Origin of the sequence: Actinomadura sp. 21ATH (genome assembly GCF_041951345.1) — a bacterium.
Classification (GTDB): domain Bacteria; phylum Actinomycetota; class Actinomycetes; order Streptosporangiales; family Streptosporangiaceae; genus Spirillospora.
In genome coordinates, this window is sequence record NZ_JBGNUR010000019.1 from 39,930 (window position 1) to 96,702 (window position 56,773).

54 protein-coding genes and 1 pseudogene (1 of these 55 running past the window's edge) are annotated in these 56,773 nt (G+C 73.6%); 12 read left to right on the forward strand and 43 right to left on the reverse strand.

Going from position 1 to position 56,773, the window contains the following annotated elements; genetic code table 11:
- Positions 1–208 precede the first annotated feature (208 nt).
- Genes ACA361_RS35440 through aspS form a run of 3 tightly spaced genes read left to right on the forward strand, consistent with a single transcriptional unit; the run spans position 209 to position 3,989 of the window.
- Entirely contained in the window at positions 209–937 is a 729-nt protein-coding gene (locus tag ACA361_RS35440; RefSeq protein WP_375019449.1) for an MBL fold metallo-hydrolase, read from the forward strand.
- 11 nt (positions 938–948) lie between these two features.
- Complete coding sequence (gene hisS, locus ACA361_RS35445) at positions 949–2,217, forward strand: histidine--tRNA ligase (protein WP_375019451.1); 1,269 nt, start codon at positions 949–951, stop codon at positions 2,215–2,217.
- Complete coding sequence (gene aspS / locus ACA361_RS35450; RefSeq protein ID WP_375019453.1) at positions 2,214–3,989, forward strand: aspartate--tRNA ligase; 1,776 nt, start codon at positions 2,214–2,216, stop codon at positions 3,987–3,989. The genes hisS and aspS overlap by 4 nt, the downstream gene beginning before the upstream one ends.
- Positions 3,990–4,052: 63 nt before the next feature.
- On the opposite strand, the gene ACA361_RS35455 is transcribed toward aspS, so the two are convergent.
- The 9 genes from ACA361_RS35455 to eis all read right to left on the reverse strand — a co-directional run bounded on the left by ACA361_RS35455 (position 4,053) and on the right by eis (position 14,727).
- Positions 4,053–6,227, reverse strand: coding sequence for a RelA/SpoT family protein (locus ACA361_RS35455; RefSeq protein WP_375019568.1), 2,175 nt, complete (start codon positions 6,225–6,227; stop codon positions 4,053–4,055).
- 664 nt (positions 6,228–6,891) lie between these two features.
- Positions 6,892–7,437, reverse strand: coding sequence for an adenine phosphoribosyltransferase (locus ACA361_RS35460; RefSeq protein WP_375019454.1), 546 nt, complete (start codon positions 7,435–7,437; stop codon positions 6,892–6,894).
- Between the two features lie 75 nt (positions 7,438–7,512).
- Positions 7,513–8,715 (reverse strand): protein translocase subunit SecF, encoded by a 1,203-nt coding sequence (gene secF, locus ACA361_RS35465; RefSeq protein WP_375019456.1) that lies wholly within the window; start codon positions 8,713–8,715, stop codon positions 7,513–7,515.
- Positions 8,715–10,547 carry a protein translocase subunit SecD gene (gene secD / locus ACA361_RS35470; protein ID WP_375019458.1) on the reverse strand — a complete coding sequence of 611 codons (1,833 nt, stop codon included), beginning with the start codon at positions 10,545–10,547 and terminating at the stop codon, positions 8,715–8,717. The genes secF and secD overlap by 1 nt, the downstream gene beginning before the upstream one ends.
- A gap of 41 nt (positions 10,548–10,588) precedes the next feature.
- Positions 10,589–11,086, reverse strand: a complete 498-nt coding sequence (yajC, locus tag ACA361_RS35475; protein WP_375019460.1) for a preprotein translocase subunit YajC — start codon at positions 11,084–11,086, stop codon at positions 10,589–10,591.
- A gap of 192 nt (positions 11,087–11,278) precedes the next feature.
- Entirely contained in the window at positions 11,279–12,343 is a 1,065-nt protein-coding gene (gene ruvB / locus ACA361_RS35480) for a Holliday junction branch migration DNA helicase RuvB (protein WP_375019462.1), read from the reverse strand.
- A 23-nt stretch (positions 12,344–12,366) separates the two neighbouring features.
- Complete coding sequence (ruvA, locus tag ACA361_RS35485; RefSeq protein ID WP_375019464.1) at positions 12,367–12,969, reverse strand: Holliday junction branch migration protein RuvA; 603 nt, start codon at positions 12,967–12,969, stop codon at positions 12,367–12,369.
- Entirely contained in the window at positions 12,966–13,490 is a 525-nt protein-coding gene (ruvC, locus tag ACA361_RS35490; protein ID WP_375019466.1) for a crossover junction endodeoxyribonuclease RuvC, read from the reverse strand. Before ruvC ends, ruvA begins: the two co-directional genes overlap by 4 nt.
- An 88-nt stretch (positions 13,491–13,578) precedes the next feature.
- Entirely contained in the window at positions 13,579–14,727 is a 1,149-nt protein-coding gene (gene eis / locus ACA361_RS35495; RefSeq protein ID WP_375019468.1) for an enhanced intracellular survival protein Eis, read from the reverse strand.
- A 129-nt stretch (positions 14,728–14,856) separates the two neighbouring features.
- Between eis and ACA361_RS35500 the strand changes: the two genes are divergently transcribed.
- Positions 14,857–15,423 carry a dihydrofolate reductase family protein gene (locus tag ACA361_RS35500; protein ID WP_375019470.1) on the forward strand — a complete coding sequence of 189 codons (567 nt, stop codon included), beginning with the start codon at positions 14,857–14,859 and terminating at the stop codon, positions 15,421–15,423.
- A gap of 57 nt (positions 15,424–15,480) precedes the next feature.
- Here the strand turns inward: ACA361_RS35500 and ACA361_RS35505 are convergent, their stop codons facing one another.
- The 9 genes and pseudogenes from ACA361_RS35505 to pgsA all read right to left on the reverse strand — a co-directional run.
- Complete coding sequence (locus ACA361_RS35505; RefSeq protein WP_375019472.1) at positions 15,481–16,233, reverse strand: YebC/PmpR family DNA-binding transcriptional regulator; 753 nt, start codon at positions 16,231–16,233, stop codon at positions 15,481–15,483.
- A 3-nt stretch (positions 16,234–16,236) separates the two neighbouring features.
- Entirely contained in the window at positions 16,237–16,848 is a 612-nt protein-coding gene (pdxT, locus tag ACA361_RS35510) for a pyridoxal 5'-phosphate synthase glutaminase subunit PdxT (RefSeq protein WP_375019474.1), read from the reverse strand.
- A 76-nt stretch (positions 16,849–16,924) separates the two neighbouring features.
- Positions 16,925–17,545 (reverse strand): hypothetical protein, encoded by a 621-nt coding sequence (locus ACA361_RS35515; RefSeq protein WP_375019475.1) that lies wholly within the window; start codon positions 17,543–17,545, stop codon positions 16,925–16,927.
- Between the two features lie 151 nt (positions 17,546–17,696).
- Positions 17,697–18,611, reverse strand: a complete 915-nt coding sequence (gene pdxS / locus ACA361_RS35520) for a pyridoxal 5'-phosphate synthase lyase subunit PdxS (RefSeq protein WP_375019476.1) — start codon at positions 18,609–18,611, stop codon at positions 17,697–17,699.
- 100 nt (positions 18,612–18,711) lie between these two features.
- Positions 18,712–19,536, reverse strand: a complete 825-nt coding sequence (locus tag ACA361_RS35525; protein WP_375019477.1) for a DUF3048 domain-containing protein — start codon at positions 19,534–19,536, stop codon at positions 18,712–18,714.
- 309 nt (positions 19,537–19,845) lie between these two features.
- A complete protein-coding gene (locus ACA361_RS35530; RefSeq protein WP_375019478.1) occupies positions 19,846–20,394 on the reverse strand; it encodes a hypothetical protein in 549 nt (182 codons plus the stop codon).
- Positions 20,395–20,411: 17 nt separating this feature from the next.
- Positions 20,412–21,581, reverse strand: a complete 1,170-nt coding sequence (locus tag ACA361_RS35535) for a glycosyltransferase family 4 protein (protein WP_375019479.1) — start codon at positions 21,579–21,581, stop codon at positions 20,412–20,414.
- Positions 21,578–22,507: a phosphatidylinositol mannoside acyltransferase gene (locus ACA361_RS35540; protein WP_375019569.1), complete on the reverse strand. Its 930-nt coding sequence runs from the start codon at positions 22,505–22,507 to the stop codon at positions 21,578–21,580. The genes ACA361_RS35535 and ACA361_RS35540 overlap by 4 nt, the downstream gene beginning before the upstream one ends.
- 272 nt (positions 22,508–22,779) lie before the next feature.
- A pseudogene (gene pgsA, locus ACA361_RS35545) lies at positions 22,780–23,388 on the reverse strand (phosphatidylinositol phosphate synthase); the annotation flags it as partial.
- A 356-nt stretch (positions 23,389–23,744) separates the two neighbouring features.
- On the opposite strand from pgsA, the gene ACA361_RS35550 reads away from it, so the two are divergent.
- A complete protein-coding gene (locus ACA361_RS35550; protein ID WP_375019480.1) occupies positions 23,745–25,910 on the forward strand; it encodes an elongation factor G-like protein EF-G2 in 2,166 nt (721 codons plus the stop codon).
- Between the two features lie 63 nt (positions 25,911–25,973).
- On the opposite strand, the gene ACA361_RS35555 is transcribed toward ACA361_RS35550, so the two are convergent.
- Complete coding sequence (locus tag ACA361_RS35555) at positions 25,974–26,372, reverse strand: thiol-disulfide oxidoreductase DCC family protein (RefSeq protein WP_375019481.1); 399 nt, start codon at positions 26,370–26,372, stop codon at positions 25,974–25,976.
- Positions 26,373–26,420: 48 nt separating this feature from the next.
- Positions 26,421–27,005: an HIT domain-containing protein gene (locus ACA361_RS35560; RefSeq protein WP_375019570.1), complete on the reverse strand. Its 585-nt coding sequence runs from the start codon at positions 27,003–27,005 to the stop codon at positions 26,421–26,423.
- Positions 27,006–27,244: 239 nt separating this feature from the next.
- Here ACA361_RS35560 and ACA361_RS35565 point away from each other — a divergent pair, with 239 nt between their 5' ends.
- Together ACA361_RS35565 and ACA361_RS35570 are read left to right on the forward strand one after the other, a co-directional pair.
- Positions 27,245–27,775 carry an Asp23/Gls24 family envelope stress response protein gene (locus ACA361_RS35565; protein WP_375019482.1) on the forward strand — a complete coding sequence of 177 codons (531 nt, stop codon included), beginning with the start codon at positions 27,245–27,247 and terminating at the stop codon, positions 27,773–27,775.
- Between the two features lie 190 nt (positions 27,776–27,965).
- A complete protein-coding gene (locus ACA361_RS35570; RefSeq protein WP_375019483.1) occupies positions 27,966–29,261 on the forward strand; it encodes a tyrosine-type recombinase/integrase in 1,296 nt (431 codons plus the stop codon).
- A gap of 106 nt (positions 29,262–29,367) precedes the next feature.
- On the opposite strand, the gene ACA361_RS35575 is transcribed toward ACA361_RS35570, so the two are convergent.
- The 11 genes from ACA361_RS35575 to ACA361_RS35625 form a co-directional block, all read right to left on the reverse strand.
- Complete coding sequence (locus ACA361_RS35575) at positions 29,368–31,311, reverse strand: CheR family methyltransferase (RefSeq protein WP_375019484.1); 1,944 nt, start codon at positions 31,309–31,311, stop codon at positions 29,368–29,370.
- Between the two features lie 52 nt (positions 31,312–31,363).
- Entirely contained in the window at positions 31,364–32,404 is a 1,041-nt protein-coding gene (locus ACA361_RS35580; RefSeq protein ID WP_375019485.1) for a chemotaxis protein CheB, read from the reverse strand.
- A 105-nt stretch (positions 32,405–32,509) separates the two neighbouring features.
- Positions 32,510–33,121: a hypothetical protein gene (locus ACA361_RS35585; protein ID WP_375019486.1), complete on the reverse strand. Its 612-nt coding sequence runs from the start codon at positions 33,119–33,121 to the stop codon at positions 32,510–32,512.
- A gap of 62 nt (positions 33,122–33,183) precedes the next feature.
- On the reverse strand, positions 33,184–35,172 hold the full coding sequence (thrS, locus tag ACA361_RS35590) for a threonine--tRNA ligase (protein WP_375019487.1): 1,989 nt from the start codon (positions 35,170–35,172) through the stop codon (positions 33,184–33,186).
- Positions 35,173–35,487: 315 nt separating this feature from the next.
- A complete protein-coding gene (locus ACA361_RS35595) occupies positions 35,488–36,978 on the reverse strand; it encodes a sugar porter family MFS transporter (protein WP_375019488.1) in 1,491 nt (496 codons plus the stop codon).
- A gap of 54 nt (positions 36,979–37,032) precedes the next feature.
- Complete coding sequence (locus ACA361_RS35600; protein ID WP_375019489.1) at positions 37,033–37,668, reverse strand: class I SAM-dependent methyltransferase; 636 nt, start codon at positions 37,666–37,668, stop codon at positions 37,033–37,035.
- Positions 37,665–38,876, reverse strand: a complete 1,212-nt coding sequence (locus ACA361_RS35605) for an LLM class flavin-dependent oxidoreductase (protein ID WP_375019490.1) — start codon at positions 38,874–38,876, stop codon at positions 37,665–37,667. The genes ACA361_RS35600 and ACA361_RS35605 overlap by 4 nt, the downstream gene beginning before the upstream one ends.
- Complete coding sequence (locus ACA361_RS35610) at positions 38,873–39,889, reverse strand: ABC transporter substrate-binding protein (RefSeq protein ID WP_375019491.1); 1,017 nt, start codon at positions 39,887–39,889, stop codon at positions 38,873–38,875. Before ACA361_RS35610 ends, ACA361_RS35605 begins: the two co-directional genes overlap by 4 nt.
- Positions 39,886–40,659, reverse strand: coding sequence for an ABC transporter ATP-binding protein (locus tag ACA361_RS35615; protein ID WP_375019492.1), 774 nt, complete (start codon positions 40,657–40,659; stop codon positions 39,886–39,888). Before ACA361_RS35615 ends, ACA361_RS35610 begins: the two co-directional genes overlap by 4 nt.
- Positions 40,635–41,408: an ABC transporter permease gene (locus ACA361_RS35620; RefSeq protein ID WP_375019571.1), complete on the reverse strand. Its 774-nt coding sequence runs from the start codon at positions 41,406–41,408 to the stop codon at positions 40,635–40,637. The genes ACA361_RS35615 and ACA361_RS35620 overlap by 25 nt, the downstream gene beginning before the upstream one ends.
- 119 nt (positions 41,409–41,527) lie before the next feature.
- On the reverse strand, positions 41,528–41,620 hold the full coding sequence (locus tag ACA361_RS35625; RefSeq protein WP_375019493.1) for a putative leader peptide: 93 nt from the start codon (positions 41,618–41,620) through the stop codon (positions 41,528–41,530).
- A 159-nt stretch (positions 41,621–41,779) separates the two neighbouring features.
- Between ACA361_RS35625 and ACA361_RS35630 the strand changes: the two genes are divergently transcribed.
- Positions 41,780–43,060, forward strand: a complete 1,281-nt coding sequence (locus ACA361_RS35630) for a histidine kinase (RefSeq protein ID WP_375019494.1) — start codon at positions 41,780–41,782, stop codon at positions 43,058–43,060.
- Between the two features lie 10 nt (positions 43,061–43,070).
- Positions 43,071–43,748: a response regulator transcription factor gene (locus tag ACA361_RS35635; RefSeq protein WP_366617977.1), complete on the forward strand. Its 678-nt coding sequence runs from the start codon at positions 43,071–43,073 to the stop codon at positions 43,746–43,748.
- A 101-nt stretch (positions 43,749–43,849) separates the two neighbouring features.
- Here ACA361_RS35635 and ACA361_RS35640 read toward each other — a convergent pair whose 3' ends face one another.
- Positions 43,850–44,806, reverse strand: coding sequence for a zinc-binding alcohol dehydrogenase family protein (locus ACA361_RS35640; protein WP_375019495.1), 957 nt, complete (start codon positions 44,804–44,806; stop codon positions 43,850–43,852).
- Between the two features lie 28 nt (positions 44,807–44,834).
- Positions 44,835–45,581 carry an SDR family oxidoreductase gene (locus ACA361_RS35645; protein WP_375019496.1) on the reverse strand — a complete coding sequence of 249 codons (747 nt, stop codon included), beginning with the start codon at positions 45,579–45,581 and terminating at the stop codon, positions 44,835–44,837.
- A gap of 45 nt (positions 45,582–45,626) precedes the next feature.
- On the opposite strand from ACA361_RS35645, the gene ACA361_RS35650 reads away from it, so the two are divergent.
- From ACA361_RS35650 to ACA361_RS35660, 3 genes are read left to right on the forward strand one after another with little or no spacing between them, the layout of a single operon-like run.
- Positions 45,627–46,850: an acyl-CoA dehydrogenase family protein gene (locus tag ACA361_RS35650; protein ID WP_375019497.1), complete on the forward strand. Its 1,224-nt coding sequence runs from the start codon at positions 45,627–45,629 to the stop codon at positions 46,848–46,850.
- Complete coding sequence (locus ACA361_RS35655) at positions 46,847–47,518, forward strand: TetR/AcrR family transcriptional regulator (protein ID WP_375019498.1); 672 nt, start codon at positions 46,847–46,849, stop codon at positions 47,516–47,518. Before ACA361_RS35650 ends, ACA361_RS35655 begins: the two co-directional genes overlap by 4 nt.
- 54 nt (positions 47,519–47,572) lie before the next feature.
- On the forward strand, positions 47,573–48,085 hold the full coding sequence (locus tag ACA361_RS35660) for a luciferase family protein (RefSeq protein ID WP_375019499.1): 513 nt from the start codon (positions 47,573–47,575) through the stop codon (positions 48,083–48,085).
- Here the strand turns inward: ACA361_RS35660 and ACA361_RS35665 are convergent.
- The 10 genes from ACA361_RS35665 to ACA361_RS35710 all read right to left on the reverse strand — a co-directional run.
- On the reverse strand, positions 48,058–49,224 hold the full coding sequence (locus tag ACA361_RS35665; RefSeq protein WP_375019500.1) for a PucR family transcriptional regulator: 1,167 nt from the start codon (positions 49,222–49,224) through the stop codon (positions 48,058–48,060). The two genes, ACA361_RS35660 and ACA361_RS35665, sit on opposite strands and share 28 nt — an antisense overlap.
- Positions 49,225–49,249: 25 nt before the next feature.
- Entirely contained in the window at positions 49,250–50,539 is a 1,290-nt protein-coding gene (gene kynU, locus ACA361_RS35670) for a kynureninase (RefSeq protein WP_375019501.1), read from the reverse strand.
- A 2-nt stretch (positions 50,540–50,541) separates the two neighbouring features.
- The gene (locus ACA361_RS35675) at positions 50,542–51,546 is read right to left on the reverse strand and encodes an amidohydrolase family protein (RefSeq protein WP_375019502.1); all 1,005 of its coding nucleotides are present in this window, start codon (positions 51,544–51,546) and stop codon (positions 50,542–50,544) included.
- Positions 51,543–52,118: a 3-hydroxyanthranilate 3,4-dioxygenase gene (locus ACA361_RS35680; protein WP_375019503.1), complete on the reverse strand. Its 576-nt coding sequence runs from the start codon at positions 52,116–52,118 to the stop codon at positions 51,543–51,545. Before ACA361_RS35680 ends, ACA361_RS35675 begins: the two co-directional genes overlap by 4 nt.
- The gene (locus ACA361_RS35685; protein WP_375019504.1) at positions 52,115–52,564 is read right to left on the reverse strand and encodes a RidA family protein; all 450 of its coding nucleotides are present in this window, start codon (positions 52,562–52,564) and stop codon (positions 52,115–52,117) included. The genes ACA361_RS35680 and ACA361_RS35685 overlap by 4 nt, the downstream gene beginning before the upstream one ends.
- On the reverse strand, positions 52,561–53,304 hold the full coding sequence (locus ACA361_RS35690) for a 2-keto-4-pentenoate hydratase (RefSeq protein ID WP_375019505.1): 744 nt from the start codon (positions 53,302–53,304) through the stop codon (positions 52,561–52,563). Before ACA361_RS35690 ends, ACA361_RS35685 begins: the two co-directional genes overlap by 4 nt.
- Entirely contained in the window at positions 53,301–54,101 is an 801-nt protein-coding gene (locus tag ACA361_RS35695) for a 2-keto-4-pentenoate hydratase (RefSeq protein WP_375019506.1), read from the reverse strand. Before ACA361_RS35695 ends, ACA361_RS35690 begins: the two co-directional genes overlap by 4 nt.
- Positions 54,102–54,111: 10 nt before the next feature.
- A complete protein-coding gene (locus tag ACA361_RS35700) occupies positions 54,112–55,560 on the reverse strand; it encodes a 2-hydroxymuconic semialdehyde dehydrogenase (RefSeq protein WP_375019507.1) in 1,449 nt (482 codons plus the stop codon).
- Positions 55,561–55,685: 125 nt separating this feature from the next.
- Entirely contained in the window at positions 55,686–56,531 is an 846-nt protein-coding gene (locus tag ACA361_RS35705) for an MBL fold metallo-hydrolase (RefSeq protein ID WP_375019508.1), read from the reverse strand.
- A gap of 113 nt (positions 56,532–56,644) precedes the next feature.
- Positions 56,645–56,773 carry the 3' end of an alpha/beta hydrolase gene (locus ACA361_RS35710; RefSeq protein WP_375019509.1) on the reverse strand. 744 nt of this gene lie beyond the right edge of the window, so only the last 129 of its 873 coding nucleotides appear in the window; its start codon lies off the right edge, out of view; the stop codon is at positions 56,645–56,647.

Here is a 56,773-nt window from a genome sequence, read left to right on the forward strand (position 1 = left end):
GGCCGGCGGGCGCCCGCCACGCGCGGCCGCGGGGGGGGGGCGGCCGCCGGGGCCCCCCCCCGCGCCGACACGGCGATCGGCCGATCTCGTTCGCGGTGGCCATGGCCGCGCCGGTACGCTCGGAAGCCACCGCGCGGGTGGCCGGGTGTGGCCCGGCCGCGGCGCGAGGACCGCAATCGGCCCCACAGGGCCTGAAGGAAGGACGACCGTGCTCGTCGCCGGGTTCCCAGCCGGATCGTTCGCCGCCAACTGCTACGTCGTGGCGCCCGCGGCGGGCGAGGAATGCGTGATCATCGATCCGGGCCAGGACGCCGAGGCCGGGATCGACGAGATCCTGCGCGAGCACCGGCTCAAGCCGGTCGCGGTGCTGCTCACCCACGGCCACATCGACCACGTGTGGTCGGTCGCGCCGGTCTGCGGCGCCAAGGACGTCCCGGCCTACATCCACCCCGACGACCGCGACCTGCTCACCGATCCGGCCAAGGGCCTGTCCCTCCAGCCGGGCCAGCAGCTGTTCGGCGGGCTGACGCTGAGCGAGCCGGACGACGTCAAGGAGCTCGCGGACGGCGCCGCGCTGGAGCTGGCCGGCCTGGAGTTCACCGTCGACCACGCCCCGGGCCATACCAAGGGGTCGGTGACGTTCCGCACGCCGCCGGCGGGGGAGGTCCCGGACGTGATGTTCACCGGGGACCTGCTGTTCGCGGGGTCGATCGGCCGCACCGACCTGCCGGGCGGATCGTACGAGGAGATCCTCGCCAGCCTGTCGCGGGTGTGCCTGGGCATGCCCGACGCGACGGCCGTCCTGCCCGGCCACGGCCCGCAGACCACGATCGGCCGCGAGCGCGCCACCAATCCGTTCCTTGCCGACCTTGCGGGGGGAATCGGGGGGCCGTCCCCCCGGAAGGCTGCGCGCCCCGGTCCTGACAAGGGATTCTGAGCAGAGAGATCATGAGTTCGAGCTTTCAGGCCCCCAAGGGGGTCAAGGAATACGTTCCGCCGCGCGCGGACCTGTTCTCGGCGATCCGCCAGGCGTTCGCCGAGCAGGCCCGGCTGGCCGGGTACGGCTATCTGGAGCTGGCCGTCTTCGAGGACACCAACCTCTTCAAGCGCGGCGTCGGCGAGTCCACCGACGTCGTCAGCAAGGAGATGTACACCTTCGAGGACCGCGGCGGCCGGTCGCTGACGCTGCGTCCCGAGTTCACCGCCACGGTGCTGCGCGCGGTGCTGGAGAACGGCCTGCACAAGCAGGGCGCGCTGCCGGTCAAGGTCTGGACGACCGGCCCGGCGTTCCGCGCCGAGCGGCCCCAGCAGGGCCGCTACCGGCAGTTCTACCAGCTCGACCTGGAGGCGATCGGCAGCGAGGACCCGCAGGTCGACGCCGAGACGATCGCGATCGCGGCGAACTGGTACCGCTCGCTCGGTCTCACCCAGGTGCGGCTGCTGCTGAACTCGCTGGGCTGCGCCGAGTGCCGGCCCGCGTACCGCGCCCGCCTCCAGGAGTTCCTGCGCGGCCTCGACCTGGACGAGGCCACCCGGGCGCGGATCGAGATCAATCCGCTGCGGGTGCTGGACGACAAGCGTCCGGATGTGGTCGCGCAGCTCGACGGCGCCCCGCTGATGGCCGACCACCTGTGCGGCGACTGCAAGGCCCACCACGACCGGGTCCGGGAGCTGCTGGCCGACCTCGGCATCGCCTGGGAGGACACGCCCCGGCTGGTCCGCGGCCTGGACTACTACACCCGCACGACGTACGAGTTCGACCACCCGCTGCTGGGCTCGCAGTCCGGCATCGGCGGCGGCGGCCGCTACGACGGGCTCTCGGAGGACATCGGCGGCCCCCGGCTGCCGGGCATCGGGTTCGGGCTGGGCCTGGACCGGACGATCCTGGCGCTGGAGGCCGAGGGCGCCGAGTTCGCCGCCCCGCCGCGCTGCGAGGTGTTCGGGGTCGCGCTCGGCGAGACCGCCGAGCGGAAGGTCTTCGCGCTGGTCAACGAGCTGCGCCGGGCCGGGATCGCGGCCGACATGGCCTACGAGGGCAAGAAGCTGAAGGGCGCCATGAAGGACGCCGACCGGTCCGGGGCCCGGTACGCGGTGATCCTCGGTGAGCGAGATATCGCCGCCGGGTCCGCGCAGGTGAAGGACCTGGAAGGCGGCGACCAGGCCGCCGTGCCGCTCCCCGAGATCGTTACCACGTTGAAGGAAAGGCTTTCGAGATGATCCGCTCGCACGAGGCGGGGACGCTCCGCAAGGAGCACGCCGGCCGGCAGGTCACGCTGGCCGGCTGGGTGGGGCGCCGCCGCGACCACGGCGGCGTCACGTTCATCGACCTGCGCGACGCCTCCGGCACCGCGCAGGTGGTGTTCCGGGAGGAGGACACCGCGCACGACCTGCGCGGCGAGTTCTGCGTCAAGATCACCGGTGAGGTGCGGGTCCGGCCCGAGGGGAACGAGAACCCCGAGCTGCCCACCGGCGACATCGAGGTCGCGGCCACCGACATCCAGGTGCTGAGCGAGGCCGCGCCGCTGCCGTTCCCGATCGAGGGCGACGTCAACGTCAACGAGGAGGTCCGGCTCAAGTACCGGTACCTCGACATCCGCCGCGACGCCGTCGCCCGCGCCCTGCGGGTGCGGTCCGAGGCGTCGTTCCTCGTGCACGAGGTCATGCGCGAGCACGGCTTCGTCAACGTCGAGACGCCGACGCTGACCCGGTCCACCCCCGAGGGCGCCCGCGACTTCCTGGTGCCCGTACGGCTCAAGCCCGGCCACTGGTACGCGCTGCCGCAGTCCCCGCAGCTGTTCAAGCAGCTGCTCATGGTGGGCGGCCTGGAGCGCTACTACCAGATCGCCCGCTGCTACCGGGACGAGGACTTCCGCGCCGACCGGCAGCCGGAGTTCACCCAGATCGACGTCGAGATGTCGTTCGCCGAGCAGGACGACGTGCTGCGGGTGGCCGAGGACCTGGTGCGGCGGCTGTGGAAGGAGATCGCCGGGTACGAGATCCCGGAGATCCCCCACATCACCTACGCCGACGCCATGGCCCGCTACGGCTCCGACAAGCCCGACCTGCGGTTCGGGAACGAGCTGACCGAGATGACGGAGTACTTCGCCGGCACCTCGTTCCGCGTGTTCCAGGCCCCGTACGTGGGCGCCGTCGTCATGCCGGGCGGCGGATCCCAGACCCGCAAGGAGCTGGACGCCTGGCAGGACTGGGCCAAGGCGCGCGGCGCCAAGGGCCTGGCGTACGTGCTCGTCCAGGAGGACGGCACGCTCGGCGGCCCGGTCGCCAAGAACCTGTCCGACGAGGAGAAGGCCGGGCTGGCCGCCCGGGTCGGCGCCGCCCCCGGCGACGCGATCTTCTTCGGGGCCGGGAAGCCGCACTCCACCCGCGAGCTGCTCGGCGCCGCCCGGCTGGAGATCGGCCGCCGGTGCGGGCTGATCGACGAGTCGGCCTGGGCGTTCTGCTGGGTCGTCGACGCCCCGGTCTTCGAGCCCGCCGAGAACGACAAGGGCGAGCAGGTCGGCTGGACGTCGGTGCACCACCCGTTCACCGCGCCCAAGCCCGAGTACGCCGACGACTTCCAGGACCGGCCGGGCGAGGCCCTCGCGAACGCCTACGACATCGTCTGCAACGGCAACGAGATCGGCGGCGGCTCGATCCGTATCCACCGCGCCGAGATGCAGCAGCGGGTGTTCGACGTGCTCGGGCTGTCGAAGGAGGAGGCCGAGTCCAAGTTCGGCTTCCTGCTGGAGGCGTTCAAGTTCGGCCCGCCCCCGCACGGCGGCATCGCGTTCGGCTGGGACCGCATGATCATGCTGCTGGCCGGCCAGGACTCGATCCGGGACGTGATCGCCTTCCCGAAGGCCGCGTCCGGGTACGACCCGCTGACGGCCGCGCCGACGCCGATCACCCCGCAGCAGCGCAAGGAGGCCGGGGTCGACGTGAAGCCGGAGCGGAAGAAGCCCGCGGAGGACGCCGCTCCGCAGGAGTGACCATCGCGTGCGCGAAAGGGCCGGCCCCCTCGGGGACCGGCCCTTTTCCGCCGGTACGGGGCGTCAGCGGCCGGTGCCGCTGGTGACGCGGTAGACGTCGTAGACGCCGTCGATGGAGCGCACGGCCTTCAGGACGTGCCCGAGATGCTTCGGGTCGCCCATCTCGAAGGTGAAGCGGCTGACGGCCACCCGGTCGCGGGTCGTGGTGACCGACGCGGACAGGATGTTGACGTGCTGGTCGGACAGCACGCGGGTCACGTCCGACAGCAGCCGGGGCCGGTCGAGCGCCTCGACCTGGATCGCCACCAGGAAGACCGAGTCCTCCCCCGGCGACCACTTGACGTCGATGAGCCGGTCGGGCTGCGTCTTCAGGCTCGCCACGTTGGCGCAGTCGGCGCGGTGCACCGAGACCCCGTGCCCGCGCGTGACGAACCCGACGATGTCGTCGCCCGGGACCGGCGTGCAACATCGCGACAGCCGCACCCACACGTCCGGGTCGCCCGCCACGACCACGCCCGGGTCGCCGGTCGTCCGGGTGCGCTTGCGCTTGGTCGGCAGCGCGATCTCGGCCAGGTCCTCCTCGGCGCTCTCGACCCCGCCGAGGGCCTCCACCAGCCGCTGCACGACGTGCTGGGCGGAGACGTGGCCCTCGCCGACCGCCGCGTACAGCGACGAGACGTCCGGGTAGCGCATGTCGCGGGCCAGCGCCAGCAGCGCCTCCCCCGACATCATCCGCTGGAGCGGCATGTTCTGCTTGCGCATCGCGCGGGCGATGGAGTCCTTGCCGGACTCGATCGCGGTGTCCCGGCGCTCCTTGGAGAACCAGTGCTTGATCTTGTTGCGGGCGCGGGCGCTCTTGACGAAGTTGAGCCAGTCGCGGCTCGGCCCGGCGTCCTGCGACTTGGACGTGAACACCTCGACGGCGTCGCCGTTGTCGAGCGTGGACTCCAGCGGGACGAGCCGCCCGTTCACCCGGGCGCCGATGCAGCGGTGCCCGACCTCGGTGTGGATCGCGTACGCGAAGTCGACCGGCGTCGCCCCCTGCGGGAGGGCGATCACGTCGCCCTTGGGGGTGAAGACGAAGACCTCGGAGACCGACAGGTCGAACCGCAGCGACTCCAGGAACTCGGCCGGGTCGGCGGTCTCCTTCTGCCAGTCCAGCAGCTGCCGCAGCCACTGCATGTCGCCGGCCTTGCGGCCGCCGACGGTCTCCTCCTTGTACTTCCAGTGGGCCGCGACGCCGTACTCGGCCCGCCGGTGCATGCCCCAGGTGCGGATCTGCAGCTCGACCGGCTTGCCCTCCGGGCCGATCACGGTCGTGTGCAGCGACTGGTACATGTTGAACTTGGGCATCGCGATGTAGTCCTTGAACCGGCCGGGGACCGGGTTCCATCGCGCGTGGATCGAGCCGAGGGCGGCATAGCAGTCGCGGACGCTGTCGACCAGGACCCGGATGCCCACCAGATCGTAGATGTCGTCGAAGCTGACGTCCCGGGCGATCATCTTCTGGTAGATCGAGTAGTAGTGCTTCGGCCGCCCGGTCACGCTGGCCTTGATCTTGGCCTCGCGCAGGTCGGTCGACACGTTCTCGATCACGTCCTGCAGAAAGTCGTCCCGCCGCGGCGCCCGCTCGGCCACCAGCCGGGCGATCTCGTCGAACCGCTTGGGGTAGAGCGTGGCGAACGACAGGTCCTCCAGCTCCCACTTCAGCGTGTTCATGCCCAGCCGGTGCGCCAGCGGGGCGAAGACCTCCAGCGTCTCGCGGGCCTTCTTCTCCTGCTTGTGCCGCGGCATGTAGCGCAGCGTGCGCATGTTGTGCAGCCGGTCGGCGAGCTTGATCACCAGCACCCGGATGTCGCGGGACATCGCCACGACCATCTTGCGGACGGTCTCCGCCTCGGCCGCGTCGCCGTACTTGACCTTGTCGAGCTTGGTCACCCCGTCGACCAGGGCGGCGATCTCGTCGCCGAAGTCGCCGCGCAGCTCGTCGAGCGTGTACGGGGTGTCCTCGACGGTGTCGTGCAGCAGCGCCGCGCAGATCGTCTCGGTGTTCATGCCGAGCTCGGCGAGGATGGCCGACACCGCGAGCGGATGCGTGATGTACGGGTCGCCGCTCTTGCGCTTCTGGTCGCGGTGGTAGTGGGCGGCGACGTCGTAGGCGCGCTCGATCAGCCGCAGGTCCGCCTTGGGATGCGTGTTGCGGACCGTCTTGTTCAGGGGTTCGAGTACGGGGTTCATAGTGGGGCCGCGCTGTGCGCCGAGCCGGGCGAGCCTGCGGCGCACCCGTGCGGCGGACGGCGGGATCGTGGGCGGTGCGGCAGGGCCACTTTTGGCGCTGTGTCCACTCTTAGCGGTGTGTCCACTTTTAGAAGGGCGCTCGCCGGCGGGCCCGGCCTTCGCCGGCCGCCCGTCCCCGGGCCGTGCCGGCCGCGCCTCCGCGGCGGTCTCGATGCGGTCCGGGCGCTCGGGCTCGGGCTCGGGCTTGGATCCGGGCTCGGCCAGCGCGGGTTTCTCCGGTCCGGCGGCCTCGGGCACGGTGCTCTCGGGCACGAGGCTCTCGGACGCGCTGCTCTGGGACGCGGTGCTTTCGGGCGCGGAGGTCTCGGGCGCTGGAGTCTGGGGCGCGGAGGTCCGGGACAAGGGGGTCTCGGGTTCGCGCGCGGGGGGCGGGGGCGGCGCGGTGGCGCGCTCCGCCGCCCTGGCCCCGGCCGTACGGGACTCCCGTTCGGCCTCGGGCTCCGTCGCCTGGCCTTTCGCGGTGTCGGTCACCGCGTCGGTCGATACCACCTCACCGGGCACCCAGCCTCCTCAAACTCGGGACGCCATACCCTCCTCGACCCGCGGGATGCGCCCGTTTCCCCACCGGACCCGATGCCGCCAGTCTATCGGCACCTATTTCGTACTAGACCGTAACCAGGGAATGGACGTCCAGATTCCCCAGGCGGTCGCGCCCGTGTAGGAACGACAGCTCCATCAGCACCGAGATCCCCACGACCTCGCCGCCGGCCCGGCGGACCAGCTCGGCCGCGGCCCTGGCGGTGCCGCCCGTGGCCAGGACATCGTCGACGATCAGCACCCGCTCGCCGGGACCGAAGGCGTCCACGTGCATCTCGATGGTCTCGGTCCCGTACTCGAGATCATAGGTCTCCTCGTACGCCCGCGACGGGAGCTTTCCCTTTTTCCGCACCGGAACGAACCCGGCGCCGAAGTGGTAGGCGACCGGGGCGGCCAGGATGAAGCCGCGCGCCTCGATCCCGACGATCTTGTCCACGGTGCCCCGGCCGTGGTGGTTGACGATCGAGTCGACCACCCCGGCGAAGGCCACGTGGTCGGCCAGCAGCGGGGTGATGTCCTTGAAGACGACCCCGGGCTTGGGGTAGTCGGCCACGTCGCGGATCCGGTCCTGGATCAGCTTGTCGAGGTCCACGTGCGTTCTCTCCCTGGTCATGCGTCGGCCGTGCCCACGCCCGGGATGGGGGTGGGCACGGCCGGCGTCGTACGTTCCGCCTGTCCGGTGTTCCGGCTATCTGCCCCGGCGCTGCTGCCGGGTGCCCCGCTTGGGCTGCTGCCGCGGCCCGGTCTGGACGACCTTGCGCACGGTCACCGTGGCGCGGACGTCGTCCGCGGCGTCCTCGGCCGAGCCCTCCGGGGAGTCGTCCGGATCGCCGCCCTTGGCGACCCCGCCGTCGAAGGGGCCGTCGCCGGGCGCCGGGTCGCCCTCCCCCGCGGGGACCATCGCCTTGGCGGCCTTGGCCTGCCGCTTGGCGCTGTTCCGGCGGCGCTCGATGTTGGCCCGCAGCTCGCGGTACTTCGGCTCGCGCTCCTTGAGCTGGACCAGCAGCGGCGTGGCCACGCAGATCGAGGAGTACGTACCGACGATCATGCCGACGAACAGGGCCAGCGACAGGTCCTTCAGCGTACCCGCGCCGAACAGCGTGGTGCCGATGAACAGGATGGCCGCGACCGGCAGGATCGCCACCAGCGAGGTGTTCAGCGAGCGCACCAGGGTGCTGCTGAGCGCCTGGTTGGCCGCCTGGCTGTAGGTGATCTTGGAGGTCGGGCCGAGCGGTTTGGTGACCTCCTTGATCATGTCGAACACCACGACGGCGTCGTACAGCGAGTACCCGAGGATCGTCAGGAAGCCGAGCAGGGTCGCGGGCGTGACCTCGAAGCCCGACCAGGCGTAGATGCCGGCCGTGATCACAAGGTCGTGCACCAGGGCGACCACCGCCGCCAGCGCCATCCGCCACTCGAACGCCACCGACAGATAGGCGATGATCAAGATCATGAAGACGATCAGCGCCTGCCACGCCTTCGCGGAGACCTCACCGCCCCACGAGGCCCCCACCACCTGGGTGCTGACCTTCTGGGCCGGGACGTTCAGCTCCTCGGCGACGTTGTCCTTGACCTCGGTCACCTTCGCCGAACTCAGGCTCTCGGTGGTCACCCGCCAGCCGTCGCCGGCCTGCTGGACGATCGCCTGGTGCGCCCCGCCGCCCGTGACGGCACCGCGCACCTGCTCGATCGAGGCGCTCGGGGCGCTGAAGGTGAAGACCGAGCCGCCCTTGAACTCGACGCCCATGTTCAGCCCCTGGACGACCAGGCCGGCGATCGAGAACACCAGCAGCAGGCCCGAGATGGAGTACCAGAGCCTGGGCCGGCCGACGATGTCGGCGCTGATCTCGCCCCGGTAGACCCGCGATAGGACCGCGCGCAACCCCAGCATCAGGCCTCCTGGCTCTTCGGGCTCTTCGGGCGGACGGCGGCGGCGGTCCCGCTCGCCACCTTGTGCAGGCGCTTCGGATCGAGGCCGGACAGGGGATGGCCCCTGCCGAAGAACCTCGTCCGCGACAGCAGCCCGACCAGCGGCTTGGTGAAGAAGAACACCACGACCACGTCGATCAGCGTCGTCAGGCCCATCGCGAACGCGAAGCCCCGGACCCCGCCGACGGCGAGGAAGTACAGCACCAGCGCGGCCATGAACGTCACCGCGTCGGCGACCAGGATCGTGCGCCGCGCCCGCTTCCACGCCACCTCGATCGAGGGCCGCAGCGTCCGGCCCGCGCGCAGCTCGTCACGCAGCCGCTCGAAGTAGACGATGAACGAGTCGGCCGTGATGCCGATCGAGACGATCAGGCCGATGATGTGCGGCAGCGAGAGCCGGAACCCCATGTTCTCGCCCAGGATCACCACCGACACGTAGGTGATCCCGGACGCCACCAGCAGGCTGGACACCGCCACCAGCCCGAGGCCCCGGTAGTACAGCAGGCAGTAGAGCACCACCAGCACCAGCCCGATCGCTCCGGCGATCATGCCGCCGCGCAGCTGGTCGGACCCCAGCGTGGAGGACACCTCGTCGATCGAGCTCTGCGTGAACTCCAGCGGCAGCGCGCCGTACTTCAGCACGTTGGCCAGGTCGGTGGCGTAGGCCTGGGTGAAGCTCTCCGGCGGCCCGTCGATCTGGGCGGTGCCGCCGGTGATCGCGCCGCGGCTGATGCTCGGCGCCGACACGACCTGGCCGTCCAGCACGATCGCGACCTGCGAGCGCGGGGAGCCCGGGTTCTGCTGGTACGCCTGGTAGGCGTCGGTGGTGACCGCGCCGAACTGCTTGCCGCCCTGGGACTTGAACTTCATGCTGACCCACCAGCTGCTCTGCCCCTGGGTCGCGTCCGGCGGCATCGCGCTGGCGTCGGAGACCTGCTCGCCCAGGACCCGTACCGGGCCCAGGATGTACTTGGCGACCTGGCCGTTCTCCTCCTTCTGGTCGCACGCCGTCACCCACTTGCGGTTGGCGTCGTTCGACCCCGGCACGCGCTTGTCGGGCACGTAGCAGTTGAGCGCCTCGAACTGCTTGATGACCTCCTTGTCATCGATGCCCGAGTAGTCGGCTCCCGCGGCGTCGGGGGAGGTCGGGTCCGTGGGCAGCCCCGACGGCAGGCCCGACGGCGTCGCGGACGGCTTGGGCGACGGCGGGTCACCGGAGCCGGAGGCGGACGGGGTGGGCGTGGGCGCGGCGGCGAGCGCCTCCGACAGGGCCCGGCCGCGCGGCGTCGTCGACGCGCTGGGAGACGGCGAGGGCGTCTTGCCCTCTTCCTTGCCCTTGTCGCCCTTGTCCTTGTCGCCCTTGGCGGTGGGCGTGGCGGACGGGCTGGGCGAGGCGGCACCGGCCGGCTTGCCGTCGGCCACCGCGTACACCTGCCGGAACTGCAGCTTCGCGGTGGTGCCGATGAGCTGGACCACCCGGTCCTGCCCCTCGCCCGGCACGTTGACCACGATGTTGCTGCTGCCCTGCTTGGCCACCTCGGCGTCCGAGACGCCCAGGCCGTTGACCCGCTGGGTCATGATCTTCACGGCCTGGTCCATCTGGGTCGCCGGCGGCGTCCGCCCGCCGGCCGTCTTGGCGGTGAGCGTGACCGTGGTCCCGCCGGCCAGGTCCAGCCCCAGCTTGGGGGTGGGCTGGCCCTGCAGGAACATCACCCCCGTGAGTGCCGCCATGACCACGAACAGCGCGAGGAGCGTGCGCCCTGGTTTGGGAACGTTGCTGCGAGGCGGAGCCACTGGTCGATTAACTTCCCGTCGTCAATGGTTGAGGGGCCGGATCAGTCCGAGGACTTCTTCGACCCCTTGCCGACCGCGGTGGCGCCCGCCGACTCCTCGTCGTCGTCCGCCTTCTCGACCTTCTCGGCCTTCGCGTCGGCCTTCGCGTCGGACTTGGTGAGGTCGGCCTTGGCCGGGGCCTCGTCCTCGGTGAGGTCCTCGTCGTCCTCGTCGTCGGTGAGGTCGACCTCGTCGGCCGCCTTCTCACCGTCCACGACCTGCATCACGGCCGCCTTGACGAACCGCGCCTCCACGCCCGGGGCGATCTCCAGCACGAGGCCGTCGTCGTCGACGGAGACCACGTTGGCGTACATCCCGCTGGTCGTCATGATCCGCGCGCCGGGGACCAGGTTGCTCTGCATCTGCATCTGTTCCTTGCGCCGCTTGCTCTGCGGGCGGATCAGCAGGAAGTAGAAGACCAGGGGAACGGCCAGCAGAAGCAGGAGGTTGAACGCTCCGCTGCCGCCCTGCTGTGCCGCAATAATCATGTCGCTGCCCATCACTGGGGCGTCCTTCCGATGTGGTTTGCCCAGCCTGTCGCCTCAAAGGCGGTGTCCGGTAGTGCGGCCGGCCGGGCGCGGGTGACCAGGTCCCGGAGTCTAGAGAGTACGCCAGACACCGGCAACGACGTGACGATCGGGAACCTATCGAAGTTCCCAAGCCGTTACGGGTCGCACGTCAGTTCGTGATCACTATTCGGGCTGATCGGCGTCGTCGTCCAGTTCGAACAGCGTACCGGCCATGGGAGCCGACGCGGGCGGGGTGAGCCCCAGGTGCGCCCACGCCGCCGGCGTCGCGATCCGGCCGCGCGGCGTGCGGGCCAGCAGACCCTGCCTGACCAGGAAGGGCTCGGCCACGACCTCGACGGTCTCGGGCTCCTCCCCCACCGACACCGCCAGCGTGGACAGCCCGACCGGCCCCCCGCCGAACTTGCGCATCAGCGACCCCAGCACGGCCCGGTCCAGCCGGTCCAGGCCCCGCTCGTCCACCTCGTACAGGCTCAGCGCCGCCCGCGCCAGCTCATGATCGACGGTCCCGTCCGAACGCACCTCGGCGAAGTCGCGGACCCGGCGCAGCAGCCGGTTCGCGATCCGCGGCGTGCCGCGGGACCGCCCGGCGACCTCGGCCGCGCCGGCGTCGGTGATCTCCACGTCCAGCAGCCGCGCGGACCGCTTGACGATCACCTCCAGCTCGGCGGGCTCGTAGAAGTCCATGTGCGCCACGAACCCGAACCGGTCGCGCAGCGGCCCCGGCAGCATCCCCGCCCGCGTGGTGGCCCCCACCAGCGTGAACGGCGCGATGTCCAGCGGGATCGCGGTCGCCCCCGGCCCCTTGCCGACGACCACGTCGACGCGGAAGTCCTCCATGGCCATGTACAGCATCTCTTCGGCGGGCCGCGCCATCCGGTGGATCTCGTCCAGGAAGAGGACCTCGCCCTCGGCCAGCGTGGACAGCACCGCCGCCAGGTCCCCGGCCCGCTCGATCGCCGGCCCGGACGAGATCCGCAGCGGCTGCCCCAGCTCGGCCGCGATGATCATGGCGAGGGTCGTCTTGCCCAGCCCCGGCCCGCCCGACAGCAGCACGTGGTCGGGCGTGCGGCCGCGCCGCAGCGCGCTGTGCAGCACCAGCGAGAGCTGCTCGCGCACCCGCTCCTGCCCGATGAAGTCGTCCAGCTTCTTGGGCCGCAGCGCGGCCTCGATCACCGACTCCTCGGGCCCGTCGGCATCCGCGGAAACGAGCCTCTCGTCAGCGCTCATCGCCTCGCCTCCGCTCGCATCCACTACTTGCTCAGCTTCTTGAGGGCGGACTTGAGCAGGGCGGCCACCGGCGGCGGGTCGCCGCCGTCGAGGTCGGCGGCGACGGCGTCGACGGCCGCGTCCGCGTCCCTGGCCGTCCAGCCCAGGTTGATCAGGCCCATCTGGACCTGGTCGCGCCACGCCTCGGCCTTGACGGGCGCCCGCACGTCGGCGCCGCCGCCGGCCGGGCCGCCGAGGCGGTCCTTCAGCTCCAGGACGATCCGCTGCGCGCCCTTCTTTCCGATCCCCGGCACCTTGGTCAGCGCGTTGAGGTCCTCGGCCGCCACCGCCGCGCGCAGCGCGTTGGGCGTGTGGACGGCCAGCATCGCCAGCGCGAGCCGGGGCCCGACGCCGCTGGCGGTCTGGAGCAGCTCGAACACCTGCCGCTCGTCGTCGTCGGCGAACCCGAACAGGGTGAGGGAGTCCTCCCGGACGACCAGGGACGTCGGGACGCGCGCCTCCTCGCCCACCCTCAGCCCGGCGAGCGTGGCCGGGGTGCACTGCACCGCCATCCCGACCCCGTGCACGTCGATCACCGCGCCGTCGGGCCCCGCGGCGGCCACCCGGCCGCTGACGAAGGCGATCACAGCCTCACTCCCCTGCTCCTCGTCCGCGCCGCGGCGATCCGGGCCTGCGCGCCGCCCCGCCACACGTGGCAGATCGCCAGCGCCAGCGCGTCGGCCGCGTCCGCCGGCTTCGGCGCCGCGTCCAGCCGCAGCAGCCGGGTCACCATCTTCGTCACCTGCGCCTTGTCTGCGCGCCCGTTCCCGGTCACGGCCGCCTTGGCCTCGCTGGGCGTGTGCATCGCCACCGGCAGCCCGCGCCGCGCGGCGATCAGCATCGCCACCCCCGCGGCCTGCGCGGTGCCCATCACCGTACGCACATTGTGCTGCGAGAACACGCGTTCCACGGCCACCGCGTCGGGCCGGAACTCCTCCATGAGCGCCTCGATGCCGGTCTCGATGCCCAGCAGGCGGGCGGCGATCTCGTCGTCGGGGCTGGTCCGCACGACGGTCACATGGACGAGCCGCAGCGGCTTGCCCGGAGAGCCGTCCACCACGCCGACCCCGCACCTGGTGAGCCCGGGGTCCACCCCCATCACCCGCACGCGCGCTCCTTCGATCATCTGTTCGGCACGCGCCACGCTATCGAACCGGCCGGACATCCGCCGCTCCCGCGCGCACGTGTCGGATTGATCAGAAGAAGTCGAGCGCGAACGGGTCGGCGGCGAACACCGCGTCCAGCTCGGGCGCGTCCCCGTCCAGCAGCCCGGCGGCCCGCAGGGTGGCGGCGGGGACGCCCGCGTACAGGGCGGCCAGTCCCCCGGCCCCCAGCCGCACGGCGCCCGGGCCCTCGGCGGCCCGTTCCAGCCGGCCTTCGCCGTCCTTGACGACCAGGCGCCACGCGCCCGCGTTGGCCCCCACGCCAGCGTCGTCGATGACCAGCGGCAGGTCGGCGGTCACTCCCGCCGGGTAGCCCCTGCCCTTGATCGCCTTGGGCGCGTCCACCACGCGGAGCATCCAGCGCTCCCGGCCGACCTCCTCGCTCGTGCGCTCCCGCAGCAGCCAGAACACCGGGTCGTGCGGGGCCACCTCCGCGTGCACGGTCCGGGCGGTCGACGACCCGGAGCCGACCAGGGCCCAGAGGCCCCGCAGCGTCCGCTCGGAACCCGCGACCAGCTTCTTGACCTGCAACGAGCCGTTCCCCTCGGCCCACCGGTAGTGGAGGAAGCCGTCGGCGGCGAGGTAGAAGTAGTCGCCGGGCTCGGCGAGCGTCCCTCGCCAGCGCTCCTCGTCCCAGCCGACGGGCCCGCAGTGCCGCGCGTCCCGGTGCGCCCGCCCGATCACCCGGACGACCTCGGCCGCGTCGTCCGGCCCGGCGCGCCGCACCTCGACGGGCTCGGCCCGTACCGTCCGCAGCGCCTCGGCGGGCAGCGCGACGCCGTGCAGCGCCCCCGCGTGCTCCCAGCCGAGGGAGCGGTACAGCGGACTAGTGGCCGGATAGAGCATCGACAGCGCGTACCCGGACCGGGCGCACCCCTCCAGCACCCCGGTCATCAGCGCGCGCCCGATCCCGCGGCCCCGCGCGTCCGGTGCCACGGCGACCCCGCCGATCCCGCCCATGGGGACGGGCCTGCCGTACCACCACTGCGTCATGTCGTGGATCAGCGCCGTGCCGACCAGCCGGCCGCCGTCGAACGCCCCGAACTGCCGCCCCGCCGCCGTCGCCGGGCGCACGCGCTCGGCGGTGCTCTTCCAGTGCGGCTCCGTACGCAGCCCGAAAGCCTGCTCCAGCAGGTCGCGCACGGCCGGCCAGTGCCCCTCGTCCAACGCCCGGATCTCCATGATCCCGACCGTACGGGCCCGCGGAGAACCGGCGCAACGCCGAAACCCGCACCGGACGCTTCCGCCGGGGCGCCGGCTGTGGTGCTCTGGAGCGTCGGCCGGCTGTCCGGCTTCTGGAGGAGGTCCGTGATGGGCAAGGTGGTACTCGACGTGTCGGTGTCCCTGGACGGGTTCAGCGCCGGGCCGGACGTCCGCGCGGACGAGCCGATGGGGGACGGCGGCGAGGCGCTGCACGCGTGGATGGGCTGGGACGGGCCGGGCGGCGCCGTCGACACGGCCGTGCGGCGGGAGGTGGACGCGGCGGTCGGGGCCGCCGTGATCGGGCGGCGCACGTTCGACCTGGGCCTGGAGCCGTGGGGCGGGACGCCGTGGGCCGGGGTGCCGGCGTTCGTCGTCACCCACCGGCGCCGGGACGATCTCGCGGGCGGCAACGGCGGCGTCTTCGCCTTCGACGGCCTGGAGGGGGCGGTCCGGCGCGCCAGGGAGGCCGCCGGTGACAGGGACACGATCGTGATGGGCGCCGCCGTGGCCGGGCAGGCGCTCCGGGCGGGGCTGCTGGACGAGGTGCACGTCCATCTCGTGCCGGTGCTGCTGGGCGCGGGCACGCCCTTCCTCGGCGGGGAGCGGGCCGATCTCGTCCCGGCCGGCGAGCCCCGCGCCGGGAGCGTCACGCATCTGCGCTACCGCGTGGCGTAGCGACGGCCCGCCGACCGGTACGGGCGGCGGGCCGGCGGGCGGCGCGGATCGCGCGGGTCAGGCGTCGATCTTCTCCATGACCTCGTCGCTGACGTCGAAGTTCGCGTAGACGTCCTGGACGTCGTCGGAGTCCTCCAGGGCCTCGATGAGGCGGAAGACCTTCTTGGCGTTGTCCTCGTCCAGGGGCACCGAGACGCTGGGCAGCCAGCTGGAGTCGGCGGACTCGTAGTCGATGCCGGCGTCCTGGAGGGCCGAGCGGACCGGGATGAGGTCGCCCGCCTCGCAGACGATCTCGAAGTTCTCGCCCAGGTCGTTGACCTCTTCGGCGCCGGCGTCCAGGACGGCCATCATGACGTCGTCCTCGCTGGTGCCGGCCTTGGGGACGATGATGACGCCCTTGCGGTTGAACAGGTACGCCACCGAGCCCGGGTCGGCCAGGGAGCCGCCGTTGCGGGTGAGGGCGACGCGGACCTCGGAGGCGGCGCGGTTGCGGTTGTCGGTCAGGCACTCGACCAGGACCGCCACGCCGCCGGGGGCGTAGCCCTCGTAGGTGATGTTCTGCCAGTCGGCGCCGCCGGCCTCTTCGCCCGCGCCGCGCTTGCGGGCGCGCTCGATGTTGTCGTTGGGAACCGAGTTCTTCTTCGCCTTGTAGATGGCGTCGTAAAGCGTCGGGTTGGCGTCGGGGTCACCGCCGCCGGTACGCGCCGCCACCTCGATGTTCTTGATCAGCTTGGCGAAGAGCTTGCCCCGCTTGGCGTCGAGGGCCGCCTTCTTGTGCTTGGTGGTCGCCCATTTGGAATGGCCGGACATTCTTTACTCCTCCTCCATCGCCCGGCGCACCAGATCGGCGAAGTAGTGGTGCACGCGGTGGTCGCCCGTCAACTCCGGATGGAACGCGGTCGCCACCAGGCGCCCCTGCCGGACGGCGACGATCCTACCGATGTTCGGCCCGCTCTCGGCGCGGCCGAGCACCTCGACGCCGGCGCCGACCGACTCGACCCACGGCGCGCGGATGAAGACCGCGTCGAACTCGCCGATGCCGTCGAGCGGCACGCGGGCCTCGAACGAGTCGACCTGGCGGCCGAAGGCGTTGCGGCGGACGGTCATGTCGATGCCGCCGATGGTCTCCTGGCCGGCCGCCCCGTCCCGGATCCGGTCCGCGAGCATGATCATACCGGCGCAGGAACCGTACGCCGGCATGCCCGCCTCGATCCGCTTGCGCAGGGGCTCCAGCAGCTCGAACGAGCGGGCCAGCCGCCACATCGTGGTGGACTCGCCGCCGGGGACGACGAGCGCGGAGACGCTCTCGAGCTCTTCGGCGCGGCGTACGGGGAGGGTGCGCGCGCCGGCTCCCTCCAGGGCCCGGGCGTGCTCGCGCACGTCGCCCTGCAGGGCGAGAACACCGATCGTGGGCACAGCGGTCACGGGAAAGCCTTTCGGGGAGTGGTCCTACCGACCGTACAACGTGCGGGCGGCCGGCGGATCTTCCCCTCGGCGCCCGTCAGCAGAGCTTGAAGCGGCGCAGCGGCAGTTCGAGGGGCAGGAAGCCGTCGGCGCCGCGGTCGGCGATGCCGCGGCCGAACATGTGGGCGCCCGCCAGCGCCAGGCCGAACTCCTCGGGGTCGAACGGCAGCGGGACGTCCGGGACGCCCTCGTCGATGGCCTTCCAGTACGGGTCCTCGGCCGGCAGCCGCTCGCCCTGGTCGACGACCACGCCGTCCTCGGCGGTCACGAACACGTCCCGGCGCAGCTCGCCGCCGTCGTACCAGCGGAACCAGCAGCCGGAGATCACGCTGTGCAGGACGAGCACGCCGCAGCGGGCGCCGGGCAGCGCGGCGGCGGCGGTGTCGGCGATCCGGCGGGCGTCGTCGTCGAGGCAGAACAGGCGCCGGTCGCACAGCAGCAGGGCGCGGTCGAAGACGCCGACGAACAGCTCGTCCTCGTACGGCCAGAGCGCGAAGTCCAGGACGGTGTCGCCGGTCTCGGTGAGGGTGGCGGCCGGGTAGAGGCCGCGGGCGATGGTGGCCGCGGCGGCCGGATCGGGGTCGGGGTCGAGGCCGGGCCGGAACACCTCGGCGGGCTCACCGGCACTCGCACAGGCCAGCGCGACCGACCACCCCATGAACGTTCCTCCCGCCCCTGAACGACCGCCCGGCCAGCGTAAACCCTGGGGCGCGGGATGGGGAGGGGCCGCCGTAAGTAACCGTCCGGTCACCCCGCACGCCCGTCCGTAAAGGGCGGGCGTGCGGGTCCGTTACCCACCGGCGCCTAGATCACCAGCCGCGGCCGGCGAACTTCTGGTCCTCGCCCAGGGAGGCGACGTTGATGCCGACCATGGCGTCGCCGAGGCCGCGGGAGACCTTGGCGATCACGTCGGGGTCGTCGTGGAACGTGGTGGCCTTGACGATCGCCTCGGCGCGCTGCGCGGGGTTGCCGGACTTGAAGATCCCGGAGCCGACGAACACGCCCTCGGCGCCCAGCTGCATCATCATCGCGGCGTCGGCCGGGGTGGCGATGCCGCCGGCGGTGAACAGCACGACCGGCAGCTTGCCGGCCTGCGCGACCTCCTTGACCAGCTCGTACGGGGCCTGGAGCTCCTTGGCGGCCACGTACAGCTCGTCCTCGGGCAGGTTCTGCAGCCGCTTGATCTCCGCCCGGATCTTGCGCATGTGCGTGGTGGCGTTGGAGACGTCGCCGGTGCCGGCCTCGCCCTTGGAGCGGATCATCGCCGCGCCCTCGGTGATCCGGCGCAGCGCCTCGCCCAGGTTGGTGGCCCCGCACACGAACGGGACGGTGAACGCCCACTTGTCGATGTGGTTCTCGTAGTCGGCCGGGGTGAGCACCTCGGACTCGTCGACGTAGTCGACGCCGAGCGCCTGGAGCACGCGGGCCTCGACGAAGTGGCCGATCCGGGCCTTGGCCATCACCGGGATGGAGACGGCCTCGATGATCCCGTCGATCATGTCGGGGTCGCTCATCCGGGAGATGCCGCCCTCGGCGCGGATGTCGGCGGGCACCCGCTCCAGGGCCATCACCGCGACGGCACCGGCGTCTTCGGCGATCTTGGCCTGGTCGGGCGTGACGACGTCCATGATCACGCCGCCCTTGAGCATCTCCGCCATGCCGCGCTTGACCCGGGCGGTCCCGGTGGCGGGAGTGTCGGTGGCGGAGCTGGCTGTGTTGGACACGGGTCTTCCTCACGTGAACGGACGGCAAGTCGTTTCCATGATATTGCCTGCTCCGTCCGGTCTTGGACCCGGCAGAGTGTCAACGGCCGGGCGGGCGGTTTTACGGGATGCGCGGCTCGCCGTCGTTCACCAGGACCATCCACACCTGCCCCTTGGCGAACGTCATCGGCTCGCCCGCGGCGGTGGTGAACGTGGTCCCGGCGTTCTCGGCCGGCCGGGACCAGCGGGCGTCGTAGGCCCTGCCGTCGCGCAGAACAAGGGCGCGCCCGGTGCCGGTCGTCTTGATCTCCGGCGTGTAGTTGCCGAGGAAGTCGTGGAACTTGGAGCGCGTGGTCCTCGCGTACTGGATCACGACGGTCTGGCCGCCGAGCACCCCGCCCTCGGCGGCGGTGTTGGTGCGCCCGTTGTGGGCCGACAGCCAGCGCTTCTGCTCGGCCGACCAGGTGAACGACATCCGCGTGGACGGCCAGCGGGCGGTGAAGGTCTTGACGGGCCTGCCGCCCGCGGGCGCGGGCCCGAACCGGAACCCGATGTCGCGCGGCCCCTCGGCCTTGGGCGCCTGCTTGAGCAGCGACTTCGGGCTGGCGTACAGGTTGTACGGGATGGGCTTGGGGCCGGCCCTGAAGTAGGCCGATCCGGCGCTCTCCTGGGAGATGTCGTACAGCGGGGCCTGCTTGATGTACTTCTTCATCTTGCTCTGCACGCCGGAGAACGCGAACGCCGGCCTCCCGAACTGCGGGAGGATGTGCAGGTCGGAGATCCGGGCGGAGCGGACGGGCCCGACCCGCGGCGGCAGCTTGGACGAGTACACGGCCATCAGCCGCGTCTCGCCGCCCTCGACCTGCTCCACGTACACGATGTCGGCCGAGCGCACCCCGGTCTGCGGCAGCGCGGGCCGGGTGTTCTCGATCTTCACGGCGAGCACGGGGTTGCCGATCCCGCCGCGGCCGCCCGTGAACGGATGCGTGGCGGGCGCGGCGGGCTTCCCTCCCTCGCCGCCCCCGGCGTTGGGGGGCGCGGCCGTGTCCGGTCCTCCCGATCCGCCGCCCGAGCACGCCGTCAGTGCCGCGCCGAGTGCGACGGCCCCGACCCCGGCGGCCGTACGACCCCGAACCCCAGCAACACCCACGATTCTGCCTCCCAACGGCGGATCTGCCCGAGGGTAGCGAATACGAATGAGAGCTTTGTCGGGTTCAACCCCGGCCACCGGCCACAGGCCCCCCGGCTCCGGCCCTCAGCCGCGGAGCGCCTCCGGCGGGTCGTCGTCGATCTCGAAGAACCCGGGCAGCGGCGCCCGCCCCGCCAGCGGCAGCACGCGGATCAGCAGCTTGCGCCGCGCGATGCGGGCGGCCGAGACGGCGTCGTTGTAGAACCGGCGGGCGTAGACGACCTTGGCAGCGGCCGAGGCCATCTCGTCCAGCACCGGCTGCCCGTCGCCCCTGGCCTTCAGCGTCTCGGCGAAGTCGGGCTGGTCGACCACCGCCCGCAGCGCCCGGGACAGGTCGCTCTCGGCGAACTCGCGGCCGTCGGCGTCGGCGGTGCGGGCCTCGTGCGCGGCGGTGGCCAGCACCAGGCTGGTGGCCGGGTCCAGCTGCCGGGACGCGGCCAGCTCCAGCGCGACCGCGGCCCGCCGGACCAGCGCGGCGTCCAGCGCGGCACGGGCCGTCTCGACGCGGACGTGCAGCCGGTCCAGCCGGGTCGCGCGCCAGGAGCCGTACACGCCCACCAGGAAGACGACCGCGATCCAGAACAGGACATCGATGATCCAGTCGGGGAACAACATGCTGTGCCGAACGCCTCTCAGGCTCCGCGGCCGGACTCGACGACACCGGCGCCGTCGAGCGCGACGGTCTCGTACACCCGCAGCACGTCGCGGGCCACCGCCGACCAGTCGTAGGAACGGACGGCCGCGCGCGCCTCGGCCGACAGCTGCTTGCGCCGGGCCGGGTCGTCGAGCAGCTCGCCGGCCGCCGCGGCCAGCGCCTCGTGGTCGCCGACCGGGAACAGCGCCCCGGCCCGGCCGCCGCGCAGCACCCGGTCGAACGCCTCGATGTCGCTGGCCAGGATCGGCGCGCCCGCCGACATCGCCTCGGCCAGCACGATCCCGAAGCTCTCGCCGCCCAGGTTGGGGGCCACGAACACGTCCACCGAGTGGTACGCGCGGACCTTGTCCTCCTCGCTGACCAGGCCGAGCACGACCACCCGGTCGCGCAGCCCGGGCGAGACCTTGGCCACCACGTCGTCGGCGTCGCCCGGCCCGGCGACCAGCAGCCGCAGGCCGGGCCGCTCGCGGCCGAGGATCTCGAACGCGCGCAGCAGCACCGGCAGGCCCTTGCGCTGCTCGTCCATCCGGCCCAGGAAGCCCAGCGCGCCGCCGGTGCCGTCCCCCGCGGCGGCGTCGCCGTCGCCGCGGCCGGGCCAGCCGGGCAGCGGCTCGGCCATCGCGTACCGTTCGGTGGCCACGCCGTTGGGGATCAGCACCGCGTCGCCGCCCAGGTGCTCCACCAGCGTCTTGCGCGCCGCCTCCGACACCGCGATCCGGCCGGTGATCTTCTCCAGCGCGCTCTGCAGGATCGGCGCGGTGACCGAGACGAGGCGGGACCGCTCGTACGAGGCGTGGAACGTCCCCACGATCGGCCCGTCGGCGGCCCAGCAGGCCAGGATGCCCAGGGACGGCGCGGCGGGCTCGTGGACGTGCAGGACGTCGAAGCCGCCGTCGTTGATCCACCGCCGGACCCGGTTGGCCGACAGGAACCCGAACGAGACGCGGCCCACCGACCCGTTGTAGGGCACCGGCACGCCGCGGCCCGTGGGGACCACGTACGGCGGCAGCTCGGCGTCGTCGTCGGCCGGGGCGATCACCGACACGTGGTGGCCGAGGTCGATCAGCGCCTCGGCGAGGTCGCGGATGTGCTGCTGGACGCCGCCCGGGACCTCCCAGTCGTACGGGCAGACGATGCCGATCCTCACCGCGCCGTTCCTTCCGCGCCGCTGCGGCCGTCGCGGCCGTTGCGGCCGTTGCGGCGCTCCTCCGGGAGGTCGTCCACCCAGACCTTCTGGAGCATGTGCCAGTCTTCGGGATGCGCCGCGATGCCCTCCTCGAAGACACCGGCGAGCTGCTGAGTCATGGCCGCGATCTTCTCCTGTCTGGCGCCCCCGTCAGGAACCGGGATCTCGTCGTGGACCCGCGCCGCCCAGTACTCGCCTTCGTACCACAAGGTGACCGGGATGAGGGCGGCGCCGGTCTGGATCGCCAGCGCCGCCGACACCGCCGGCATCCGGGCGGTGGCGCCGAAGAACTCCACGTCGATCCCGCTGTCGGTGAGGTCCCGGTCGACGACCAGGCACACCGGGCGGCCGGCGCGCAGCCGCTGGGCGAGGCGGCCGTAGGCGGACGCGCCCCGGTGGGCCAGCACCTCCATGCCCAGGCTCTCACGGAACGCGACGAACCTGTCGAACAGGGACTCCGGTTTGAGCCTTTCTGCCACGGTCGTGAAGGGGTGTCCCTGGTAGACCAGCCAGGCGCCGGCCTGCTCGTAGTTGCCCATGTGCGGCAGGGCGAGGATCACGCCCCGGCCCGAGTCGAGGTTCGCGAAGATCTTCTCGTGCCCGGTGACCCGCATCCGGCCGACGATGCGGTCGCGGTCGTACTCGGGCAGCCGGAAGACCTCCAGCCAGTACCGGAGGTACGAGCGCAGCACCTTCCTGCTCAGGACGCGGACCTCGTCGTCGACGGCGTCCTTGCCCAGCACCCGGCACAGGTTCCTCTCCAGCTGCCGCACGCCGGACCCGTGCCGCTGCCAGGCGCGGTCGGCCAGCGCGGTGAACGCGGCGCGCGCGGCCCGCTCGGGCATCTTGCGGACGACCGTCCAGCCGAGGGCGTAGGCGGCGTCCATCACCTCGTCCCGCGCCGCCGCGATCCGGGCCGGGCGGGGCCGCCGGGGCGACCGGGCACCGGGGGTCACGCGCGGCGCTCCGCGCGGCGCCTGAGCCGGCCGGACGACCCGCCGCCGCCCTTGCGGCCCTTGGGCACGGTCTTGGGCTCCACCTGCGGCGCGGGCCCGGCGGCCTCGGCCGGACCGGCGCCGCCCTCGGGACGGGCGTCCTCGGGCCCCGCCTTCCCGGGCCGGGCCGTCTCGGGCCCGGCGGCCTCAGGACCGGCGGTTCCGGGGGCGGCGGGCTCGGCGAGGGCCTGGGCCCGCACGGTCGCGAACCGCTGCCCGACCGTGACCGTGCTCAGCACCGCCAGCACCCACAGCGCCGCCGCCAGGATGAACGGCACGCCGAGGCCGTGGAACCCGGCCGCCACCAGCGCCACGATCAGCCGCTCCGAACGCTCGGCGATCCCGACGTCGCAGGTGTAGCCCAGCCCCTCGGCGCGGGCCTTGGCGTACGACACCACGACCCCGGCGACCAGGCAGTACAGCGCGACCCCGGCCAGGCTCTCGTCGCCGTCCCGGTAGAGCCCGATCATCAGCCCGGAGAAGATCGCCGCGTCCGCGACCCGGTCCATCGTGGAGTCCAGGAACGCGCCCCAGCGGGAGATCTTGCCGGTGACCCGGGCGACGGCCCCGTCCAGCATGTCGAACAGCACGAACGCGGTGATCACCATCGTGCCCCAGAAGAACTCGCTCCGGGGGAAGAAGCCCAGCGCGCCGGCCAGCACGCCGATCGTCCCGACGACGGTGATGGCGTTGGGCGAGACCCCGGTCCGCGCGACGGTCTGGCCGATGGGGGTCAGAACGCGTCCCAGCGCGGGCCGCAGTTTGTTGAGCATCGCGTCCGATCCTGTGGTGTCGAGGTCGTGGCCCCGTGCCGAGAGGCCCGGTACGGTGCCGCGCCGGGCTCGGGGGGCCGCGCAGCGCGCGCCCAATCGTAGTGCGGCCGCCCGGTACGCCGGGTCGAGGCGGCGCGCCGCGGCCGTCCGCGCGGCAAGAGATGACCGGCGTTTGCCGTCCGCCCCTTGTGATCCGGGCCGACACGGGAAAAGGTGTTGACACGGGTGTGACGTCGGTCACGCACGTCGGACGGTGGCCTGGCGCCGCACTCGGCCGACAGGACCCTGGCCCGCACCGGCGGGCCGGGCCCTCAGCCGCACGCGGCCCCGCGCGGGCCCGTCCGAGGAGGTAAGCCATGGCGGACAAGGGAGGCCATCCGGGAGGCCACGGCAGGGCACCGGAGGCCGGCCGGCCCGACAAGGTGCGCAACGTCGCGCTGGTCGGCCATTCGGGGGCGGGAAAGACCACGCTGGTCGAGGCGCTGCTGGCCGCGACCGGCACCGTGCAGCGGCGCGGCCGGGTCGAGGACGGCACGACGGTCAGCGACTTCGACGAGGTCGAGGTGCGCCAGCACCGCTCGGTCAACCTGTCGCTGGCCCCGCTCGTGCACGGCGACATCAAGGTCAACCTGATCGACACCCCCGGCTACGCCGATTTCGTCGGCGACCTGCGGGCCGGGCTCCGGGCCGCCGACGCGGCGCTGTTCGTCGTCTCGGCGGTGGACGGCATCGACGGCCTCACCCGCATGCTGTGGGAGGAGTGCGCGGCGGTGAACATGCCCCGCGCGGTCGTCATCACCAAGATCGACCAGCAGCGCGGCGACTTCGACGACGTGCTGCTGTCCTGCCAGGACGCCTTCGGCGAGGGCGTGCTCCCCTGCTACTTCCCGATCGGCTCGGGGGACGCCCCGGAAGGGCTGATCGGGCTGCTGACCCAGCGCTGCATGGACTACTCCACCGGCGCCCGGGTCGAGTGCGAGCCGGCCGCCCGCTACGTGGAGCAGATCGAGGAGCAGCGCGCCGCGCTGATCGAGGGGATCATCCAGGAGAGCGAGGACGAGGGCCTCATGGACCGGTACCTCGCCGGCGAGGACATCCCCGTCAAGTCGCTCATCGAGGACCTGGAGACGGCCGTGGCGCGCGGCAGCTTCTACCCCGTCCTCGCCACCTCCGTGCCGCACGGCGACCATCCCGGCCCCGTCATCGGGATGATGGAGCTGCTGGAGGTCATCACCGAGGCGTTCCCGTCCCCGCTCGAGCACGGCATCCCGCCGGTCACCGGCGTCAGCGGCGGCCCGCCCAGGGAGATCGCGTGCGATCCCGAGGGCCCGCTGGTCGCCGAGGTCGTCAAGACCACCTCCGACCCGTACGTCGGGCGCATCTCGCTGGTCCGGGTGTTCTCCGGCACGCTGCGCCCCGACTCGACCGTGCACGTCTCCGGGCACGGCCTGGAGGACCGCGGCCACGAGGACCACGACGTGGACGAGCGGGTCGGCGCGCTCAGCTCCCCCCTGGGCAAGACGCAGCGGACGCTGGCGTCGTGCTCGGCCGGCGACATCTGCGCGGTCGCCAAGCTCAGCCGGGCCGAGACCGGCGACACCCTGTCGGACCCGGGCGCCCCGCTGCTGATGGCGCCCTGGTCGATGCCCGACCCGCTGCTGCCGGTGGCGATCCGGGCCCGGTCCAAGGCCGACGAGGACAAGCTGGGCCAGGCGCTGGGCCGGCTGGTCGCCGAGGACCCGACGCTGCGGCTGGAGAACAACTCCGAGACCCGCCAGCTGGTGCTGTGGTGCATGGGCGAGGCGCACGCCGACGTCCTGATCGAGCGGCTGCGCACCCGGTACGGGGTGGAGGTCGAGCGGGTCGACCTGCGCGTCCCGCTGCGCGAGACGTTCGGCGGCACGGCCAAGGGCCTGGGCCGGCACGTCAAGCAGAGCGGCGGGCACGGCCAGTACGGCATCTGCCACATCGACGTGGAGCCGCTGGCCTCCGGCGAGGGCTTCGAGTTCGTCGACCGGATCGTGGGCGGCGTGGTGCCGCGCCAGTTCATCCCGTCGGTGGAGAAGGGCGTCCGGCAGCAGATGGCGCGGGGGGTGTCGGCCGGGTACCCGCTGGTCGACATCAAGGTCACGCTGCACGACGGCAAGGCGCACTCGGTCGACTCCTCCGACATGGCCTTCCAGGCGGCGGGGGCGCTGGGCCTGAAGGACGCGGCGGCGAAGGTGCCGATCCTGCTGCTGGAACCGGTCGACGAGGTCGCGGTGCTGATCGCGGACGACTACGTGGGCGCGGTGATGTCCGACCTGACCTCGCGGCGCGGCCGGGTGCTCGGCTCGGAGTCGGTGCCGGGCGGCCGCACCATGATCAAGGCGGAGGTTCCGCAGCTGGAGATCATCCGGTACGCGATCGACCTGCGCTCGCTGTCGCAGGGCACCGGCACGTTCAGCCGGGTGTTCCTGCGGTACGAGCCGCTGCCGTCCCACCTGTCGGACAAGGTGGCGGCCGCGTCCCAGAACGACTGAACCCGCGCGCACGGCACCCCGCGGCCCGGAGGGGGCGCCTCCCCTCCGGGCCGCCCGGCGCCGTCAGCGCGCTCCGGGCCTGCGGTCGGCGGGAAGCGAGCACGCGGGCGTGGCGCCGGGCAGCCGCCCGCGGTTGTTCGACACCAGCCGGTAGACGCCGTGCGCGATCCAGCGGAACGGCGGCACCCGCAGCACCAGGCCCAGCGGCCGCCACACCCCGCCGGCGTCGATCAGCAGCGCCGCCGCGGCCTGCGCCCCGCCGAGCGCGCGGCGGCCGCGGCTCACCCACACGACCTCGCGGGAGGCCCGCTCGGGCGTGGTGGCCAGCGCCGCCAGGTCCGCGGTCTGGTACGGCACCAGCTCGGCCGACGTCGGGATCCGGCGCTCGATGAACCGCACCGACGCGGTGCAGAACCCGCAGTCGCCGTCGTACAGCAGGACCGGCCGCTCGCGAGAAGTCACGTCCGGTACCTGCCCGGGGCGCGCTCCCCTAGTCTTCACCGGCCGTCCTCACCGGCCGTCTTCGGCGGCCGGCCACGCGTCGGCGAGGAGCTTGCGGGTGTCGCGCAGCAGCTGCGGGAGCACCTTGGTGTGGCCGACGACCGGCATGAAGTTGGTGTCGCCGCCCCAGCGCGGCACGACGTGCTGGTGCAGGTGCGCGGCGATCCCGGCGCCCGCCACCTGGCCGAGGTTCATGCCGACGTTGAAGCCCTGGGCGCCGCTCGCCCGGCGCAGCGCCGTCAGCGCGCTGCGGGTCAGCTCCGCCAGCTCGCCGTACTCGGCCGGGTCGAGCCCGGTGTAGTCGGCCACGTGCCGGTACGGGACGACCATGAGGTGGCCGGAGTTGTACGGGTAGAGGTTGAGCACCGCGTAGACCCGCTCGCCGCGGGCCACGACCAGGCCGTCCTCGTCGGTCATCGCGGGGATCTCGCAGAACGGGCAGCCGTCCTCCGCCCCGGCGCCGGTGGGCTTGCCCTCGCCCTTGATGTAGGCCATCCGGTGCGGGGTCCACAGCCGCTGGAAGTTGTCCGGCGTGCCCGCACCTCCCCGTTCCTCCTCGTACCGAGGCGCGCCCTCGCGCGCCTCCGGCGTCACAGGCTCCTCCGGCTCTAGGCTCAAGGCGGCGCTCTCCTCTTGTTCGCGGCCCGATCGGCGTTCACGGCCTGACCAGCAGCATAGAGAGGAAGCCCGGCGGGCCTGCAGCCGGGATCCCCCGGCCCCGCGCCCGCGCCGAGCAGCAGTACCGGATTTCACCGGAGTTCACCGGACATGGCGGGCGGCCCCGGCGCCGCCACGGCACCATGGACGGCACGTCCAGCGTGGGGAGCCGATCGATGACCGACCTCGACAAGGGATTTCCGGGCGGCGGCGGCGCGGAGCCGCCGCGTCTCGAGACCGGGTCGATGCCGTTCTTCCCCGCGCCGCCCGCGCCTCCCCCGCCGCCCGCCGTGCCCGCGCCCGCGCCGCCCGCCGACGCCGCCCCCGCGGCCGTGAAGGGACGCGTCACCATCGAGGACCAGGTGATCGAGAAGATCGCGGTGCTGGCGGCGCTGGAGGTGGACGGGGTGGCGGAGTCGGCCGCCCGCGCCTCCTGGGGTGCCACGGGCGAGGCGGGCGGCCCGGTCCCGGCCGCCTCGCCCGTGGCCGGCCGGCCGCTCGGGGCACCGCGCCCGCACCACGAGGTCTCGCTCGAACTCAGCCTGACCGTCGCGTACGGCTGCCCGGTCATGGCCGTGGCCGAGCAGGTCAGGGCCGAGGTCGCCCGGGTCGTCGGACGGATGCTGGACGTGCGCGTGGTCGCGGTCGACATCGCCGTCGAGGACGTCCGGCCGCCTGCTGCAAGAAACGCCGCGAACGCGCGGTAGCCGCCGCCTCCCCGGGCGTCCCAGACCGCGGGCCCGGCCCCGCCCGCGAAGGCGCCCGCCTCCGCACGGCGGGGCCGCGGTCTACTGAAAGAAACGGCGATTCTTTTCTCTGAAGCGGTTTTTGCGTCCCTCTGGGCGGGATAGTGGAGGGGACACACGGCCCGGGACCCCCACCGCTCAGGAGGTCGTCATGGCGCAGGAGGCGCACGGTGACGGCCGCTGTGGTCAGAACGGCACCGGATGCGGCCGGCGCGGGCGCACGGCCGCCCTCCCGGAGCCCTGGCTGCGCGAGTGGCGGGCGTACCGGGCCGCGTTGCGCGGTTCCGCACTGTCGCCGGGCAGCCGCCAGGTCTACACCTCCCGGCTACGCGGCTACCTGGCGTGGCTGGCCGCCGGAGCGCGGACCGGCGGCCCGGACGGCGGGGCCGGTGAACCCCTCACCGACCCCGCCGACCGCGACCTCGCCGTCGCCCGCTTCAGCGACCACCTCCGCGACGCGCACGGCTGCAAGCCGGGGACGATCAACAACTACCTGGCGGCGATCGACCACTACTACACCTTCCACCGCGGCATGGGGCCCGTGCGGGCGGTCCGGGAGCGGCTGCCGAGCCGCCCGCCGGCGGTCCTGGACGCCCGGCTGCGCGGCCGCTTCCACGCGGCGGCGCAGCGGCTGCGCTCGTCCCGGGACGCGGCGATCTGCCTGCTGCTGGTCCATTCGGGCATGACGGCCGCCGAACTGGCGGCGCTGGACGTCGAGGACATCGTCCGCGGCTCGCGGCGCTGGCACCTGATCCTGCGCGACGGCCGGGGCAACGTCCGGCGCATGGTCACGCTGCCCTACGGCGAGGTGCACGACACCCTGCGCCGCTGGCTGCGGGTCCGCCCCTCCCTGCTCCACCGCGGCTCCGCCGAGACTGCGCTCTTCGTCGGCCGGCGCGGCGACCGGCTGGCCGAGCGCACGCTGCGCAGCATCGTCACCACCACCGCCGCCGACGCGGGCCTGCCGATCACGCCGCGGCAGCTGCGCGTCCCGACCGGGTTCGTCCCGCCGGGCAGGGACGCGCCGCCGCTGCCGGTGGCCGCGCCGTCCCCCCGGCCCGGCACCGCGCCGGGGAGTGCCGGCGAGCCGGTCCCGGTGTCCATGGACGCCACCACTCAGGCCACGATCGACCGGGTCGGGCGGCAGGTGCGGGCGACCGAGCAGGCGACGTCCCGGCTGGCCCGCAACCTCCTGGACAACGCGCAGCTGCAGGAGCAGGCCGCCGACGCGTTCGCCCGCCTCGCCGAAATGCGCCCGGCGAACCGGGCGCAATACCGGCAGAAGTCCGCGGCCGCACGGAAGGCCGCCGCCGAATCGCGGCGCCTGGCCGCGCACTACGCCGACGGTTCCGGTGCCGGGCGGGCCGGCGCGGACACCGGCCGGCGCGCGGCGCGCGGCTCGCCGGCCCCACGTTCTCAGGCGGTGAATCCCCCCCTCACCGCCTGATCGCGCCGGCGGGGCGCCCCCTCCGAGCGTGTGGATCCGCCCCCCCAAGTCCACGCTCCTCACGCGCCCCGCCGGCGCCTTAGCGTCCGCCGTACGCCGCCCGCGCTCAATCCTCGACCGCGGGCTTCTCCACCGCGGATTTCTCGACCAGGGGCGGGGCCGCGCGCGACCCGTCCGGGCCCGCCGCCGCGGACGCCCCGCGGGAGCCCGCGTGGTTGGCGATCAGGATCACGCCCTGGGCGGCGCCGTTGTCGCTGAGCAGCGAGGCCTCGACCCGCAGCCGGACCGAGCGGCCGCGCCGGTTGATCGCGTCGACCGTGAGGCCCGCCCGGCCGGTACGGCCCGGCTCCAGCGCCCGGTGCACCAGCGGCGCGACCTCCCGCACCGGCAGCCCGATGTCCAGGCCGAGCAGGTGCTGGCCGTGCGCCTCGTCGGCGCGCAGCCCCCACAGGTCCTCGGCGCCCTGGCTCCAGACCGTGACCCGCAGCTTGTCGTCGACCACGATCACCGCCGTGCCGAGGCTCTGCAGCACCGAGGCCAGGAACGCGTTGGCGGCGTCCAGCTCCCCGGTGCGGACCCGCAGCGCGTCGTTGATCTCCTGGAGCTCGTCGTTGGTGGACTGGAGCTCCTCGTTCATCGTCTCCAGTTCCTCGTTGGTGCTCTGGAGCTCCTCGTTCGTGGTCTCCAGCTCCTCGTTCGTGGACTGGAGCTCCTCGTTGGTGGTCTCCAGCTCCTCGTTCAGGGACTGCAGCTCCTGGTAGGCCCGTTCCAGCTCCTCGTTCGCGTGCTCCAGCTCGTCGTGCAGGCGGCTGTAGCGGGTGACGTCGTTGAAGCTGATCCCGACGCCGATCAGCCCGTGCCCGCCGTCGAACAGCGGCCCCACCACCACGTCCAGCACGCACACCTCCGCCGGCGCGGAGCGCTGCCACTCCACGTGCTGGAGCTCCACCGGCCGCAGCTCCTGCTTGACCCGCTCGATGATCGAGCGGAGCTCGACCGGGCGGAAGGACACCTCCAGGTCCTGGAACGGCCGTCCCACGTCCATCGGGTGCAGCTTGAACAGCGTCTCCGCCTGGGTGTTGGCCACGACCAGATTGTCCTCGGTGTCCAGGGCCAGCTGCGCCACCGGTCCCGCGGCCAGCGCGGCGGCCCGGATCTGGGCCGCCCGCGCGGCGTTCTCACCGGCCGCGTCGTCCAGCGCCAGCCTGGGCGACCTGGACCTGCGCGGCAGCTTGTGGAACAGGCGCTTGCGCAGGTCGACGGGCTCGAACCAGTCGCCGTGGTTGAGCAGCATCTCGGCCTTGCCGAGGAAGATGAAGCCCGAGTCGTTCAGCGCGAAGTGCATCCGGCGGAGGATGTTCGCCTGCGTCTCGGCGTTGAAGTACATCAGCGTGTTGCGGACGACCAGCAGGTCCACCCGCGAGATGGGGGCGTCCTTGGTCAGGTCGTTGCGGCCGAAGATGACCTGGCGGCGCAGGTCGCGGCGGAAGACGTAGTTGGACTGGAGCTGCTCGAAGTACCGGGCGCGCAGCTCGGCCGGAACGTCGCGGATCTTGCGTTCGCTGTACGCGCCGGCCCGCGCGGTCTGCAGCGCCGCCTCGTCCAGATCGGTGGCGTAGATCTTGACACGGTCGCGGAAGCCGTCCACGCCGAGCACCTCGGCCAGCACCATGGCCAGCGTGTACGCCTCCTCGCCGGTCGAGCAGCCGGCGCTCCACACCCGGATCGGCCGGGCCGGCGGGCCGACTCCGATCAGCTCCGGCACCACCCGCTCCGCCAGCGCCTTCCACGCCGGCGCGTCGCGGAAGAACCCGGTGACGTTGATCAGCAGGTTGTCGAACAGCGCGGCGTACTCCTCCGGCTGGACCTCGAGGAAGTCGCGGTACTCGCCGAACGTCCCGAGGCCGACCGCGGCCATGCGCCGGCCGATGCGCCGCATCAGGGTCGAGCGCTTGTAGCCGCTGAAGTCGAAGCCGCGGTTCTCCTTCAGCATGGCGAGGAGTTGCTCCAGCTCGTGGGGGTCCTCGCCGTCGCCCGAGATTGTCACCACGGCACGAGCCTAGCCTCCCGGCCCCCGGCCCGCGGGCCCCGCGCCGCCGAGGTCAGCCCGGCTCCGGGCCGGTGTCGGCCTCCGTCCCGGACTGGTCGCCCATCTCGGTGATCAGCCGCTGGATCGTCACCAGGGCCCGCTCGGTCTCCTCCCCCGTCTCGGCGAACCTGCGGGCCGAGATGTGGTGCCCCCGCCCTGCCGCCTCCGCCTCCAGGCGGCGGTTGAGCCGGCGGCGCTCGGTCAGCTGCCGGGCGGCCTGCTCCAGCGCCCACTCGACCTGGTGCGTCTGCCCACTGAACAGGCTGCGGCCCGTCCACGCGTGCCCGACGACGCACTCGTAGCGGCCGGGCTCGCCCGGCCGCCGCCGGCCGAGGTAGATCGGGCCGCCGCACTCGGGGCAGCTCACCCCCTCGGGTACCGTGCTGCCCGGCTCGAAGGCGGCCGGGAGCTCGGGCAGCAGCCAGGCGACGCGCCGCTCCAGCTCGGCGTCCCGCACCGGTTCGGGGAACTCCTCGCCGGCCTCGCGGGCCTCGCCGTCGATCCGCGCGGCCAGCCCGGCCAGCGGGAGGGCGGGCGCGTCCGGGACGGCCTCCAGCGCCGCGTCGGGCATCCCGCGGAACGGCGCCTCGGCGGGGTCCTGGACCAGCACCAGGCCGCCGTGCCGCCGGACGGCCGCGCCGCCCGCCGCGCCGTCGTCCAGGGCGCCGCTGAGCACCACGGCGATGACCCGGGGACCGGCAGCCAGCGCCGCGCTGAACAGCAGCGGGTCGGCCGCGGGCCGGTGCCCGTTCTGCCGGGGGCCGGCGGACAGCCGCAGGGTGTCGCCGGACAGGAGCAGGTGGCGGTTGGGCGGGGCCACGAAGACCCGGCCCCGGGTGAGGTCGCCGCCGTCCTCGGCGTACGACACCGGGAGCGCGGACGCCCGCTGCAGCACCCGCGGGAGCGCGCCGCCGCCGTACGGCGACACGTGCAGGGCCACCAGGACCGCCGCCGGGAGGTCGGCCGGCAGCCGCGCGAGGAGGTCGCGGAGCGCGCCGATCCCGCCCGCGGAGGCCGCTGCCACGACCACGTCGCGGCCCTTTGGGGCGTTCACACCCGCGTCCTGCCCGGGGACGGGGCGTTCACACCCCTCGCACGCCCGGGCCACCGGCCGGCGGGCGCCCGCCCCGCGCGGCCGCGCGTGGCGGGCGGCGCTCGATCAGCCCGCCACGCGCGCGTAGCAGGTCTGCATGGACACCCCGACCGACACGGTGGTGACCTTGACCCGCTCGACCGTCTCGGCCCGGACGCCCGCGAACCGGAAGGTGTGGGTGCGCCCGGCCTTGGCGGTGTCCTGCTGGGAGACGGGCGCGCGCCCGTTCATCGACACCTCGGCCCGGACCAGCCCGCTGGCCGAGGCCCGGACGGCGACCTCCAGGGCGTCGCCGGTGGCCGCGGGCCGGTAGACGGCCGTGCCGGCCGGGCACCACGTGGTCGTGCCGCCGCCCTGGCCGGGCAGCGTGGGCCCGCCGCCCTGGTTCCCGCTCTGGCCCTGGCCGGTGCCGCCGCCCTGCTCCGGGCGGGTCTGCGGCTCGGTGGCGCCCGGGACGCCGGGGACGGCGGTGGCGCCGGTCCCCGGCACCGCCGGCGCGGTCGTCCCGGTGCCCGCGGCCGCCCGGTCGCCGGCCGCGGCGCCGCCCTTCCCGTCCCGGCCCATCAGCGGGTAGAGCAGCACCGCGACGGCGGCCGCCACGAGCAGCAGCGCGCCGCCGTACCCGGCGACGCGGGGCCAGGATGAACCCTTGCGGGCCGGCCTGCTCCTCGTCTTCATCTCCCCACCGTCCCAGATGCCGCGGCCGTCGCGTACCGAACCCCTGTCCCCGGCCCGGGGCCTCAGACCTGGATCCGCGCCTCGACGGCCTTGACGATCTCGTCGACCGCCTCACCGATCGGGATGCCGTTGCGCTGCTCACCGCCGCGGTACCGGAACGACACCGCGTCCTTGGCCACGTCGTCGTCGCCGGCCAGCAGCATGTACGGGACCTTCTGCTTCTGCGCGTTGCGGATCTTCTTCTGCATCCGGTCGGCGGAGGCGTCGACCTCCACCCGGATCCCCTTGGCGCGCAGCGCCTCCGCGACCCGCTCCAGGTGCGGGACGTGCGCCTCGCCGATCGGGATGCCGACCGCCTGCACCGGCGCCAGCCACGGCGGCATCGCGCCCGCGTAGTGCTCCAGCAGCACGCCGAAGAACCGCTCGATCGACCCGAACAGCGCCCGGTGGATCATCACCGGCTGCTGCCGGGTGCCGTCGGCGGCCTGGTACTCCAGCTCGAACCGCTTGGGCTGGTTGAAGTCCACCTGGATGGTCGACAGCTGCCAGGTGCGGCCGATCGCGTCCTTGGCCTGGACGGAGATCTTCGGGCCGTAGAACGCCGCGCCGCCCGGGTCGGCGACCAGGTCGAGCCCGGACTCGTCGGCGGCCTCCTGGAGCGCGGCGGTGGCCTCGTCCCAGTCCTCCTGGGTGCCGATGAACTTGTCGGAGTCGTCGCGGGTGGACAGCTCCAGGTAGAACTCGTTCAGGCCGTAGTCGCGCAGCAGGTCGAGCACGAAGGTGAGCAGGCTCTTCAGCTCGCCGACCATCTGCTCGCGGGTGCAGTAGATGTGCGCGTCGTCCTGGGTCATGCCGCGCACCCGGGTGAGGCCGTGCACCACGCCGGACTTCTCGAACCGGTAGACGCTGCCGAACTCGAACAGCCGCAGCGGCAGCTCCCGGTACGACCGCCCGCGCGCCCCGAAGATCAGGTTGTGCATCGGGCAGTTCATCGGCTTGAGGTAGTAGTCGCCCCCGTCCACCTCCATGGGCGGGAACATGTCGTCCTTGTACCAGCCGAGGTGCCCGGAGACCTCGTACAGGGTGCCCTTGGTGATGTGCGGGGTGTTGACGAACTCGTACCCGGACTCCTCGTGCCGGCGGCGCGAGTACTCCTCCATCACCTTGCGGACGACGCCGCCCTTGGGGTGGAAGACCGCCAGCCCGCTGCCGATCTCCTTGGGGAACGAGAAGAGGTCCAGCTCGGCGCCGAGGCGGCGGTGGTCGCGCTTCTCGGCCTCCTCCAGGAACTTCAGGTACTCGTCCTGCTTCTCGCGGGACTCCCAGGCGGTGCCGTAGATCCGCTGGAGCTGCGGGTTCTTCTCGCTGCCGCGCCAGTACGCGCCGCCCGACCGCATCAGCTTGAAGGCGGGGATCACGCGGGTGGTCGGCAGGTGCGGCCCCCGGCACAGGTCCTTCCAGCACGGCTCGCCGGACTTGGCGTCGAGGTTGTCGTAGATGGTCAGCTCGCCGCCGCCCACCTCGACGTCCGCGCCCTCGGCCGCGTCGGCGACCTCGCCGGAGCCGCCCTTGAGGCCGATCAGCTCCAGCTTGTACGGCTCGCCCGCCAGCTCCTCGCGCGCCTCGTCGTCGGAGACGACGCGGCGGGAGAACCGCTGGCCCTGCTTGACGATCTCGCGCATCCGCTTCTCGACGCGCTTGAGGTCGTCGGGGGTGAACGGGCTCTCGACGTCGAAGTCGTAGTAGAAGCCGTTCTCCACCGGCGGGCCGATGCCCAGCTTCGCCTCGGGGAACAGCTCCTGGACGGCCTGCGCCATCACGTGCGCGGCCGAGTGCCGCATGATCGCCCGCCCGTCGTCCGACCCGATCTCCACGGGCTCCACGACGTCGCCGTCGCGGAGCTCGTAGGCCAGGTCGCGCAGCTCGCCGCCGACCCGGGCGGCGATCACGGTCCTCCCGTCCGCGCCGAGCGCCTCGCCGGCGGTCGAGCCCGCGGCCACCGCCCGCTCGCTTCCGTCGAGGGTGATGCGCAGCTCAGGCACGGTGGACACGGGCACTCCTCGCGATGGTGAAGGTTGCTTTGCGGCATCCGATGCTATCGAGTCCGGCCGGTCACCGGACGCATCCTTGTCCATGGTCGTTCTCCTCTCGGGCCCGGGAGGCCCTGCCGGGAACGGCCCCGCGGCTGCCCCGCCAACGCGAGGAGGCCCCGGGATCGCTCCCGGGGCCTCGCCGCGCTAGGTCAGGACAGGCGGCCGCCGCGCCGGGAGATCCCCGGCGTCGTCGTCGGACACTGCGCGTCGGGACGTCGCCCGTGCGCGCGTACGGCTGCCATGGGTCCATGCTAGCCCACGCGCGCTGCCGGCTCACGCGCGCTTGGCCCGCGGGCGCCGCTTCGGCCCCTCCAGCGTGTCCATGTCCTCCAGCTCGCGGCCCTTGGTCTCGGGCACGGCGCGGATGACGAACAGGAAGGCCAGCGCGGCGAAGACGGTGTAGATGCCGTACGCCAGCCCGAGCGACACCCCGGACAGGCCGGGGAACGTGGTGGTGATGGCCCAGTTCGCGATCCACTGGGCGGCGGCGGCGACCGCCAGCGCCGAGGCGCGGATGAAGTTGCTGAACATCTCGCCCAGCATCACCCACACCACCGGGCCCCAGGTGGCGGCGAACGACACCACGTAGAGGTTGGCGGCCACCAGCGCGACCGGCCCGCCCACGTCGCCGAGCGAGGGCTCGCCGTCGACGACCGGGGCGGTGGCGAAGCAGAGGGTCATGATGCCGAGGGTGACCGTCATCCCGGCGGCGCCGGCCAGCAGCAGCGGGCGCCGGCCGACCTTGTCCACCAGCGCGATCGCCACCAGCGTGGCGGCCACGTTCACCAGCGAGTTGATCACCGAGGTGAGCATCGCGTCGTTCTCGCTGAACCCGACCGCCTGCCACAGCTCGGTCGAGTAGTAGAAGATCACGTTGATGCCGACGAACTGCTGGAAGACCGACAGCAGGATGCCCACCCACACGATCGGCAGCAGCCCGAACCGCTTGCCGCGCAGGTCGCCCAGCCGTACCGGGCGCTCCCGGCCCAGCGAGCGGCGGATCTCCTCGATCTTGGTGTCCACCTCGCGCGGGTCCATCACCCGGGCCAGCGCCTCGCGGGCGGCGGCCGGCCGCCGCTTCTTGACCAGGTAGCGCGGCGACTCGGGGATCGTCATGGCGATCACTCCCCAGATCACGGCGGGTATCGCCGCGCTGGCGAACATCCACCGCCAGGCGGTGCCGCCCCAGGGGAACTCGCCGGACGCGCCGCCGTCCGACACCCGCGCGATCACGTAGTCGACCACCAGCGCCGCGAAGATGCCCAGCACGATCGCCATCTGCTGGAGCGAGCCGAGCCGCCCGCGCAGGTCGGCGGGCGCGATCTCGGCGATGTACGCGGGCGCGATGACGGACGCGGCGCCGATCGCCAGCCCGCCGACGAACCGCCAGAAGGTCAGGTCCCAGGCGGCGAACGCCAGCGCCGAGCCCAGCGAGCTGATCACGAAGAGCAGGGCGGACACCAGCATCACCCGGATGCGGCCCATCCGGTCGGCGAGCGGCCCGGCGAACCAGGCGCCGGCGGCGCAGCCGAGCAGGGCCGACGACACCACCAGCCCGACGGCCACCGACCCCAGGTGGAACTGCTCCTCCACCGCGCCGACCGCGCCGTTGATCACCGAGGAGTCGTAGCCGAAGAGGAAGCCGCCGAGGGCGGCGGCGCCGGCCAGCAGCACCGCCATCGCCGCCGTGTGCTCGTGCCCCTCCGCGGCCGCCGTCCGCCCCGCCGTCGCCCCGCCTTCTCCGGGAGTCCCTTGATCAGCCATGGGGCTGCTCTTCCCGGAGGAAGGGACCTTAAGCCAGGTCCGGCGCGCCCGCCCTCAGTCGCGGACCGCGACGCCGATGATGTGCGGCGCCGACGGGTTCGGGGCCCGGGAGGCGGGGAAGTCGAAGCGCCGCTCGCTCCGCAGGGTGAAGCCCGCCCGCTCGATCCAGTCGCCGGTGGGCCGGGAGACGTGGCAGCCCGCCGCCACGTAGGGCCAGAGGACGTCGGTGTACTTCTGGAAGATCGCCGTCCGCGGTGACCGGGACCGCACGTGCTCGTAGAAGCGCAGCTCGCCGCCGGGGCGCAGGACGCGGCGCAGCTCGGCCAGCGCCCGGACCGGGTCGCGCACCGAGCACAGCACCAGCGAGGCCACGGCCACGTCGAACGAGGCGTCCTCCAGGTCGAGGTCCTCGGCGACGCCGGCCCGCACCGCCACCGGGACCGGGGCCCCGGCGGCGGCCGCGACCGCGCGGGCGCGCAGCGTCGGCTCCGGCTCGATCGCGACGACCTCGGTCACGCCGCCGGGGTAGTGGGCGAAGTTGGCGCCGTGCCCGGCGCCGACCTCGACCGCCCGCCCGCGCGCGCCGGCGAGCAGCTCGGCGCGGTGGGCGGCGCCGCCGGCCCGCGCGGCGGCGGCGTCCAGCCGGGGGTAGAGCCGGGCGAAGATCGGATGCCTGTGATCACCGGTCATCCCGGCAGTGTCGCACCAGAACCCCCCACCGGCGCCAGGGCCCGCTCCCCGGCCGCGCGGCGGCGCAGCTCGGGCAGGACGCCCTCGGCGAACCAGTACGCCTCCTCCAGGTGCGGGTAGCCGGACAGGATGAACTCCTCGATGCCGAGCGCCGCGTACTCCTCGATCAGGTCGGCGACCTCGGCGTGGCTGCCCACCAGCGCGGTGCCGGCGCCGCCGCGCACCAGGCCGACGCCCGCCCACAGGCCGGGGTGGATCTCCAGGTCGCGCTCGGAGCCGCCGCCGCGGTACGACTCGTGCAGCGCGCGCATGCGGCGCTGCCCGACCGAGTCGCTGGCGGCCAGCGCCTGCTGAGCCGTGCCGATGTGGGCCGGGTCCACGCCGGCCAGCAGCCGCCGCGCCTCGGCCCAGGCGGCCTCGGAGGTGTCGCGGCTGATGGTGTGCAGCCGGATGCCGAAGCGCAGCGTGCGGCCCTCGGCAGCGGCCAGCCCGCGCATCCAGGCGATCTTCTCGGCGACCTGGCCGGGCGGCTCGCCCCAGGTCAGGTACGTGTCGACGTGCCGGGCGGCGACGGGCCCGGCGGCGGGCGAGGAGCCGCCGAAGTAGATCTCCGGCAGCGGGTCCGGCGGCCGGGAGACCAGCGCGCCCTCGACGTCGTAGTGCTCGCCCTTGAAGTCGAACGGCTCGCCGGTCCAGGCGCCCCGCACGACCTCCAGGAACTCGCCGGTGCGGGCGTACCGGTCGGCGTGCGCCAGGTGGTCGCCGAAGCGGCGCTGCTCGGCGGACTCGCCGCCGGTGACCACGTTCAGCAGCAGCCGCCCGCCGGAGATCCGCTGGTAGGTGGCGGCCATCTGGGCGGCCAGCGTCGGCGCGACGAAGCCGGGCCGGAAGGCCACCAGGAACTTCAGCCGGGACGTCTCGCGCAGCAGCGCGGCGGTGACGAGCCAGGCGTCCTCGCACCAGGTGCCGGTCGGGGTGAGCACGGCCTCGAAGCCGAGCTGCTCGGCGGACCGGGCGATCTGGGCGAGGTACTCGATGTCCGGCGGGCGGACGACCTCGGCGGTGCCGGGGCGCTCGCCGGGCCGGCCGACGCCGGCCGGGACGCTGTGCCCGCCGCCGATCAGGGCGCGGCTGTCGCCGGTGGTGGGCAGGAACCAGTGGAAGCGGGGGTGAAGGCGGGAATCGGCCTGGATTTCGGTGCCCGTCATTTGACCTCTACCTCGATGTCGTTGAAGCGGCGGTCGACGAACCTCCCGATGTCGACCGAGCCGGGGATGAGCTTCTCGTCGCGGAAGGCGTCGGCCACCAGCTGCTCGTTGCGGACCAGCGTGTCGTCCACCTTGATCAGGCGGGCGGCGCGGCGGCGGGCGGCCTCCTCGGCGACCGCGACCGGCAGCCCGGTGTCGCGGGACCAGACCGCGCCCCAGCCCTTGACGTTGGCGTTCGCCCAGACCAGGGCGCGCCGCTGCCGGGTGAGGTAGTCGCGCAGCGCGGCGACCTTCGCCTTGTCCTCCAGCGCCTTCTCGGCGGCGACGACCAGGTTGTAGCCGGTGGTGTAGCCGCGGCCGTCGACGAGGATGCGGGCGCCGGCCTGGGTCTGCCCCTGGGCGGTGTACGGGTCCCAGATCGCCCAGGCGTCCAGGCCGCCGCGGCTGAGGGCGGCCATGGCGTCCGGCGGCGCGAGGTACTGCGGCTGGACGTCCTTGAAGCCCAGCCCGGCCTTCTTCAGGACGGTGAGCAGGTGGTAGTGGGCGGAGCTGCCCTTGGCCACCCCGATCCGCCTGCCCTTGAGGTCGGCGGGCGTGCGGATCGGCGAGTCCTTCGGGACGAGCACGGCCTGGCCGGTCAGCCCGATGTCGGCGGCCGCCACGATCTTGATCTTGGAGCCGGCGGCGGCGGCGAAGACCGGCGGGGTGTTGCCGACCGCGCCGAAGTCCAGCGCGCCGGCGTGCACCGCCTCCAGCAGCGGCGGGCCGGAGGTGAACTGGTTCCAGGTGACCTTGTAAGGGAGGTTCTTCAGCTCTCCGGCGGCGCCGAGGAGGGCCTGCTGGCCGCCCTTCTGGTCGCCGATCCGCAGGGTGACCCTGGACAGGTCCACCGAGCCGTCGGGGCGGATCGCGGCGTTGGACGCGTCCGCTCCGCCGCCGCAGCCGGCCGCCGCCGCGGTGAGCACGAACGCGGCGGCGCCCGCCAGGAGGGTACGGAGCCGTCTGATCGTCATGTCGTTCCTTCGGGGGTCACGCCGAGCCGGTCGAGCAGGGTCGCGCGGAGGGCGGTGAGGTCGGGATGGTCGCGGTGGCGGGGGCGCGGGAGGTCCACGCGGGACTCGTGCGCGATGCGGCCGCCGTCCAGGACGAGCACCCGGTCTGCCAGCAGGAGCGCCTCGTCGACGTCGTGGGTGACCAGGAGGATGCCGGGCCCGTGCCGTTCCCACAGGTCCAGGACGAGCCGGTGCATGGTGATGCGGGTGAGGGCGTCCAGCGCGCTGAACGGCTCGTCCAGGAGGAGCAGGCCGGGCTCGCGGACGAGGGCGCGGGCCAGCGAGGCGCGCTGGGCCTCGCCGCCGGACAGGGTGAGCGGCCACGCTCCGCCGCGCTCGGCGAGGCCCACCTCGTCCAGGGCCTTCGCGGCGGCGGCGCGCGGGTCCGGGTCGTCCAGGCCGAGGGCGACGTTGGCCCAGACGCGTTTCCAGGGGATGAGGCGGGGTTCCTGGAACGCCACCGCGGTGGTGCCGTTCACGGTGAGCCCGCCGCGCTCGTCGCGGGGGACGTCGCGGTCGAGGCCGGCCAGGGCGCGCAGCAGGGTGGACTTGCCCGAGCCGCTGCGGCCGAGCAGGGCGACGAACTCGCCGCGGCCGATGGTGAGCCGGACGTCGTCGAGCACGGTGCGGTCGCCGAACCGGCGGGTCAGCCCGTCCACCTCGGCGACGGCCCCGGCCGCGGTGGCGGTGGCGGTGGCGGCCTCGGTCAGATCGGGAAGCCCTTGCGCCATGACAGCGCCCTCCTCTCCAGCAGCCGGACCAGGGCGTCGGTGAGCAGGCCGAGCGCCGCGTACACGACCAGGCCGAGCACGACGATGTCGGTGCGCAGGAACTCGCGGGCATTGTTGATCATGAAGCCGAGGCCGGAGGCGGCGTTGACCTGCTCGGCGACGATCAGCGCCAGCCAGGCCGCGCCCAGGCTCTGCCGCAGGCCGACCAGCGCCTGCGGCAGCGCGCCCGGCAGCACGACGTGCCGGATCAGGGCGGGCCGGCCGAGCCGCAGCGTCTGCGCGACCTCGGCGAGCTTGCCGTCGACGCCGCGGATCCCGGCGAAGGTGTTGAGGTAGAGCGGGAAGGCGACGCCCAGCGCGACGAGCGCGACCTTGGGCGCCTCGCCGATCCCGAACCACAGGATGAACAGCGGGATCAGCCCGAAGTGCGGCAGCGCGCGGAGCATCTGCATGATCGGGTCGGCGGCGTTCTCGCCGAGCCGGCTGAGCCCGGCGACCAGGGCCAGGCCGACCCCGGCGGCGGCGCCGATCAGGAAGCCCAGCACGGCGCGCTGCACCGACACGCCGATCGCGTCGAGCAGCGTGCCGTCGCGGACGAGTTCGGCGCCGGTCGCGGCGACCGTGGTCGGGGCGGGGAGGAGGCGTTCGGGCAGCAGCCCGGTCGAGGAGGCGAGCTGCCACAGCGCGAGCAGCGCCAGCGGGCTGACCGCCCGGGCGAGCGCGGCGCGCGGCGGCCGCACGGAGGGGATCCTCGACCTCGGCCGGGCCTGGGGCCGCGGGAGGTCGAGCGAGGACGTGGACACGGCTGGGGTGACCCTTCGCGAGCGTTCGGGAGGACGGACGGCGCGCGGGCCGGCGATGCGGCCCGCTAGGCGGGCCGACACAGGCAGCTGGCCTGCCGGCGGAGGTCGACGTGCAGGCGCGCGACGAGAAGGGCGGGACGGTCGTTCACGGCCCTCACCCTGGCCGATATTTCCTATCAAGTCAATCTGAAATACCGGTTAAGTGGTCTATATCGCCCGCCGATCGCTCGCCATGGGCGCTACCCAGGGTGGGGTCCGGATCTGGCTCCCCCGGGTCAGGTCCCCGCCCGGCCGCGCACCCTAGGCTCACCAGTGCGATGAACGAACCATCCCGTGCCAAGTGGCACGACTACCGGCACGACCACGACCGGCACGACCACGCGCGGCTCCTCCAGGGGATCCGGTCGGCGCTGCTGCCCGGCCCCCACGACCCGCACGTGACGATGCTCCCGGAGCGGATGTGGCTGCGGATCCCGCTGCTGCTGCTCCTGCTGGCGATGACGATCGGCTTCACCGCGGGCTCGATCGCGATCCCGATCGAGGCCGACCACCGCCCGCCCGGGACCAGCGCCCTGCTCGGGGTCCTCCAGGCGGCCCCCCTGATGCTGGCCGTGCGCCGGCCGCTGGCCGCCTGGCGGCTGTCGGCCGCCGGGTTCCTGCTGGGCGCGCTGCTGGTACGCGGCGTGGGCTTCTGGCCGTGGCCGGTGACCTCGTTCCTCGCGCTGCTGGTGATCCTGTTCTTCGTCGCGCTGGCCTGCGACCGGGAGACGCTGATCGGCGTCGGCGCCGTGACCATCGCGGGCCTGCTCGGCCCGGCCGTGCTGCTCGGCATGCCGGGCTGGTTCGGCGCGATCCTGGCCGGGATCGTGCTGGTCGTGCTCGCCTTCGGGGACGCGATCGGCGGCCGCCGCACCGCCGAGGCGATCGTCCGCGAGCAGGAGGAGCTGCGCCGCCAGGACCTGGCCCGGCAGGCGGTCCTGGAGGAGCGCGCCCGGATCGCGCGCGAGCTGCACGACGTGGTCGCCCACCACATGTCGGTGATCGCGATGCAGGCCGAGGCCGCCCCGTACAAGATCCCCGACCTGCCGGACGCCGCCCGGCAGACGTTCGGCGTGGTCCGCGACGCCGCCCGCGAGGCGCTCACCGAGACCCGCCGGGTGGTGGGGCTGCTGCGGTCCGACGACGAGGGCGCCGAGCGGGCCCCCCAGCCGGGCCTGGACCGGCTGGACGACCTCGTCGCCACCGCCCGCCGCGCCGGGCTCGGCGTCGGCGTCACCGTGGTCGGGGTGCCGCGGCCGCTGGCCGTCGGGGTGGACCTGTCGGCGTTCCGGATCGTCCAGGAGTCGCTCAGCAACGCCGCCCGCTACGCGCCCGGCTCCCGGGTGCTGATCGAGATCCGGTACGGCCCGGACTCGCTGCGCGTCACCGTGGTCGACGACGGCCCCCGCGGCACCCCCGAGGAGTCGCACGGCGGCGGGCACGGGCTGGTCGGCATGCGCGAGCGGGTGGTGATGCTCGACGGCACGATGACCGCCGGGCCCCGCGAGCGGGGCGGCTGGGAGGTCGTGGCGGACGTGCCGTACGGCGATCCCGACTAATCTTCGCCATGTGACGATTCGGGTGCTGATCGCCGACGACCAGGTGATGATCCGCGACGGGCTGGCCGCGCTGCTGTCCTCCGATCCGGAGATCGAGGTGATCGGCCAGGCCGGCAACGGCCTGGAGGCCGTGGAGATGGCCAGGAAGCTCGACCCGGACGTCATCGTGATGGACATCCGGATGCCCGAGATGGACGGGCTGGCCGCCACCGCCGAGCTGGTCGGCGAGCCGCCCGCCGACGACGTCGACCCGGCCGGGATCCGGCCGAAGGTGCTGGTGCTGACGACGTTCGACCTCGACGAGTACGTCTACGAGGCGCTCGGGGCGGGCGCCAGCGGCTTCCTGCTCAAGGACGCCTCGGCCGCCGACCTGGTCAGCGGGGTGCGGGTGGTGGCCGCCGGGGACGCGCTGCTGGCCCCCTCGATCACCCGCCGGCTGATCGGCGACTTCGCCCGGCGCCGCCGCCACCAGCGGCCCAGCCCGGCCGCGACCTCCTCGCTGACCCCGCGCGAGCTGGACGTGCTGCGCCTGATCGCGCGGGGCCTGTCGAACGCCGAGATCGCCGCCGAGCTGGTGCTGGCCGAGCAGACCGTCAAGACCCACGTCGGCCACGTGCTCACCAAGCTCGCTCTCCGGGACCGCACCCAGGCGGTCGTGTACGCCTACGAGAACGGCCTGGTGGGCTGAGCGGCGCCGAACGGAGCACCAGCGGAGTTCGGCCGCTCAGCCCCCGGAGGTCTGGGGGGTCGCCCCCCCAGAAGCGACCCGTGGGCTGAGCGGCCGGGCTCTCAGCGGGAGGGGTCGAGGACGAGCTTGCCGGTGGTGCGGCGGGCGCGCAGGTCCTCGTGCGCCCTGCGGGCCTCGCTCAGGCCGTACTCGCCGCCGGCGACGACCTTCAGTCTCCCGTCGGCGGCCAGCGCGAACAGCTCGTTCAGGGCGGTGCCCATGACGTCGCCGGGCAGCTGGAACACGTGCGCCAGCCACATCCCGGCGATGGTCGTGGAGTGCGACATCAGGCTGCCCGGCTGGACGGGCGAGGGCGCCTGGCGGGAGGCCATCCCGTAGAAGCCGAGCCGCCCGAACGGCGCGAGCGCCTTGAGGCTCTGGTCGGTGACGGTGCCGCCGGTCATCTCCAGCACCACGTCCACCCGGCGGCCCTCGTTGGCGTCGATGAGCGCGGCCTTCATGTCGGGCTCGTTGGCGTCCACGGCGACGTCGGCGCCCAGCTCCAGCGCCAGGTCGCGCTTCTCCTCGGAGGAGGCGGTCGCGATGACGCGGCCCGCGCCCCACTGCTTGGCCAGCTGGACGGCCAGCGTCCCGACCCCGCCGGCGGCGGCGTGCACGACGACCGACTCCCCCGGCGCCAGGTGCGTGCTGCGGCGCAGCAGCAGCCAGGCCGACGCCCCCTGGACGATCATGCCGAGCGCGGTGACGTCGTCCACGGCGTCGGGGACGTCCCAGGCCATCGCCTCGGGCGCCAGGGCCTTCTCGGCGTACCCGCCGGTGCCCAGCAGGGCGACCACCCGGCGGCCGTCCGGGGTGCGGCCGACCGCCTCGCCGCCCGGTACCAGCGGGAGCGTGGAGCGCGACAGGTAGCTGTCCTCGGCCTGGTGGGTGTCGGCGTAGTTGATCCCGGCCCGGGACACGTCGACGAGCAGCTGCCCGGGCCCCGGCTCCGGGTCGGGCAGCTCGGTGACGGTCAGGACCTCTGGCCCGCCGAACTCGGTGATCTGGATCGCGCGCATGTCCTCTGCCTCCTGTGTTTCCTGGGAATCAGCGCGGGCCGGGTACGCCGCGGAACTTGAACGGGCCGCTCTCGCGCCCCGGGACGACGAACCACGCCTCCCCCGCGTCGTCCCCGTCCAGGATCGCCATGAACGCCTCGACGACCTTCCCGACCTCCAGGATCGGGAAGCCCGTCTCGGCCAGATGGTCCTTGATCCCGCCGAGGATGTCGGTGTCGGCGAACGAGGGGCACAGGGCGTTCACCCGGATGCCCTCCTCCGCGTGCGCGGGGCCGAGGGCGCGGACGAGCCCGACCACGGCGGCCTTGTTGGCGCCGTAGATGGGGTCGAACGGGGTGGCGGTCAGGCCGGCCATGCTCGCGGTGGCGATGATGTCGCCGCCGCCGCGGGCGCGCAGGGCGGGGAGCGCGGCGTGCACGCCGTACACGACGCCGTCGAGGTTGATCGCCATCGCGCGCCGGTAGAGCGCGAGGTCGAAGTCGCCGTCCAGGCCGGTGCCGGTGGACACGCCGGCGTTGAGGAAGGCCAGGTCGAGCCCGCCGTAGGCGTCCACCGCCGCGGCGACGGCCGCCGCGCTGTCGGCCGGCTCGCGGACGTCGCAGCGGACGAAGCGGCCGTCCAGCTCCGCGGCCAGCGCGCCGCCGCGCTCCTCGTCGATGTCGGCGAGCACCACCCGCGCGCCCAGCCCGGCCAGCCGGCGCGCCACGGCCGCGCCGATGCCGTTGGACCCGCCGGTGATGAGCGCGACTTTGCCGGCCCCGTCGAAAGCCACCATGTGAGCGCCTCCCAAAGTAACTGACTCGTCAGTTACTCTAGCGGAATGGACTTCGGTTTGAGCGAGCGGGCCCAGGACTACCTCGGCCGCCTCCAGGACTTCATGGACTCCCACGTCTACCCCGCCGAGCCCCTGTACGCCGAGCAGCGCCGCGGGCTGCGGGCCGCGGGCGAGGAGCACACCGTCCCTCCGGTGGTGGAGGAGCTCAAGGTCGAGGCGCGCAAGCGCGGCCTGTGGAACCTCTTCCTCCCCGGGAGCGAGGACCCGGCGCACGGCCTGTCGGTCACCGACTACGCCTCGCTCGCCGAGGTCACCGGCCGCTCGCCCAACCTCGCCCCCGAGGCCACCAACTGCGCGGCGCCCGACACCGGCAACATGGAGGTGCTGCACCTGTTCGGCACGCCCGAGCAGAAGGAGCGCTGGCTCAAGCCGCTGCTGGACGGCGAGATCCGCTCGGCGTTCGGGATGACCGAGCCGGACGTGGCCAGCTCCGACGCCCGCAACATCGCCACCCGGATCGAGCGCGACGGCGACCACTACGTCATCAACGGCCGCAAGTGGTGGATCAGCGGCTCGGCCGACCCGCGCTGCAAGATCATGATCCTGATGGGCAAGACCGACCCGGACGCCCACCCGTACCAGCAGCAGTCCATGGTCCTCGTCCCGCTGGACGCGCCCGGCGTGGAGATCGTCCGGCCGCTGCCCGTGTTCGGCTACTCCGACCAGCACGGCCACTGCGAGATCACGCTGACCGACGTGCGGGTGCCGGTGGAGAACCTGATCGGCGAGGAGGGCGGCGGCTTCGCCATCGCGCAGGCCCGGCTCGGGCCCGGCCGCATCCACCACTGCATGCGCGCCATCGGCATGGCCGAGCGGGCGCTGGAGCTGATGTGCGAGCGCGCCGCGTCGCGCGTCGCGTTCGGCAAGGAACTCGCCCGGCAGGGCGTGGTGCAGCAGCAGATCGCCGAGTCCCGGATGGCGATCGAGCAGGCCCGGCTGCTCACCCTCAAGACCGCGTGGCTGATCGACCGGCACGGGCCGAAGGGCGCCCGCGCCGAGGTCGCCGCCATCAAGGTGATCGCGCCGCGGGTGGCGCTGGAGGTCGTCGACCGCGCCATCCAGGTGCACGGCGGCGCCGGCGTCAGCGACGACACCCCGCTCGCCGCGATGTGGGCGGGGCTGCGCACGCTGCGGCTGGCCGACGGGCCCGACGAGGTCCATGTGCGGTCCGTGGCCCGTACCGAGCTGGGTAAGTACCTCGGGAAATGACGAACGAGACGGGGGCGGCCGTTCCGGGCGTGCGGCGCAGGATGCCGCACGCCCGGCGGCGGGAGCAGCTGCTCGGGGTGGCGCTGGCCGAGTTCGGCCGCCGGGGCTACCACCTCACGCAGATGGAGCACGTGGCCGCGGCCGCGCAGGTCTCCAAGGCGCTGCTCTACCAGCACTTCACCTCCAAGGAGGACCTGTTCGCCGAGGTGAGCGAGGCGATCGTCGCCGAGCTGACCGCGCGGCTCAACGCCGCGGTGCTCAAGCAGCAGGACTCGATGGAGGGCATCCGCGCGATGGTGCGGGTGCTGTTCGACTACGCCACCGAGGAGCCGGACGCCTGGGCGCTGGTGATCCGGCACCTGGACAAGCCCGAGGTCGGGCCGGGCCTGCAGGAGCTGCGCGAGCGGCTCGGCACCGCGTTCGCCGACCTGCTGCTGCGGCGCCGCCGCGCCGATCCGGCGCTGTCGCCCGCGGCGCTGGCCGCCAACGAGCGGCGGGCGCGGCTGCTGGTCCCGCTCATGTACGGGTCGATGCTGTCGATGGTGTCGTGGTGGCTGGAGCACCCCGACACCGCGCGCGACCGGGCCGAGCAGATGGCGGTCGAGTTCGTCTGGCTGGGGCTCGACCGGCTGCGTTCCGGGGAGCGCCTGCCGGCCCCTCCCCCGTAACGATTTCGACTCGGCCGGTTCCGCGTACCGCCATCTGGACGCGACTATGGACGGGTGGCAGCCGACGGGAGTGGCGCGACTTCCAATGATGTCCGTATCGCGGACCGGCTCGAGCGCTGGCCGGGGGTGACCCGGGAGCGGGCGGAATGCGGCACCGGCACCGCCCTCGCGGCGGGCGGTGTCCAGATCCTGCACCTGCACGGCGGCGCGGTGGCCGAGCTGCGGCTGACCCGGCCCGTCATCGGCCGGCTCGGCGAGGCGCTCGCCGACTCCGGGCGGGTGGCGTTCATCCCCGGCGGCGAGTGGGTCGCGGTGCGCCTGGACACCGACTCCGACCTGGCCATGGTCGCCTCGCTGGCGAGCGTGGCGATCAAGGCGGGGAGCGCGCCGGGGGCCGTGCCGCGCACCGGGGCGCCGTGCAGCGCCGCGGCCGGCGGCATCGCGCCGGACCGGCTGGCCGCCCTCATCACCGCCGGCGGCGGATCGCCCATGCCGCTGAGCCAGTTCCGCCTCATGCACCGCGCGGCCGCGCCGCCCGCTCAGGACGGGCAGCGCAGCGCCAGGTAGAGGTCGGTGCGGTCGCGCGCCAACGCCAGGTCGCGGCCGGTCAGCTCCTCGATCCGCTGCACGCGGTAGCGCAGCGTGTTGACGTGGACGTAGAGCAGGCCGGCCGCCCGCTGCCACGATCCGCACGCGTCCAGGAACGCCGCCAGCGTGCCGACCAGCTCGGAGCCGTGCAGCGCGTCGTACTCCTCCAGCGGGCCGAGAAGCCGGTCGCGGTACGCCTGCCGGACGCCCTCGGGCACGGCGGCCAGCAGCAGCCCGTGGGAGTCGGTGTCGGCGGCCGGGACGACCGTCACCGGGCCGGCGGCGGCACCGGCGCGGGCCGCGTTCAGGGCGCGGCGGGCGTCCTCGACGGCGGCGCGCAGGCCGCCCGCGTCAGGGACGGCGCCGCTCACCCCTGCCACCAGCGGGCGGCCGGCCAGCGCGAGCCCGTAGCGCGCGGGCGCCCCGCGCAGCGCCGCCTCGACCGCGCCCGCCGGGAGCCGGCCGTTCACCAGGGCGATCACGTCCCCGTCCCGCTCGGCCGGCAGGACGCGGCGGGCCCGGCCCGCCAGCAGGCCGCCGACGAGCAGCGCGCCCGGCAGTCCGGGGTCCGGCCGCGCGGCGACCGCGACGAACGGCAGTGCGGGATCGGCGCCGAGCGGCCGGAGCCGGGCCGCGACCGCGGCCGCGGCTGGAACACCGGGCCGGCGGACGAGGTCGAGGAGGTCGCCGACGCGCTGCCGCTCGGCCGCGCGCCGCCGTTCCAGCCGGTCCAGCTCGGCGCCCAGGACCCGCAGCGCCGTGCGCAGCGCCCGCCGCGTCCCGGCCGCGCCCGCGCGGGCGCACACCAGATGGCCGCGGACCCGCCCGTCGCCGCCGCGGATCGCGTGGACCGACGCCCGTTCCCCTCCGCCCAGCGGCACCGTGGAGGCGTCGCCGGGACGGCCCGTGACGTGCCGCCACACCCGTTCGACCTCGCCGGGGCCGGGCGCGCCGCCCGCCGCGGCCCAGACGGTGGCCAGCGGCGACAGCACCCAGCAGCCGAGCCCGAACTCCTCGCGCAGCAGCCGGACGACGCCGCGCGGACCGTCGGAGCGGTGCGCGGCGGCGGACAGCCGGCGGCCGATCTCCGCCTCGCTCCGGACCGGTGGCGGCGCCATGTCCTCACCTCGCCTGGGCACGCGGTTACCCCAGGAGACCCTCCAGGGCCGCGGCGGCGCGGTGACAGTCGTGATACGTAGAGTACAGCGGCACCGGCGCGAGGCGGACGATGTCGGGCTCGCGGGCATCGGCCATCACGCCGGCCGAGTCCGCGAGGCGCTCGGTGAGCCCGCCGGCGTCGGCGACGCGGATCGACAGCTGGCAGCCGCGCGCCGCCGGGTCGTCCGGGGTGACGACGGCCAGCCCGGGCACGGCCGCCAGCCGCCCCGCCAGGTACGCGGTGAGCCGCTCGCTCTTGGCGCGCAGCGCGGCCATGCCCACCCGGTCGAAGATCTCCAGCGACGCCAGCACCGGCGCCAGCGCGAGGATCGGCGGGTTGGACAGCTGCCAGGCGTCGGCCGTGGCGGGCGGCGCGATGCGCGGCTCCATCCGGAACCGCGTCGCCGGGTCCGTCCCCCACCAGCCCGACAGCCTCGGCAGGCCCGCGTCGCGGACGTGCCGCTCGTGGACGAAGCAGCCGGCGACCGCGCCCGGGCCGCTGTTGAGGTACTTGTAGGTGCACCAGGCGGCGAAGTCGACGTCCCAGTCGTGCAGGCGCAGCGGGACGTTGCCGGCCGCGTGCGCCAGGTCCCAGCCGACCACCGCGCCGGCCGCGCGGCCCGCCTTGGTGATCGCCGCCATGTCCATCAGCTGGCCGGTCAGGTAGTTGACCCCGCCGAGGAGCAGCAGCGCGACCCGCGCGCCGTCGCGCTCCAGGTACGCGACGACGTCCTCGGTGCGCAGGTGCTCCTCGCCCGCGCGCGGCCGCAGCCGCACGACGGCCGCCTCCGGGTCCAGGCCGTGGTGGACGGCCTGGCTGTGCACGGCGTACGAGTCGGACGGGAACGCGGTGTCCTCGATGACGATCCGGGTGCGCTCCCCCGCCGGCCGGTAGAACGTCGCCATCATCAGGTGCAGGTTGACCGTCAGCGAGTTCATCGCGACGACCTCGTGCGGCAGCGCTCCCACCAGGCGCGCGGCGGGCTCGCGGGCCTGCTCGTGGTAGTCCACCCAGGGGCGGCGGGCGCGGGTGTGGCCCTCGACGGCCAGCCGCGACCAGTCCGCCAGCTCCTCCTCCAGGTAGCGGGCGACGCTCCGGGGCTGGAGACCGAGGGAGTTGCCGGCGAAGTAGGCGGCCTCCGCGTGCGCGCCGCCGGGCGCGGGCGGCACGTGGAACTCGCCGCGCAGCGAGGGGAGCGGGTCGGCCGCGTCGAGCCGCCGCGCCTCCTCCTCCGCGCTTCCGGGGCTTCCGGGGCTTCCGGGGGCTCTGTCCACGGTCACTCCTCCGCCAGGCCGAAGAAGCGGCGGGCGTTGCCGCCGAGGATCGCCGCGCGGTCGCCCTCGCCCAGCTCCGCGCACGCCCGTACGGTCGAGCCCGGCTCCAGCTCGCCGAGCGGGAACGGGAAGTCGGTGCCGAGCATCACCCGGTCCGCGCCCATCACCTCCACCAGCAGCCGCAGCGCCCGCGGGTCGAACACGGCCGAGTCGACGAAGAACCGGCCGGTGTACGCCGACGGCGGCCGCGGCGAGTCCGCGCGGACGATGTCGCGGTTGTGCCACGCGTTGTCGGCGCGCCCCAGCATGAACGCGAAGCTGCCGCCGCCGTGGCAGAAGCACAGCCGCAGCGACTCCGGGATCCGCTCGAACGCCCCGGACAGGATCAGCGACAGGATCGACAGCTGCGTCTCGGCGCCCATCCCGACCAGCCACGGCAGCATGTACCGGCCGGCCATCCGGTCCCCGCCGAGCATGTCCCACGGGTGCATCAGCACCGGCATGCCCTCGGTGGCGCAGTGCGCGAGGAACGCCACGATCCCGTCGTCGTCGGGGTAGCGGGTGCCGACGTGGTTGCCGATGTGCACGCCCCGGTGGCCCGCCGCGGCGGCCTTGGTGACGGCCGCGCACGCCAGGTCGAGGTCCTGCAGCGGGACCTGGCACAGCGGCAGCAGCCGGTCCGGCGCCTCCCCGCAGTAGTCGAGGATCCGCTGGTTGACCAGCTCGCACCACTCGGCGGCGCGGGCGGGCTCCGCCTCGTACCCGAACATCAGCGGGGTCGACGAGACCGCCTGCACGTCCACGCCGGTACGGTCCATCGCGGCGACCCGCGCCGCCGCGTCCCACAGCTCGGCGCGGACCGGCCGGTACTCGGCGTCGCCGCTCATCATCATGCCGGTGCCGCCGCCGTCCTCGCGCAGCCACGGCTCCCCCGCGCCCGCCAGCACCCGCGCCTCGTCCCTCGACACGCGCGGGAACACGTGGGCGTGGACGTCGATCACGCTCACGTACGGACCTCGGTCACCGGGCGCATGTCCTCCGGCCACAGCTTCCCGGGGTGCACCGCGCCGCAGTTGCCGCAGGTGCGGTCACCGTCGTAGAAGCTCTGGAACACCGGCGGCAGGTCGTCGACGATCGAGCGCACCTGGAGGTCGGCGCGGTGCACCAGGTGGTGGCAGTTCACGCAGTACCACTCGAACGCCTCGCGGGTGCCCTCGGGCCGCGCGATCTCCACGACCAGCCCGATGCTGCCCTCCTCCGGCCGCTGCGGGGAGTGCCGGACGTGCGGCGGCAGCAGGAAGACGTCGCCCTCGTTGATCTGCACGTCGACCGGCGGCTTGCCCTCCTCCTCCATGACGCGCAGCACCATGTTGCCCTTGAGCTGGTAGAAGTACTCCTCCGCCGGGTCGTCGTGGAAGTCGGTGCGCTGGTTGGGCCCGCCGATCACCATCACGATCAGCCCGGAGTCCTGCCAGACCTGCACGTTGCCGACCGGCGGCTTCAGCAGGTGGCGGTGCTCGTCGATCCACCGCTCGAAGTTGAACGGCCGCCCGAACGACAGCTTCGGCAGCTCGGTCATGATCCAGCCTCCTTCACCGGGATGTGCGCGGTGCACGACATCTCGATCAGCAGATGGGGGTGCGGCAGCTGGTGGACGGCCACGGTCGTGCGGGCCGGCCCGGTCTCGTCGAAGTACTCGCCGTAGACCTCGTTGTAGCCGCCGAAGTCGTTCATGTTCACCAGGTACGTCGTCACGCTGACCAGGTCGGACAGGTCTCCCCCGGCCGCGCGCAGCAGGTCGCGGACGTTCTCGATGACGGCGCGGGTCTGCGCGCGGATGTCGAGGTCGGTGACGCCCATCGGGTCGGCGCTCGCGCCCGCGAACGTCCCGTCGGGGCGGCGCGAGCTGGTGCCGGACACGAACACGAGGTCGCCGGCCCGCTTCACGTGCGGGAACCGCCCGCGCGGCCGGGCCTTGCCCTCGACCAGCAGCGCGTCCCCGGCCGCCGTGCCGTCGCGGCTCACGTCGTCACCTCCACCGAGCCGAGCCCGGACGCGGTCACCCGGACGTGGGCGCCCGCCGGCAGCGGCACCGCCGCCGTCGCGGCGCCCGCCAGCACCACCCAGCCGGGCTCCAGCGTGATCCCGGCCTGCCCGGCCAGCCGCGCCGCGGCCCGCAGCGAGCGCATCGGGTCGCCGAGGATCGCCGCCGACGACCCGGTCTGGACGGCCCGGCCGTCGATCTCCATCAGCATGCCGACGTTGGAGACGTCGCGCGGCTCGCGCCAGGCGCCGACGCCGTACCCGGCCGCGGACGCGTTGTCGGCGATCACGTCCGGGAGCGTGAACGAGAAGTCCTCGTAGCGCGAGTCCAGCACCTCGAAGCCGACCGCGACGCCGGCCACGGCCGCGTCCACGTCGGCGGCCGAGCGGACCGGGCGGCCGATCAGGTAGGCGATCTCCGGCTCGATCCGCGGATGGATCAGGCGCCGCACGTCCACGTGCGACTCGATCAGCATCGCGTCGGTGAGCAGCCCCCAGATGACGTCGTGGACGCCCATCTGGACCATCTTGGCCTTGCTGGTGAAGCCCATCTTCACCCCGGCGAGCCGCTCGTGCCGCGCCACCCGCCGCCGGATCACGGCCCGCTGGACGGCGTACGCGGCGTCCACGTCCAACTCGGCCTTGTCGGTCAGCTTCGGGATCGCGCGCGCGTCCCGGACGGCCGCGTCCAGCGTCCCCGCCAGCGCCTCGATGTCACTCATGTGTTCCCCGCTTCGGTCTCTTCCTTGGCGAACGCGACGCGGACGTCGCCCAGGCCCTCGATGCGGGCCTCCAGGACGTCGCCGGGGACGGCCGGGACCATCGGGCCGAGCGCGCCGGTCAGCACCGTGTCGCCCGCGCGCAGCGGGTTGCCGACGCGGGCGAGGGTGTCGGCCAGCCAGAGCGCCGCGTTCAGCGGGTGGCCGAGGCAGGCGGCGCCGGTGCCGGTCGACAGCTGCTCGCCGCGCCGCTCCAGGACCATGCCGCACAGCCGCAGGTCGACGTCCGCCAGCCGCACCGGGCGGTTGCCCAGGACGTACATGCCGGACGAGGCGTTGTCGGCGACGGTGTCGGCGAGCGTGATGTCCCAGTCGCGGACGCGGCTGCCGGCGATCTCGATGGCGGGCAGCGCGAACGCGGTCGCCCGGATCAGGTCGGCGGCGGTGTGCCGCTCGTGCGTGAGGTCGCGTTCCAGGACGAGCGCGACCTCGGCCTCCGCGCGGCCCTGCATGACCGCCCCGGCCGGGATCTCGGCGCCGTCGGGCACGGCCGTGTCGGCCCACAGCATCCCGAAGTCGGGGCTGTCCACGCCGAGCTGCCGCTGCACCGCCGCCGAGGTCAGGCCGATCTTGCGGCCGACGGGGCGGCGGCCCTCGGCCAGCCAGTGCTTGGTCAGGTGCCGCTGCACGTCGTACGCCTGGCCGGGACCGATCAGGTCGCGGACGGGCGCGCACGGGACGCCGGTGGCGTGCGCCTCCAGGAGGCGCGCGGCGGCGGCGTCGATGGCTTCGTCTGTCACGGGCTCACTCTCAGATCTGCACGCACACGTTGACGGGTTCGGAGAAGAAGTCCAGGGAGTATTCCCCGCCCTCGCGCCCGATCCCGGATGCCTTCACCCCGCCGAACGGGGTCCGCAGGTCGCGCAGGTTCCAGCAGTTCACCCACACGATCCCGGCCTCGACGCGGGGCGCCACCCGGTGCGCCCGCGACAGGTCGCGGGTCCACACCGTGGCGGCCAGCCCGTACCGGCTGTCGTTGGCGAGCGCCAGGGCCTCCTCCTCGGTGTCGAAGGGGGCGACGTGGCAGACCGGCCCGAAGATCTCCTCGCGGACGGCGCGGGCGGTCTCGGGCAGCCCGGTCAGCACGGTCGGCTGCACGTGGAAGCCGCCGTCGCGGCGGTCGCCGAACTCCGGCGCGCCGCCGCCCGCGACGACCGTGGCGCCCTCCTCGCGGGCCAGCCGGTAGTACGACAGCACCTTGTCGCGGTGCTCGGCCGAGATCATCGGGCCGTACCCGTCGAGAGCGCGCGCCCGCTCGCCGAGCGCGGCGACGAACTCGTCGAAGACGGGCCGCTCGACGTACACCCGCTCGGTGCACAGGCAGATCTGGCCGGAGTGGGTGAACGAGGACCGGGCGGTGCCGTCGACGGCGGCGTCCAGGTCGGCGTCGGCGAACACCAGCGCCGGGTTCTTGCCGCCCAGCTCGAACGAGACGGGGGTGACGTGGTCGGCGGCGTTGCGCATGATGGCCGCGCCGGTCGCCGACTCGCCGGTGAACGCGATGGCGTCCACGCCGGGGTGCCCGGTGAGGAACTCCCCCGCCGCGCCCGCGCCGTGCCCGTGCACCAGGTTGAACGCGCCGGCCGGCAGCCCCGCCTCGTCGATCACCGCGGCCAGCAGGGTGGCGGTGGACGGCGTCTCCTCCGACGGCTTGGCGACCACGGCGTTCCCGGCCGCCAGCGCGGGGGCGACCTTCCAGGTCAGCAGGAGCAGCGGCAGGTTCCACGGGGAGATGATCGCGACGACGCCGAGCGGCCGGCGGACGGTGTAGTTGAGCGCCTGCCCGCCCGCACCGGCGCTCCAGCCGGGGATCCGCGTGGTGTACGACCGCTCGGGGCGCCCGTACAGCAGGTCGGCGTAGGAGCGGAAGTTGCCGATGGCGCGCGGGATGTCGACGGTCGCGGCCAGCTCGCGCGGCTTGCCGGTGTCGCCGGTCTCCGCGTCGACGAACTCGTCGAAGCGGGCCTCGATGCCGTCGGCGATCCGCCGCAGCGCCGCCGCGCGCTCGGTGTCGCCGGTGGCGCCCCAGGCGCCCTCCAGGGCCGCGCGCGCCGCCGCCACGGCCGCGCCGACCGTCTCCCGGGACGCCTCGGGCACCTGCCCGCGCTCGGTCCCGTCGACGGGGTCGACCAGCGGGAACGCCGTCCCGCCGGGCTCGTCCGCGAGGAAGCTCCCGCCAACGTAATGGGCCGGCTTCATGAACCCGTCACCCTCCCCTCCTGCTCGTTTTCCTGCTCGTATCGCTCGTCGTGGAGCCATCATCTGCCCGCACGCTATGCCGGTCCAATACCAGTTGCTTCGCGAGGTATTGCGTTCCGGCTATATCAGCGCGGGATCGGGCGGAAGCGGAATCCGCCGTCCGCGGCGCCGACCGTGCCCCAGCCGAAATGCGCCGGCATGAGCACCGCCCCCTGGTCCGCGATCCAGCCCAGGACCTCGCGCCTGGCCCGCGCGGACGCCGCCCGGTCGACGCAGAAGCGCGAGCAGGTCAGCGGGTGCGCGAACTGGTGCGGGTGGTGGATCAGGTCGCCCGCGATCACCGCCGTGGCGCGGGCGCCGCGCACGATCACGGCCGAGGAGCCCGGGGTGTGCCCGGGCACGGCGCGCACCTCGACCCCTTCGCAGATCCGGTGGCCGTCCTCGACCGCGTCGAGCCGGTCCTCCTCGATCAGCGGCAGGACGCTGTCGGCGTACGACCCGTACAGGAAGCCCGGATCGCGCTCGTGCCCCTCCCGCGCCCAGCGCAGCTCGTCCCCGAGGGCCAGGTACCGCGCCGCGGGGAAGGCCGGCGCCCAGCGCTCGCCGTCCCGGACGGTGTTCCAGCCGACGTGGTCGGCGTGCAGGTGGGTGAGGTGGACGGCGCCGACGTCGGCCGGGGCGAGCCCGGCCGCCGCGAGCGCGGCGGGCAGGGCGCCGGACGCGCGCCCGTTCCAGCCCGGGCGGGAGCGGGCCTTGCCGTCGCCCACGCCCGCGTCGACAAGCACGGCCGTGCCGCCGGTCGTGATCAGGTACGCGCCGAACGTCAGGTCCAGGTCCGCGCCCGGCCCCGGGTCCCCGGCCCCGGCCGCCAGCAGGTCGTCCGGCGCGAACGCCATGCTCGGGATGTCGGCCAGCCAGCTGACCGTGATCCCGCCGAGGTCCATGCTCGGCGGTCCGGTGTCCGTGCCCACGCGCGTCCTTCCTGTCGGTGCTCTCGGCGCTGTGAGCCGAACACTAGGCGGAGGGAGGCATGTCGCACTAATAGCGTTTGCCGGGTCGGCCATGCCCGTACGGGCATAGCGCGTCAGACGGAGCGGATCAGGGCCAGCAGGGCCCGGCTCACCCGCGACTCCGCGTCGGCGAGATCGAGGACCACGTCGAAGTGGTCGCGGTCCGGCACGACCATCAGCTCCGCCGGGTCGCCCCAGTGCGC

Bases quoted from the DNA above. Each gene is read 5' to 3' on its own strand.
- hisS (WP_375019451.1), top strand. From the start codon at position 949: ATGAGTTCGAGCTTTCAGGCCCCCAAGGGGGTCAAGGAATACGTTCCG.
- aspS (WP_375019453.1), top strand. From the start codon at position 2,214: ATGATCCGCTCGCACGAGGCGGGGACGCTCCGCAAGGAGCACGCCGGC.
- ACA361_RS35455 (WP_375019568.1), bottom strand. From the start codon at position 6,227: ATGAACCCCGTACTCGAACCCCTGAACAAGACGGTCCGCAACACGCAT.
- ACA361_RS35460 (WP_375019454.1), bottom strand. From the start codon at position 7,437: ATGACCAGGGAGAGAACGCACGTGGACCTCGACAAGCTGATCCAGGAC.
- secF (WP_375019456.1), bottom strand. From the start codon at position 8,715: ATGCTGGGGTTGCGCGCGGTCCTATCGCGGGTCTACCGGGGCGAGATC.
- yajC (WP_375019460.1), bottom strand. From the start codon at position 11,086: ATGGGCAGCGACATGATTATTGCGGCACAGCAGGGCGGCAGCGGAGCG.
- ruvB (WP_375019462.1), bottom strand. From the start codon at position 12,343: ATGAGCGCTGACGAGAGGCTCGTTTCCGCGGATGCCGACGGGCCCGAG.
- eis (WP_375019468.1), bottom strand. From the start codon at position 14,727: ATGGAGATCCGGGCGTTGGACGAGGGGCACTGGCCGGCCGTGCGCGAC.
- ACA361_RS35500 (WP_375019470.1), top strand. From the start codon at position 14,857: ATGGGCAAGGTGGTACTCGACGTGTCGGTGTCCCTGGACGGGTTCAGC.
- ACA361_RS35505 (WP_375019472.1), bottom strand. From the start codon at position 16,233: ATGTCCGGCCATTCCAAATGGGCGACCACCAAGCACAAGAAGGCGGCC.
- ACA361_RS35515 (WP_375019475.1), bottom strand. From the start codon at position 17,545: ATGGGGTGGTCGGTCGCGCTGGCCTGTGCGAGTGCCGGTGAGCCCGCC.
- ACA361_RS35530 (WP_375019478.1), bottom strand. From the start codon at position 20,394: ATGTTGTTCCCCGACTGGATCATCGATGTCCTGTTCTGGATCGCGGTC.
- ACA361_RS35540 (WP_375019569.1), bottom strand. From the start codon at position 22,507: ATGGACGCCGCCTACGCCCTCGGCTGGACGGTCGTCCGCAAGATGCCC.
- ACA361_RS35550 (WP_375019480.1), top strand. From the start codon at position 23,745: ATGGCGGACAAGGGAGGCCATCCGGGAGGCCACGGCAGGGCACCGGAG.
- ACA361_RS35565 (WP_375019482.1), top strand. From the start codon at position 27,245: ATGACCGACCTCGACAAGGGATTTCCGGGCGGCGGCGGCGCGGAGCCG.
- ACA361_RS35570 (WP_375019483.1), top strand. From the start codon at position 27,966: ATGGCGCAGGAGGCGCACGGTGACGGCCGCTGTGGTCAGAACGGCACC.
- ACA361_RS35585 (WP_375019486.1), bottom strand. From the start codon at position 33,121: ATGAAGACGAGGAGCAGGCCGGCCCGCAAGGGTTCATCCTGGCCCCGC.
- ACA361_RS35595 (WP_375019488.1), bottom strand. From the start codon at position 36,978: ATGGCTGATCAAGGGACTCCCGGAGAAGGCGGGGCGACGGCGGGGCGG.
- ACA361_RS35600 (WP_375019489.1), bottom strand. From the start codon at position 37,668: ATGACCGGTGATCACAGGCATCCGATCTTCGCCCGGCTCTACCCCCGG.
- ACA361_RS35605 (WP_375019490.1), bottom strand. From the start codon at position 38,876: ATGACGGGCACCGAAATCCAGGCCGATTCCCGCCTTCACCCCCGCTTC.
- ACA361_RS35610 (WP_375019491.1), bottom strand. From the start codon at position 39,889: ATGACGATCAGACGGCTCCGTACCCTCCTGGCGGGCGCCGCCGCGTTC.
- ACA361_RS35615 (WP_375019492.1), bottom strand. From the start codon at position 40,659: ATGGCGCAAGGGCTTCCCGATCTGACCGAGGCCGCCACCGCCACCGCC.
- ACA361_RS35630 (WP_375019494.1), top strand. From the start codon at position 41,780: ATGAACGAACCATCCCGTGCCAAGTGGCACGACTACCGGCACGACCAC.
- ACA361_RS35640 (WP_375019495.1), bottom strand. From the start codon at position 44,806: ATGCGCGCGATCCAGATCACCGAGTTCGGCGGGCCAGAGGTCCTGACC.
- ACA361_RS35645 (WP_375019496.1), bottom strand. From the start codon at position 45,581: ATGGTGGCTTTCGACGGGGCCGGCAAAGTCGCGCTCATCACCGGCGGG.
- ACA361_RS35650 (WP_375019497.1), top strand. From the start codon at position 45,627: ATGGACTTCGGTTTGAGCGAGCGGGCCCAGGACTACCTCGGCCGCCTC.
- ACA361_RS35655 (WP_375019498.1), top strand. From the start codon at position 46,847: ATGACGAACGAGACGGGGGCGGCCGTTCCGGGCGTGCGGCGCAGGATG.
- ACA361_RS35665 (WP_375019500.1), bottom strand. From the start codon at position 49,224: ATGGCGCCGCCACCGGTCCGGAGCGAGGCGGAGATCGGCCGCCGGCTG.
- ACA361_RS35680 (WP_375019503.1), bottom strand. From the start codon at position 52,118: ATGACCGAGCTGCCGAAGCTGTCGTTCGGGCGGCCGTTCAACTTCGAG.
- ACA361_RS35690 (WP_375019505.1), bottom strand. From the start codon at position 53,304: ATGAGTGACATCGAGGCGCTGGCGGGGACGCTGGACGCGGCCGTCCGG.
- ACA361_RS35700 (WP_375019507.1), bottom strand. From the start codon at position 55,560: ATGAAGCCGGCCCATTACGTTGGCGGGAGCTTCCTCGCGGACGAGCCC.